This is a genomic window from Streptomyces sp. NPDC107550 (assembly GCF_055639095.1).
In genome coordinates, this window is the sequence record NZ_JBVKBC010000007.1 from 57672 (window position 1) to 115342 (window position 57671).

Sequence of the window (57671 nt, forward strand, 5' to 3'; positions counted from 1 at the left end):
CCGCGACCTCGTCGTCGAGGGGGAGCTGCTCGCCCTCGTCATGGACCTGATCGACGGCCCCGACCTGCACCGCTACCTGCGGGAGAACGGGCCGTTCTCGCCGGTCGCCGCCGCCCTGCTGACCGCGCAGATCGCCGACGCGCTCGCCGCGAGCCACGCCGACGGCGTCGTGCACCGCGACCTGAAACCGGCGAACGTGCTGCTCAAGCAGGACGACCAGGGCATGCACCCGATGCTCACCGACTTCGGCATCGCCCGCCTCGCTGACTCCCCGGGCCTCACCCGTACGCACGAGTTCGTCGGCACGCCCGCGTACGTCGCGCCCGAGTCCGCCGAGGGCCGCCCGCAGACCTCCGCCGTCGACGTCTACGGCGCGGGCATCCTGCTGTACGAGCTGGTCACCGGCCGGCCGCCGTTCTCCGGGGGCAGCGCCCTCGAAGTGCTGCACCAGCATCTGAGCGCCGAGCCGCGCCGCCCCTCCACGGTCCCCGAGCCGCTGTGGACCGTCATCGAGCGCTGCCTGCGCAAGAACCCCGACGAGCGGCCCAGCGCCGAGAACCTCGCGCGCGGCCTGCGGACCGTCGCCGAGGGCGTCGGCGTGCACGCGAGCAGCGCGCAGATCGCCGCAGCCGACGGCGTGGGCGCCCTGCTCATGCCCGACCCCGACCCCGCGCGGGTGCCCGGCGCCGACCAGAGTGTGCTCGGCGCCGCCGACCCGACGCAGGTGCTGCCGAACACGGGCGCCGCCCCCGCCGCGTACGACCCGAACGCGGCGACCAGCGTCATGCGGCAGCAGCCCGGCGACGCGGGCGGACCCGGTGGTCAGGGTGCCGCCGACCCGACGGCCGTGCTGCCGCCGGTGCCGTCGAACCCGCCGGGCGCGGGCCCCGACGACCCGCACCCCTGGCAGAACCAGCTGCGCGCCGCCCGCGACCGCAACGAGCAGACGCAGGTGCAGTACCTCGGCCCCGACGAGGACCCCCTGCGCCGCCGCCCGCAGCGCCAGGTCGCCCGGCCCGAGCAGCGCCCGCAGCAGCCGCCCCGGCCCCAGCAGCAGCCGCAGCAGTACGCGCCGCGCCGCCAGGAGCCGCAGTACGCGCCCCAGCCGCAGCAGTACGCGCCGCCGCAGCCGACGCCCCGGCCCGCGCCGCCCGCCCGGGAACCGCGCGAGCCGCGTGAGCCGCGCCGGCGCGGTGCCAACCCGATGAAGATCCCCGGTCTGGGCTGCCTCAAGGGCTGCCTGTTCATGATCGTGATCCTCTTCGTGGTGAGCTGGCTGGTGTGGGAGTTCACCCCGCTCCAGGACTGGATCGGTACCGGCAAGGGGTACTGGGCGCAGTTGTCGGACTGGTTCACCCAGGCGAAGAACTGGATCGGGGACATCGGCAGCAAGACCGGCAACTAGGGCCTCCGACCGCTACAGAGCGGTCAGGTTGGAGATTTGTCGACATCCGGCGGGTGATTTCCCCCTCTGATGCGTTGGTTGGCGTCCGGGCCGCGTAGCTTGGGCGCCAACACGCGTCTGTAGGAGCAGTCTTGGCACGGAAGATCGGCAGCCGGTACACCGCCCACCAGATCCTGGGCCGCGGCAGTGCGGGCACGGTGTGGCTCGGCGAGGGACCCGACGGACCCGTCGCCATCAAACTGCTGCGCGAGGACCTCGCCTCCGACCAGGAGCTGGTGGGCCGCTTCGTGCAAGAGCGCACCGCCCTGCTCAGCCTCGACCACGCGCGCGTGGTCGGCGTCCACGACCTCGTCGTCGACGGCAACGACCTCGCCCTCGTCATGGACCTCGTCCGCGGCACCGACCTGCGCACCCGCCTGGAGCGCGAGCGCCGCCTCGCCCCGGAGGCCGCCGTCGCCGTCGTCGCGGACGTCGCCGAGGGGCTGGCCGCCGCGCACGCCGCCGGCATCGTGCACCGCGACGTCAAACCCGAGAACATCCTGCTCGACATGCAGGGCCCCCTCGGCCCCGGCGGCTCGCACCCCGCGCTCCTCACCGACTTCGGCGTCGCCAAGCTCATCGACACCCCGCGCAGAACCCGCGCCACGAAGATCATCGGCACGCCCGACTACCTCGCCCCCGAGATCATCGAGGGGCTCCCGCCGCGCGCCGCCGTCGACATCTACGCCCTGGCGACGGTCCTGTACGAGCTGCTCGCCGGGTTCACGCCGTTCGGGGGCGGGCACCCGGGGGCGATCCTGCGGCGGCACGTCACGGAGACGGTGGTGCCGCTGCCCGGCATCCCCGACGAACTCTGGCAGCTCCTCGTCCAGTGCCTCGCCAAAGCGCCGGCGTCGCGGCTGCGGGCCTCCGAGATGGCCGCGCGGCTGCGGGAGATCCTGCCGGGGCTCGCCGGGATGGGGCCGCTGGACGTGGACGAGCCGGACTCCGACGCGGGGGAGGAGGGCGCCGAGCCCGTCGCCGCCGAGCCCGAGGCGCCGGCCGCGCCGCGCCGGGGGGCCGTCTCCCTCGTGCCGGGGGCCGCTTCCGCGGACTCCAACCGTGACACGCATACGTCGATGAGGGTGCCGGCGCCGGACGAGCTGGCCGGTGGGGCGCGGGGGACGGCGCGGGCGCCTCGGGCGGCGGGGGCGCCTCGGCCGGGGTCCGCGCGGAATCGCCATGCGGCTCGGCGTCGGAGGGTTGTCTTCGGGGTGGGCGGGGTTGTGCTGGCCGGCGCCGTAGCCTTCGGCGTCTGGACCGCCACGTCCCACTCCCCGGAGCCGTCGACTCCGTCCACAACAGACTCGGCCCCGTCCACGCCCTGACCCCGGGTAGCGGGTCACCTGCGGCCCGGTGGGTGGCTGCCCGCGCAGTTCCCCGCGCCCCTGGGGAGTTCTCCGGTCAAGGCCCGCTGACCTGAACGTTGCGCAGTTCCCCGCGCCCCTGAGGGAGCGGGGCTTCGCCCCGGCTCCCCAGGGGAGGAGGTGGCGACGGAGTCGCCCCTCCCGCTCCCTCCGGGGGAGGGTGCGACGCAGTCGCCCCTCCAGGGGCGCGGGGAACTGCGCGATCAGCCACGACGAGAGTCGAGGATCTAGACCACGGGCAGGCCCACTCACCTAGGGGCGCGGGGAACTGCGCGAGCAACCACGACGAGAGTCGAGGACGAAGAACCGCGGGCTGGCCCACCCACCCGGCATCGGCCACAGAAGGGCGCTGGGAACCTGGAGTCGGCAAGGCGGCGGTAGCCGTTACGCTGGTGTCGTGGCAGTCGTCGATGTTTCCGAAGAGCTGAAGTCCCTCTCCTCGACCATGGAGTCGATCGAGGCCGTCCTGGACCTCGACAAGCTGAGGGCAGATATCGCCGTGCTCGAGGAGCAGGCGGCCGCGCCGTCCCTGTGGGACGACCCGGAGAAGGCGCAGAAGATCACCAGCAAGCTGAGCCACCTCCAGGCGGAGGTCCGCAAGGCCGAGGCACTGCGGGGCCGCATCGACGACCTCTCCGTCCTCTTCGAGATGGCCGAGGAGGAGGACGACCCGGACACCCGCGCCGAGGCGGAGTCCGAGCTGACGTCCGTCAAGAAGGCGCTGGACGAGATGGAGGTCCGTACCCTCCTGTCCGGCGAGTACGACTCCCGCGAGGCTCTGGTCAACATCCGCGCGGAGGCCGGCGGCGTCGACGCCGCGGACTTCGCCGAGCAGTTGCAGCGCATGTACCTGCGCTGGGCCGAGCGCCATGGCTACAAGACGGAGATCTACGAGACCTCGTACGCGGAAGAGGCCGGCATCAAGTCGACGACCTTCGCCGTGCAGGTGCCGTACGCGTACGGCACGCTCTCCGTGGAGCAGGGCACGCACCGCCTGGTGCGCATCTCGCCGTTCGACAACCAGGGCCGCCGCCAGACGTCCTTCGCGGGCGTCGAGGTGCTGCCGGTCGTCGAGCAGTCCGACCACGTCGACATCGACGAGTCGGAGCTGCGCGTGGACGTGTACCGCTCCTCCGGCCCCGGCGGCCAGGGCGTCAACACGACGGACTCGGCGGTGCGCATCACCCACCTGCCCACCGGCATCGTGGTCTCCTGCCAGAACGAGCGCTCCCAGATCCAGAACCGCGCCACCGCGATGAACGTGCTCCAGGCCAAGCTCCTTGAGCGTCAGCGCCAGGAGGAGCGGGCCAAGATGGACGCCCTCAAGGGCGACGGCGGCAGCTCCTGGGGCAACCAGATGCGTTCCTACGTGCTGCACCCGTACCAGATGGTCAAGGACCTGCGGACGGAGTTCGAGGTCGGCAATCCGCAGGCCGTGCTCGACGGCGAGATCGACGGCTTCCTGGAGGCCGGAATTCGCTGGCGCAAGCAGCAGGAGAAGTAACCGACGCTTTATCGACAAGGCAACTGCCGCCCGAGAGGCGGCAGTTGCCTTTGTCGTTGAAGACTGTTCCATGGGGTTGTACGGGGCGGTGTGCGGGAAGTGTGAAGGCGTTTACGGCTTTTACGTCACAGTCACATGTCCGTAGGCCGGTCAATTCCCCTGATTACCGGCATTGCGTACGCAACGACCTTGACGCTGCTCTGAAGACGGGGAAGGGTTGCGGCGGCATGCGTATCAATGGGACGCGTGTGAACGGGGGTTCGTCGAACATGACCTTTCCTGCCCCTGGTCCGCCGCGGTCCCGCGCGCTGCTCCACTGACGATTGGCTACTGGGGGTAGCAGACAGATGACGAAGAAGACGCGTATCCGTGTGGCGCGGATAGCGGCAGGTGCGGTGATCGCCGCCGGTGCCTCGCTGACCGCCGCGGGTGCCGCCTCGGCCGCCGACGTGAACATCGACCTCCTCGGTATCGGGGCGAACGTCCACGCGGGCAAGGACGGCGTGGACGCGGGCGTGTCCGTCGGAGACGAGGACCCCACTCCTCCGACGCAGGACCCGACGACCGAGCCCGAGCCGACGGACCCGACCACGGACCCGGAGCCGACGGACCCGACGGAGGAGCCCACCGAGCCCACCGAGGAGCCCACCGCGCAGCCCACCTCCCCGGGCAACGGCCACGGCGGTGGCAGCCACGGCGGCGGCAACCACGGGGGCGGCGGCAACCACGGCGGCGGCAACCACCAGGGTGGCGGCAACGGCGGCCACCAGGGCGGCGGCAACGGCAACACCAACCCCGACGGCAACAACAACCCCGTCGAGCAGGGTCAGGGCAAGGACAGCCTGACCGACACCGGCTCCGTGCCGGCCGCCCAGACCGGCACGGGCACCGGCAGCGGCGCCCAGGCGTCCGGCAAGAAGGGCGGTGAGCTGGCCGAGACCGGTGCGTCCGGTACGACCTTCCTGCTCATCGGCGCCGCGACGATGATCGCGGGCGGTGTGGGCTTCCGCCTGCTGCCGCGCCTCGCGGGCAACCGCGGCGCCGCCGCGTGAGCGGACGCTGACCCAGCGCGCACGACAAGGCCCGGAGCCGCTCGGCTCCGGGCCTTGTCGTGTCTCGGGCGTCTCGGGTGCCGCGCCGCTCGGGCGCGGCGGGCCGGCTCGCGCGCCGGGCCCGCGTCAGACCGTCTGGTGCGCCAGCAGGGCCACGGCCGCCACCAGCACCGCCACGAGGGCGACGAGCGCCATCGGCGTCAGCCCGGACAGCGGGCTCTCCTGCTGCATCCGCTCGCGGTTCGCCCGGCACACCGCGCAACGGCCCTCGCTCACCGGCGCCGCGCAGTTCGCGCACACCAACCTGTCGTAGGTCATGTGCTTCTCCTCCTCCCGCGCGACGGATCCGGCCAGCGGACACCCACTGGTTCTCTCCGTACAACGCTCAGGGAAACGCGACCGTTCCCCCTACCACTGTGCCAGCTTCGCGCATTTTCGGCTCGCCCCGCTCCCCGTACCGTCACTGACCAGGCACGGGGCGGACAAAACCGGCGCCCGCCGGGCCCCGCAACGGGACAAAACGCTCAACCGGGATCGGCGCCTGCACGCCGCCTCCCCCTTCGCGTATGGTCACGCACACCGAGGGGGTGCCCCGAAAGGCCCGTACGATGCCCGCTCAGAGCGGCCCGTACGAGCCTTCCGAGGCCATCCCCACTCCCGACGGCCCCCCAGCCACGAGGCGCACCCGTGATCCGATTCGACAACGTCTCCAAGGTCTACCCGAAGCAGACCCGGCCCGCACTCAGGGATGTCTCCCTGGAGGTCGAGCGCGGCGAGTTCGTCTTCCTGGTCGGCTCGTCCGGCTCGGGAAAGTCGACCTTCCTGCGGCTCATCCTGCGCGAGGAGCGCGCGAGCCACGGGCAGGTGCACGTGCTCGGCAAGGACCTCGGCCGCGTCTCCAACTGGAAGGTCCCGCAGATCCGCCGCCAGCTCGGCACGGTCTTCCAGGACTTCCGGCTGCTGCCGAACAAGACGGTCGGCGAGAACGTCGCGTTCGCGCAGGAGGTCATCGGCAAGTCCCGCGGCGAGATCCGCAAGTCGGTGCCGCAGGTGCTCGACCTCGTCGGCCTCGGCGGCAAGGACGACCGGATGCCCGGCGAGCTGTCCGGCGGTGAGCAGCAGCGCGTCGCCATCGCCCGCGCCTTCGTCAACCGCCCCAAGCTCCTCATCGCCGACGAGCCCACCGGCAACCTCGACCCGCAGACCTCGGTCGGCATCATGAAGCTGCTGGACCGCATCAACCGCACCGGCACCACCGTGGTGATGGCCACCCACGACCAGAACATCGTGGACCAGATGCGCAAGCGCGTCATCGAGCTGGAGAAGGGCCGCCTCGTCCGCGACCAGGCGCGCGGCGTCTACGGCTACCAGCACTGAGAAACACCGAGCGAAGTCGAAGGCCGTCAAGGCCGGGAAAGGCCCAGCAGTCGCTATGCGTGCCCAATTCATCCTGTCGGAGATCGGTGTCGGTCTCCGCCGCAATCTCACGATGACCTTCGCCGTCATCATCTCGGTGGCGCTCTCGCTCGCCCTGTTCGGCGGCTCGCTGCTCATGCGCGACCAGGTCAACCAGATGAAGGGCTACTGGTACGACAAGGTCAACGTCTCCATCTTCCTGTGCAACAAGGGCGACGCCGACTCCGACCCGAACTGCGCCAAGGGCCCGGTCACCGCGGAGCAGAAGAAGCAGATCCGCGCCGACCTCGCCAAGATGAGCGTCGTCGAGAAGGTCGCCTACGAGTCCCAGGACCAGGCGTACAAGCACTACAAGGAGCAGTTCGGCGACTCGCCGCTGGCCAGCTCCCTGACGCCGGACCAGTTGCAGGAGTCGTACCGGATCAAGCTGAAGAACCCGGAGAAGTACGACGTCATCGCCACCGCGTTCAACGGGCGGCCCGGCGTGCAGTCCGTGCAGGACCAGAAGGGCGTCCTCGACAACCTCTTCCGGCTGCTCGGCTACCTCAACTACGCGGCCGGCGGTGTGATGGCGGTGATGCTCGTCGTGGCGCTGCTGCTCATCGTCAACACCGTGCGCGTGTCCGCGTTCAGCCGCCGCCGCGAGACCGGCATCATGCGGCTGGTCGGCGCGTCCGGGTTCTACATCCAGGCGCCGTTCATCATGGAGGCGGCGGTCGCCGGGCTCATCGGCGGCGGCATCGCCTGTGTCTTCCTCGCCGCCGGCCAGTACTTCGTCATCGACAACGGCGTGGCCCTGTCCGACAAGCTCCAGCTCATCAACTTCATCGGCTGGGACGCCGTGTTGACGAAGCTGCCGCTGATCCTCGCCGTCAGCGTCCTGATGCCCGCGCTGGCCGCTTTCGTGGCGCTGCGCAAGTACCTGAAGGTGTGACGAGAGTCCCGCGCGACGCGGGGCGCCCCACGGTTCAACGGGCCGTGGGGCGCTTCGCGTTGTCCTAGACTCACCGGCATGTCAGGTCCGGATCCCCTGTTGCGGACGCCCCGGCCCCGCCGTACCGGCCGCGGGGCGGCCCTGACGTTGCTCCTCATGAGCGTGGTCGCCGCCGGTGCCGCGAGCGGTACGTGGCCGCCGGCCGCGTCCGCCGGACACGGCGACGCCTCCGACGCGCGGCTCGCCGCCGCCGACCGGGGCCCGGCCCCCGCGCGCCGCCCCGCCGCCGACCCGAGCGCCGCGGCCGCCGCCGCGATGGCGGACGGCAAGACGCCCGAGGAGGCCACGCAGGCCGCCGAGGAGGCCGTCAGCCGCAGCGGCGACCGCTGGGGCGGCGTCTACTCGCAGGGCGAGTACGAGGAGTTCGAGCAGGCCCTCGACGGCGAATACACCGGCGTCGGCCTGTGGGCGCGGCGCACCGCAGACGGCGCGGTGCAGGTCAGCCGGGTGCGCCGGGGCTCGCCCGCCGGCCGGGCCGGTATCCGCGAGGGCGACGAGATCACCGCCGTCGACGGCCGGCGGGTCGCCGGGCGGCCCGTGACCGAGGTCCTCGCCCTGTTGCGCGGCGAGCACGCGGGCACCCCGGTACGGGTGGGGCTGCGGCGCGGCACGCGCGCGTGGAGCGAGACGCTGCGCCGCGCGAACCTGTCGACGAACTCGGTGGGCGTCACCCGGCTCGCGGACGGCGCCGTGCTCGTCAAGGTCGGCGCGTTCACCAAGGGCGTCGGCGCGCAGGTGCGCGCTGCGGTGCGGTCCGCGCCCGCGCGCGCGGGTGTGGTGCTCGATCTGCGGGGCAACTCCGGCGGCCTGGTCACCGAGGCGGTCACGGCCGCGTCCGCCTTCCTCGACGGCGGGCTCGTCGCCACCTACGACGTACGCGGGGCGCAGCGCGCCCTGCACGCCGCAGGCCGGGGCGACACCTCGCGCCCGCTGGTCGTGCTCGTCGACAGCGGGACGATGAGCGCGGCGGAGCTGGTCACCGGCGCGCTCCAGGACCGGGGCCGCGCGGTCGTCGTCGGCAGCCGCACCTTCGGCAAGGGTTCCGTGCAGATGCCGAGCCGGCTGCCGGACGGGTCGGTCGCCGAGCTGACCGTCGGCCACTACCGCACGCCCTCGGGCCGCGCCGTCGACGGGCGGGGCATCATGCCCGACCTGGAGGCCGACGAGGGCGCCCTGCGGCGGGCGGAGACAGTATTGACTGGCCTCGGGGACCCCTCGTAGTGCGAAAATGGCCAGCACTATGGCCAAGGGAATGTACGTACCGAAGGAGTCCCAGCCCAAGCAGGGCAAGGGGGCGGCGTCCGACAAGAAGGACGGCAAGCGCAAGATCGTCGCGCAGAACAAGAAGGCGCGGCACGACTACCTGATCATGGACACCTACGAGGCCGGCATCGTGCTGACCGGCACCGAGGTCAAGTCGCTGCGCCAGGGCCGCGCGTCCCTGGTGGACGGCTTCGTCCAGATCGACGGCAACGAGGCGTGGCTGCACAACGCGCACATCCCGGAGTACAGCCAGGGCACCTGGACCAACCACTCCGTGCGCCGCAAGCGCAAGCTGCTCCTGCACCGCGAGGAGATCGACAAGCTGGAGTCGAAGTCGCAGGAGACCGGGCACACCATCGTCCCGCTCGCCCTGTACTTCAGGGACGGCCGGGCCAAGGCGGAGATCGCGCTCGCCAAGGGCAAGAAGGAGTACGACAAGCGGCAGACGCTGCGCGAGAAGCAGGACCGGCGCGATTCGGACCGGGCCATCGCCTCGGCCAAGCGGCGCCAGCGCAACCGCGAGCGGATGCGCTGACCCCGCCTCGCGCGCCGCGTTCCGCACCCCGCGGGAATACGCTGGCACGCGCGTGCGTTGGTCACGTACGATGGACACGTCCTCCTGGAGAGGACGCCCTCCGTGAGAGGGACCGGGCCTGTGGTGAGGCCCAGCTTGAAAAATCAACATGGGGATGATCGGTTTCGACAACGGCTGTCGAAGCAGGGGAAGCGTGTCGAGGAAGCGGCAATGATCTCGTTAACCATATGTCGCAACCAATAATCGCCAACACCAAGCGCGATTCCTTCGCCCTCGCTGCCTAAGTAGCGACTTGCGAAGTGTCAGCCCGGGGCTGTTCCCGACCCGGATCCTGGCATCAGCTAGGGAACTAAACCTTGATCCCGGTCACGGGGTGAAGAGGGAAATCAAACAGTGACTGAGCCCGTTCCGGACTTGTCTGGGTGATCCGGAGGGCTGAGAAACTCGTACCAGACTGCACACGGAGAAGCCCTGTTCCTTCACCGTTGGACGCGGGTTCGATTCCCGCCATCTCCACTCATCCCATGTGGGCGAAGGCCCGGCGACCTCACTCGGTCGCCGGGCCTTCGTCATGTCCGGGCGCGCCACGCGGCGGGGCACGCGGTCTTGGCGGGCCGGGCGGGGTTCGGGATGCTGCGGGGTCATGAGGAGATCTGAGGGTGAGACGAAGGGCTCCGGGACCGGGCGGCGCGGACGGCGGTGGTGGGTGCTGCCCGCTGTCGGCGCGGTCGTGGCCGGCTGCCTGACCTGGGGCGCGCCCGCCGGGGCCGACGGCGACCGCGGCGGGCTGAGCGAGGCGATCGACACCGTGCTCGGCGATCCGCGCATGGAGGGCGGCGCGGCGAGCGTCGTCGTCGCGGACGCCGAGAGCGGCGAGACCCTCTACCAGCACGATCCGACCGGGCGGCTGATGCCCGCCTCCAACACCAAGCTCGCCACGTCGGCCGCCGCGATGGCGCTGCTCGGCCCCGGCTACCGCTTCACCACCGACGTCCTCGCGGCCGGCCGGGTGCGCGGCGGGGTCCTCGACGGCGACCTGTATCTGCGCGGCACCGGAGACCCGACGACCCTCGCCGCCGACTACGACCGGCTCGCCGCGCGGGTCGGCGCCGCCGGGGTGAAGCGGGTCTCCGGGCGGCTCGTCGCGGACGACACCCGCTTCGACGACCAGCGCCAGGGCGACACCTGGGGCGCCGACGACGAGTCCTCGTACTACGCGGCGCAGATCTCCGCGCTCAGCGTCGCCCCCGACACCGACTACGACACCGGCACCGTGATCGTCGAGGTGACGCCCGGCGCGCGGGCCGGCGACAGACCCCGCGTGCGGGTGACGCCGGGCACCGACTACGTCCACCTCGACGTGCGGGCCCGCACGGGCGCGGCGGGCGGCGCCGACGACCTCACCGTCGTCCGCGAGCACGGCACGAACACCGTCACCGTCAGCGGCAGCGTCCCCGCCGGCGGCGACCCCGCCAAGGAGTGGGTCACCGTCTGGGAGCCCACCGGGTACGCCGCCGCCGTCTTCCGCGACGCGCTCCGCGCCCACGGCGTCCGGGTCGCCGGACCCACCCGGCTCGGCCGCGCCGCCCCCGAGGGCGCCCGCAGGCTCGCCGCGCACGACTCGATGCCGCTGCGGGACCTGCTCGTACCGTTCATGAAGCTGTCCAACAACATGCACGCCGAGTCGCTCACCAAGGCCATGGGGTACGCGGCCACCGGGCGCCCCGGAAGCTGGGGCGACGGTGTCGCCGCCATCGGCGGCTACCTCAAGCGGGCCGGGGTGGACGCGGACAAGGTGCGGCAGGTCGACGGCTCCGGGCTGAGCCGCAAGGACAACTTCGCCGCCCGCCAGCTCGCCGACCTGCTCCTCGCGGTGCGCCACGCACCCTGGTTCGACGACTGGTACCGGGCGCTGCCCGTGGCCTGCGACCCCGACCGGCTCGTCGGCGGCACCCTGCGCAGCCGAATGTGCGCGACCCCGGCCGCGCTCAACGCCCGTGGCAAGACAGGATCGTTGACCGGGGCGTCCGCGCTCTCGGGGTACGTGAAGGACGCCGACGGACGGCTGCTCGTCTACAGCGTCGTGCAGAACAACTACCTGGTGCCGTCCGTGAAGCCGCTGGAGGACGCCATCGTCGTCACCCTGGCCCGGTACGGCTCGGCGGGCGCGCGGCCGGTCGTCCCGGAGTCCGCCCGCTCCGCGCCGCCCGCCGAACGCGACGGCTCCCTCGAATGCTCCTGGCGCAAGCCCGCCGTCTGCTAGGCGAGTTGGGCGGTACGCGTGCGGGTGCGCGCGTAGCCGTACGCGGACAGCAGCAGCGCGGTCAGGGCCGCCGCGACCGGGACCGCGTACGCCGTGGTGGGGCCCCAGCGCTCCACCACGGCACCGCCCGCCGCCGAGCCGCACGCGATGCCGCCGAGCAGCGCGGTCACCGCCAGCGTCATCCCCTCGTTCAACTGGCCCTCGGGCGTGCGCTCCTGAATGAGCGTCATGCTCGTCACCATGGTCGGCGCGGTCGCCATCCCCGCGATCAGCAGCGCGCCCCCGAGGACGTACAGCGAGCCCGTGAGGGCCGCCGCGAGCAGCGGCAGCGTCATCAGCGCCGCCATCGCCGCCACGCACACCGGGTGGCGCCGCGCGGCCGGTCCCGACGGGCGCAGGGCACCGAAGACCAGGCCCGCCGCGCACGAGCCCGCCGCCTGGAGCGCGAGGATGCCGCCCGACCACGCCTTGTGCCCGAGGCTGTCGGAGAACGCCACGGTGACCACTTCCAGGGAGCCGAAGACCGCGCCCGTGGCGAGGAAGGCCACGAGCAGCGGTGGCATGCCCCGGCGGCGCAGCGGGCTGCGGGTCGCCGCCGTGCGGGGCGCCACCGGCGGCTCGGTCGCGCGCTGCGCGGCGAACAGCAGGACGCCCGTCACCATCAGCGCCGTGCCCACGAGCGCGCCCGCCTCCGGGAACAGCGCGCCGCACAGGAACGCGGCGACGACCGGGCCCAGCATGTAGCACAGCTCGTCCGCCGCCTGCTCGAAGGAGTTCGCGGTGTGCAGCGCCTTCGCGTCGCCGCGCAGCAGATACGCCCACCGCGCCCGTGACATCCCGCCCGTGTTCGGCGTCGCCGCCGTCGGCAGGTACGCGACGAACAGCGCCCAGTCCGGCGCCCCGAGCCGCACGCACACCAGCAGCGCCAGCGCCCCGCCCGCCGCCACCAGCGTCGCCGGGACCGCGACCCGCGCCTGCCCGTGCCGGTCCACGAGGCGGGCGAGCCAGGGTCCGGTCAGCGCGCTCGCCACCAGGCTCGCCGCGGTCACCGCCCCGGCCAGCGCGTACGAGCCGCGGGCGGTGGATATCAGCAGCACGGCGCTGATGCTGAACATGCCTTGCGGGAAGCGGGCGATGAGGTTGCCGAGGGTGAAGGCGCGGGCGCCGGGGATCGTGAACAGCCGGGCGTAGGTCGTCGCGTAAGCCATGCGCCGAGCTTCCTGGCGGCGGGCGTACGGGGTCCAACACCTGATCGGCACCCATTGACGCGTCCGCGTTGTAAATTCGGCGGATGGCCACCGCCCCCGTCGAGCCGCGCCTGCTGCGCGCCTTCCTCGCCGTCGCCGACGAACTCCACTTCACGCGCGCGGCCGCCCGGCTCTACGTCGCCCAGCAGGCGCTCAGCCGCGACATCCGGCGCCTGGAGCGGGAGTTGGGCGTCGTGCTGTTCTCCCGTACCACGCGGCAGGTCGCGCTCACCGCCGACGGCGCCCGGCTGCTGCCGTACGCGCGGCGGGTCGTCGCCGCCCACGACGACCTGCTCGCCGCGTTCGCCCGGCCCGCGCCCGACAGCCGCCCGCTGCTCGTGGACGTCAACAGCCCCGGGCTCGTGCACGAGCGGGTCCTCGCCCGCGCCCGCGAACTGGCCCCCGACACCGAACTCATGGCCCGCTACGAGTCCGGGCTCACGCACGCCGCCGCCGAACTGCTCGCCGGACGCCTCGACGCCTCCTTCGGCCGGTTCGCCGGGCTCGACCCCGCCGTCCGCGCCCGCCTGGAGCAGCAGCCGATGCGGTACGAGCCGATGGCCGTCGTGCTGCCCGAGGACCATCCGCTGGCCGCCCTCGCGGAGGTCCCGCTGCACCGGCTCGCGGGGGAGGAGGTCTACGCGGGCGCCGGCAACCCGCGCACCCCCGAGTGGACCGACCTCGCCCGCCGCCTGTTCGCGGGGCGCGGCATCGAGGTCGCCGCGCCCGCGCCGCTCGCGGTCGGCGAGGAGGAGTTCCGGCGGATCATGGCCAAATATCGCAACCCCGTACTGACGGGTGTCGACTTCCCCGCCATGCCGGGCGCGGTGCTGCGCCCCCTGGTGGACCCCGTACCGCTGTCACCTGTGTCACTGGTTTGGCGAAAGGGGTACAAACACCCCGGGATCACCGCACTCCGGGACGCGGCGCGCGAGCTGGCCGAGGAGAACGGGTGGCTTCGTCCCGCTGTGGGCGGCTGGCTGCCCGACGCCGACGCGCGCGTGATGCGCGGCGGCACCTGAGAGGTGGCACCGGCTGTCACCGGCGTGCGCTACATTCTTCGTCCGGGCGCATGTGATAGGGGGCGCCGCCGGAGTCGGGTGGGGGCCCGATCCGGCCGACAGGGTCCGGCGAATCGCGCGCACCCGGTGATCATTCCTTGGGGGGATGGTGCGTACGGTGAATCACTGGCGAGAAGACGCCCTGCCCGGGCACACCCATGATCCCAACGAGGTGACGGTCCAACTCGACGGGGCCGGCCGCCTGTTGAGCGAGATGCTGGCCGCGGGCGGCCCCCCGGGCACCCCGGGCGCACACGCCGTCAAGGACGACAAGGAAGTCCCCGTCTTCGTCGACGACTCGGGCCGGCGCGGACGCACGTTCCGCCGGATCGGCGTCGCCCTCGGCCTGGCCTGCGCGGTCTACGCCGTCGTCATCGTCTTCACCCTGCTGTCCGGCAGCTCCAGCGCGCCCTGGCTGCCGCTGACCCCGGCGCAGAAGGTCCCCTCCGAGCAGGTCGGCACCCGCCCGCAGCCGTCCGGCTCCGCGAGCCCAGGACCGGCCACCGGATCGCCGGGCGCGAGCACCGGCCCCGCCGCGTCCGCCACCGGCCCCGCCGAGGCCGAGGGCACCGGCGCGCCCGCCGTCGGCACCGGCACCGGCACGGACGCCGACGCGCCCGCGGGCGGCGCCACCGCCCCGGCCGGCCGGCCCGCGGACGGGGGCCGCGCGAGCGTCCCGCCCGCCGAGCCCACCGCCGGCACCGGAGGCGGGCGCACCGCCCCGCCCGCCCGGCCGACCACGGACCCGCCCGTGGTGCCGAGCACCCCGCCCGCCGAGACCGCGGACCCCACGTCCGACCCGGCCGGCGGCCCGCACCACGTCGCCTCCCACCGGCACCCGCCCGGCGCGTCCCCCGAAAGCAGCGTCCTGTAGATGTCCCACCGCCCGCGACACCGGCAGCCTCCCGTCCGCCGACGCCGCATCCCGCTGCGCTACCTCCTGCCGATGCTGCTGCTCGTCGCCATGGCCGCGATGCTCATGCTGCGCGGCTACGTGCACAGCGAGATCATGGCCGACTTCCGCATCCAGCCGGAGGCCGCCACCGACCGCGTCCCCGACAAGATCCTCGAAGGCGGCCCGGTCATCGACACCCGGGGCGGCCAGGAGTCCAGCCGCTCCATCGACGACCACAAGCTCGTCCTCACCTTCGACGACGGCCCCGACCCCGAGTGGACGCCGAAGGTGCTCGACGTGCTGAAGAAGCACGACGCGCACGCCGTCTTCTTCGTCACCGGCACCATGGCCTCCCGCTACCCCGACCTCGTGCACCGCATGGTCGCCGAGGGCCACGAGGTGGGCCTGCACACCTTCAACCACCCCGACCTCTCCTACCAGTCGCACAAGCGCATCGACTGGGAGCTGTCGCAGAACCAGCTCGCGCTCGAAGGCGCCGCCGGGGTGCGCACCTCCCTGTTCCGGCCGCCCTACTCCTCGTTCGCCGACGCCATGGACGACAAGTCGTGGCCGGTCACCAAGTACATCGGCTCGCGCGGCTACATCACCGTCGTCAACAACACCGACAGCGAGGACTGGAAGCGCCCCGGCGTCGACGCGATCATCGCCCGCGCCACCCCGCACGACGGCAAGGGCGCCATCGTCCTCATGCACGACTCCGGCGGCGACCGCTCGCAGACCGTCGCCGCCCTCGACCGCTTCCTGCCCGAACTGCAGAGCCACGGCTACCACTTCCAGAACCTCACCGAGGCCCTCGGCGTCTCCAGCGCCCACACCCCGGTGACCGGCTTCGAACGGTGGAAGAGCAAGGCGTGGATCTACGCGGTCCAGGCGTCCGAGAACGTCACGGGCGTCCTGGTCGTCGGGCTCGCCGTCATCGGCGTCCTCGTCATGGGCCGCTTCGGCCTGATGCTGCTGCTGTCGGCGCTGCACGCGCGCCGGGTGCGCCGCAAGGACTTCCGCTGGGGCCCGCCGGTCACCGAGCCGGTCTCGGTCCTGGTCCCGGCCTACAACGAGGCCAAGTGCATCGAGAACACGGTCCGTTCACTCATGTCGAGCGAACATCCGATCGAGGTCATCGTCATCGACGACGGCTCCACCGACGGCACCGCCCGCATCGTGGAGGATTTGCGCCTGCCCGGCGTCCGCGTCGTACGCCAGCACAACGCGGGCAAGCCCGCCGCCCTCAACCGGGGCCTGGCCAACGCCCGTTACGACCTCGTCGTCATGATGGACGGCGACACCGTCTTCGAGCCGACGACCGTGCACGAGCTGGTCCAGCCGTTCGGCGACCCGCGCGTCGGCGCCGTCGCGGGCAACGCGAAGGTCGGCAACCGCGACTCCCTCATCGGCGCGTGGCAGCACATCGAGTACGTGATGGGCTTCAACCTCGACCGCCGCATGTACGACGTCCTCGGCTGCATGCCGACGATCCCGGGCGCGGTCGGCGCGTTCCGGCGCGGCGCCCTGGAGCGCATCGGCGGCATGAGCGACGACACGCTCGCCGAGGACACCGACGTCACCATGGCCCTGCACCGCGACGGCTGGCGCGTGGTCTACGCGGAGAACGCGCGCGCGTGGACCGAGGCCCCCGAGTCCGTGCAGCAGCTCTGGTCGCAGCGCTACCGCTGGTCGTACGGGACCATGCAGGCCATCTGGAAGCACCGGCGCGCCCTCGTCGAGCGCGGCCCCTCGGGGCGCTTCGGCCGGATCGGGCTCCCGCTGGTGTCCCTGTTCATGGTGCTGGCCCCGCTGCTCGCGCCGCTCATCGACGTCTTCCTGCTCTACGGAGTGGTGTTCGGGCCCACCGAGAAGACGGTGGTCGCCTGGCTCGGCGTGCTCGCGCTCCAGGCGGTCTGCGCCGCGTACGCCTTCCGGCTCGACAAGGAACGCATGACCCACCTCATATCCCTCCCGCTCCAGCAGCTCCTGTACCGGCAGTTGATGTACGTCGTCCTGCTCCAGTCCTGGATCACCGCGCTCACCGGCGGCCGGCTGCGCTGGCAGAAGCTGCGCCGTACCGGCACGGTCGGCTCGGCCCCCGGCATGGTCCGCCGGCCGCAGCGGGAGTCCGTGTACGCCGGTGACGACAGGAGGCCGGTGGCATGACCCACCCCCAGGACCCGAACGCCCCTTACCCCCAGCAGTACCCGCAGTCCCAGCCGTACGCACAGGCCCAGCCGTACCCGCAGGCGCCGCAGTACGCGCAGGTCCCGCCCGCGCCCCACGCGGGCCCGCCCGCGCAGGCGACGGCGCCCCTGCCCCCCGTACCGGCACAGCCCGTACCCGCGCAGCCCGCACCGCCCGTACCGCCCGCTGCCGGGGCCGAGGCGCCCGCCGGGCCGCCCAAGGCGAAGAAGTCCGGGCGGGACCGGTACCTCGACCTGCTGCGCTCGATCGCGCTCGTCCGGGTCGTCGTCTACCACCTCTTCGGCTGGGGCTGGCTCACCGTCCTGTTCCCGTCGATGGGCGTGATGTTCGCGCTCGCCGGATCGCTCATGGCCCGCTCCCTCAGCCGCCCCGCGCTCGGCGTGATCCGGGGCCGTGTGCGCCGGCTGCTGCCGCCGATGTGGGCGTTCGGCGTGGTCGTGCTCTCGCTGCTGTTCCTCGGCGGCTGGAACCCGGGCAAGGACCCCGACAACGGCGGCACCTGGGGCTGGGTCAGCCTGCTCAACTACATCGTGCCCATCGGCGCGCCCAACTTTCCCTGGCAACTCGGGGACAAGGCGGGCCTGTTGGAGGACACCTGGCCCGCCCAGGCCGCAGGACCGCTCTGGTACCTGCGCGCCTACCTGTGGTTCGTGTTCCTGTCCCCGCTGATGCTGTGGGCGTTCCGCAAGGTGCCGTGGGCGACGCTCCTCGCGCCGCTCGCGCTGACCGCCGTCGTCGGTACGGGCCTGATCACCATCCCCGGCGAGACGGGCAACGCGGTCAGCGACTTCGGTGTCTACGGCGGCTGCTGGATCCTCGGCTTCGCCCACCACGACGGCATGCTGAAGAAGATCCCGCGCTATCTCGCGGTGTCCTGCTCGGCGCTCGTGATGGCGTTCGGCCTGTGGTGGGCGTCGGGGCACCTCGGCCCGGACGGCTGGGACCTCAACGACATCCCGCTCGCGCAGGCCACCTGGTCCTTCGGCTTCGTCGTCGTCCTGCTCCTGTACTCGCCCTCCTGGCAGCAGTTGCCGGGCCGGCTCGCCAAGTGGGACAAGCTCGTCACGCTCTCCAACAACCGGGCCGTGACGATCTACCTCTGGCACAACATGCTGATCATGGCGACCGTGCCGATCATCGACCTCGCGTACGACCTGCCGTTCATGGAGGACGCGCGGTGGAGCGGGGCGCTCGACACCACGTACATGATCTGGATGTTCGTGCTCGTGTGGCCGCTGATCGCGCTGACCGTCCTCAGCACCGGCTGGATCGAGGACATCGCCGCGAAGCGCTCCCCGCGCCTGTGGCCGGACGGCTCCCGGCGCGGCGGCGGCGCCCGAAAGAAGGACACGCCCTAGCCTCACGGCCGGCCGGGGGGCTCGGTGAGAGCAACGTTCCCGGCCGGTCACCGCACGCCACAGCGCCGAAATCCGCCGCTCCTACGGTCGGTCCGCAGCATCCGCGAACCGACCAGGAGGCGTGACATGGCAGGTCCGAACAGGCGGCCCCGCGGCCGTGCGTGGATCGAGCGGTGGGACCCCGAGGACGAGGAGTTCTGGGCTCGGACGGGCGCGCGCGTCGCCCGCCGCAACCTCGTCCTCTCCGTCCTGTCCGAGCACATCGGCTTCTCCGTGTGGTCCCTGTGGTCGGTCCTGGTCCTGTTCATGGGGCCCGCGTACGGGATCGATCCGGCGGGCAAGTTCTTCCTCGTCTCGGTGGCGACCCTCGTCGGCGCCTTCGCGCGCGTGCCGTACACGTTCGCCGTGGCGGTCTTCGGCGGCCGTACGTGGACGGTGGTGTCGGCGGCGCTGCTGCTGGTGCCGGCCGTCGCCGCGTTCGCCGTGATGGAACCCGGCACCTCGTACGGCACGTTCCTGCTGTGCGCGGCGCTCACCGGCGTCGGCGGCGGCAACTTCGCGTCCTCCATGACGAACATCAACTCCTTCTTCCCGCTGCGGGAGAAGGGCTGGGCGCTCGGCCTGAACGCGGGCGGCGGCAACATCGGCGTGCCCGTCGTCCAGCTCGCCGCGCTCACCGTCATCGGCGCGGGCGGCGGACCGCGTGTCCTGCTCGGCGTCTACATCCCGCTGATCGTCGCCGCCGCCGTGCTCGCCGCGCTGTTCATGGACAACCTGGGGAGCGTGCGCAACGACAAGGGCGCGGCCAAGGACGCCGTGCGCGACGCCCACACCTGGCTCATGGCGTTCCTGTACGTGGGCACGTTCGGCTCGTTCATCGGCTACTCGTTCGCGTTCGGGCTCGTCCTCCAGACCCAGTTCGGGCGCACCCCGCTCCAGGCCGCCGGGGTCACCTTCGTCGGGCCGCTGCTCGGGTCGCTGGTGCGTCCCGCGGGCGGGCGGCTCGCGGACCGGTTCGGCGGGGCCCGGGTCACGCTCGGCGCGTTCGCGGCGATGGCGGCGGCCACCGCGCTCGTCGCGCTCGCCTCCGTACGCCAGTCCCTCGCCCTCTTCACCGTCGCGTTCGTCGCCCTGTTCGTGCTCAGCGGCCTCGGCAACGGATCCACGTACAAGATGATCCCGGGCATCTTCCACGCCAAGGCGCTCGCCCGGGGGCTCGTGGGGGAGGAGGCGGCGGCGTACGGGCGGCGGCTCTCGGGGGCGTCGATGGGGCTGATCGGCGCGGTCGGGGCGCTGGGCGGGCTCGGCGTCAACCTGGCGTTCCGCGCGTCGTACGCGGGCGGCGGCACCGGTACGGGTGCCTTCCTCGCGTTCCTCGGCTTCTACGCCGTGTGCATGGCTGTCACCTGGGCCGTATACCTTCGTCGTACGTCCCTGCCCGCCCCGCGCGCGGAACGCCGGCTCGACTGGGCCGAGGTGTGAGCGCCGGGCGGCGCGAGGGGGCGTAACACGCGCGCAACCGCGCCGATGCGGGCCGGACACGGCCGGTTGCCAGGCTCGGGCGGGGCGCGGGCGCGCCCTGCGGGGCGCGCGCCGGGACAGGGACGGATGACCGCCGAGCGGGACGAGAGCCGGATGCACGAGGACGAGCAGGACGCGGAGGCGCCTCCGGGCGCGGGCGACGGTACGAGTACCGGTGCCGGTGCCGGTGCCGGTGCCGGTGCCGGTGCGGAGGCGGGGGCCGGGCACGGTCCGCTCGCCGGGTTCACCGTGGGGGTCACCGCCGCCCGGCGGGCCGACGAACTCGGGGCGCTGCTCACCCGGCGCGGAGCGAGCGTGCTGTACGCGCCCGCGCTGCGGATCGTGCCGCTCGCCGACGACGGGGAACTCCTCGCGGCGACACAGGAGTTGCTGAAGCACGCGCCGGACGTGGTCGTCGCCACCACCGCCATCGGGTTCCGGGGCTGGGTCGAGGCGGCGGACGGCTGGGGCCTCGGTGAGCGCCTGCTCGCGGTGTTGCGGGACGTCGAACTCCTCGCGCGCGGGCCCAAGGTGAAGGGCGCGGTGCGGGCCGCCGGGCTGACCGAACGCTGGTCGCCTGCGTCCGAGTCGCTGGCCGAGGTGCTGGACCGGCTGCTCGCCGAGGGCGTCGAAGGGCGTCGGATCGCGGTGCAGTTGCACGGGGAGCCGCTGCCCGGGTTCGTGGAGGCGCTGCGGGAGGCCGGGGCGGAGGTCGTGGGCGTGCCCGTGTACCGGTGGCTGCCGCCGGAGGACATCGGGCCCGTCGACCGGCTCCTCGACGCGGTTCTCGCGCGGGGGGTGGACGCGGTGACGTTCACTTCGGCGCCGGCCGTCGCGGCGCTGCTGGCGCGGGCCGAGGAGCGCGGGGTGCTGCCCGGCTTCCTCGACGCCCTGCGCGGGGACGTCCTGGCCGCCTGCGTGGGGCCGGTGACGGCGGTGCCGCTTCAGGCGCGGGGGGTGGAGAGTGTGCAGCCGCAGCGGTTCCGGCTGGGGCCGCTGGTGCAGGTGCTCTGTGCGGAACTGCCTGGGCGGGCGCGGGTGTTGCCGGTTGCCGGGCACCGGGTGGAGATCCGGGGGCAGGGGGTCGTCGTCGGGACGGAGTTGCGGCCGGTGCCGCCTGCGGGGATGGCGTTGATGCGGGCGCTTGTGCGGAGGCCCGGGTGGGTGGTGTCGCGGGGCGAGCTGCTCCGGGTGCTGCCGGGGGCGGGGCGGGATGAGCATGCGGTGGAGACGGGGGTTGCGCGATTGCGGGCGGCGCTCGGGGTTCCGTCCCTCATCCAGACGGTCGTCAAACGGGGATATCGCCTCGCGCTCGATACGGTGCCGGGGGACAAGTATGGGGGGCCGGCCCTGGACTGACGCGGAATGCAGCGCGGGCGGGGTTTATGGTCACCGTTCTGCGCAGTTCCCCGCGAGGCCGCTGTCCAGCGGGGCCGGGGTTCACGGTCACCGTTCTGCGCAGTTCCCCGCGCCCCTGGGGAGTTCTCCAGGCGGAGGCTGCTTGAAGCTGAGGTTGCGCAGTTCCCCGCGCCCCTGAGGGAGCGGGGCTTCGCCCCAGCTCCCCAGGGGAGGAGGTGGCGACGCAGTCGCCCCTCCAGGGGCGCGGGGAACTGCGCGCTCAGCCACGACGAATGTCGAGGAGACCCACCGGCAGGACCACCCACTCACCCAGGGGCGCGGGGAACTGCGCGCTCAGCCACGACGAGAGTCGAGGAGACCCACCGGCAGGACCACCCACTCACCCCAGGGGCGCGGGGAACTGCGCGAGCGGCCACGACGAGAGTCGAGGGGTTCCACCGGCAGGACCACCCACTCACCCCAGGGGCGCGGGGAACTGCGCGCTCAGCCACGACGAGAGTCGAGGAGGCCCACCGGCCGGAGCCAGTCACCTGCCCAGGAACGCGGGGAACTGCGCTCGGGGTTGACGTGCCGACGTCCAGAAAGTCACCCGCGCCGGGAGGCAAGCGCCCCGCACAGGCACGTCAGTGCCACCCCGCACAGGACCGCGTCCAACCCCCCCCGTACCGTACGGACATGGAGATCGCCCCCGGCATCACGCTGCGCCTCGCCACCCCGGAGAACGCCCCCGCCCTCGCCGCCGCCCAGCTCCGCAACCGCGCGCACCTGCGCCCCACCGAACCCCACCGCGAGCCGGAGTACTACACCGCCGAGGGCCAGCGCGCCCGCCTCGCCGAGCCGAACAGCGTGACCTGGCTGTTGTTCGCGGGCGAGCGGGTCGCGGGGCACCTCAAGCTCACCGGCATCGTGCGCGGCCCGCTGTGCAGCGGCAACCTCGGCTACTGGGTGGACGCCGACCACCGGGGCCGCGGCCTGATCCCGGCCGCCGTCGAGGAAGTCGTACGGCACTGCCGTGACGTGCTCGGCCTGCACCGGGTGGAGGCCGGCACGCTCCTCGACAACATCGCCTCGCAGCGCGTGCTCGCCAAGTGCGGTTTCACCGAGTACGGACGCGCGCCCCGCTTCCTGTACATCGACGGCGCCTGGCGCGACCACGTGCTGTTCCAGCGGATCCTGCACGACGATCCGCCCGCCCACGTTCCCAACTGAGGCCGCGCCGGGCACTGTAGAGGGCATGGCAGCGACACCCATACGCTCCCGCCCCTCGCCCCCCGCACCCGCCGCCCCCGCGTACGCGCTGCGGTTCGACGCGGGCCGCCTCTGCCTGGACCTCGTGGCGACCGCGCACCCCGCCGAACGCCTGACGACGCCCGACCGGCTGCGCGCCTGGCTGGCCGGTGCCGGGCTCGTCCCCGAGCACGCAGGGCCGCCCGCCTGCGGCGCCGCCTGGCTCGCCGCGTTCCGCGAACTGCGTGACAGCATCGCCCAGTTGGTCCGCGCCGAACTCGCGGAGCGGACCGCGCCCCGCGCCCTGGAACGGATCAACGCGGCGGCCCGCGCCGCACCGCCCGTGCCCTGCGCGGTCCGCGCCGCCGACGGCGCCCTCGTCCGCGCGCTCCAGCACGAACCGGGCTGCCCCGCGCTGCTCGCCGCCGTCGCCCGGGACGCCGTCGACCTGCTCACCGACCCGGCCGCCCGGGGCCGGCTGCGCCAGTGCGAGGGCGACTCCTGCCCCCTGATCTATCTCGACACCTCGCGCGGCAGGCGCCGCCGCTGGTGCTCCAGTGAGGTCTGCGGCAACCGCGAACGCGTCGCCCGCCACCGGCGCAGGGCCGCCGCGCGATTCTCCAACTCCGGTTGAACACCCTCGCGTTCACACCCGTACCACTGTCTGGAGCCCGGTGCGGTCCGGTGCGGGACGACGCGCCGAACCGGGGACAGCGGAGGTGGAGTTGCGCAAGGATGCCGCCGTGGCCGATGAACGCCCTCCCCGGGCCCGACATCGCGCACCCCGGCCGCCCGGGCCGGACGAGGAGCTGATGCGCGCGCTCTACGCCGAGCACGCCCGGCCGCTGCTCGCCTACGTGCTCCGGCTGGTCGCGGGCGACCGGCAGCGCGCCGAGGACGTCGTGCAGGAGACGCTCATCCGGGCCTGGAAGAACGCCGGCCGTCTCGACCGGGCGGCCGGTTCGGTACGCCCCTGGCTGGTGACGGTCGCCCGGCGCATCGTCATCGACGCGCACCGCAGCCGGCAGGCCCGGCCGCAGGAGGTCGACCCGTCGCCGCTGGAGGTCATCCCCGCGGAGGACGAGATAGACAAGGCGCTGTGGCTGATGACGCTCTCCGACGCCCTGGAGGACCTGACCCCGGCCCACCGGGAAGTCCTCGTGGAGACGTACTTCAAAGGGCGTACCGTCAACGAGGCGGCCGAGACGCTCGGCATCCCCAGCGGCACCGTGCGCTCCCGCGTCTTCTACGCGCTGCGCTCGATGAAGCTGGCGCTGGAGGAGCGGGGGGTGACGGCATGACAGGCGCGTACGGGCACGAGCCGCCGTGGCCCGGCGAGGACCCGCACCTCGCGGTCGGCGCCTACGCGCTCGGTGTCCTCGATGCCGCCGACGCCGACGCCTTCGAGATCCACCTCGCCGGATGCCCGCGCTGCCAGGCGGAGCTGGACGAACTCGGCGGCACCGAACCGCTGCTCGCCGCGCTCGCCGGAGTGCCCGGGCAGCAGCGGCCCGGGCCCCTCGTCGGCGCCTCCCTCGCCGCGCGTCCCGACCCGGAGCTGTCCCGGGCGCTCACCGCGCGCGTCGCCCGCGAGCGCGCCCGCAGGCGGTGGCTCGGCATCGGGCTCGCGGCCGCCGCCGCGGCCCTCGTCGTCGGCGGCCCGCTGACCGTCCTCGCCCTCACCTCCGACAGCGGCGGGAGCGGGCACAGCGCGGTCGCGGACCCGCACCCGACGAGCCCCGCCGAGGACGCCTTCCTGCACCACGTGACGGAGAAGATCACCGCCACCGACCCGCGCACCGGCGTCAGCGCCACCATCGGCCTGGAGAAGAAGCCGTGGGGCACGCACGCCGTCCTCCGGCTCAAGAACGTCAAGGGCCCGCTGACCTGCTCCCTCGTCGCCGTCGGCAAGGACGGCGAACGCCAGACCGTCACCACGTGGGCCGTCCCGGCGTGGGGGTACGGCATCGCCGGCAGCGCCCACGAGAGCGCCAGATACCCGCTGTACGTGCACGGCGGCGCCGCCTTCGCCCGCGACCGGATCGACCACTTCGAGGTGGAGACACTCGACGGGAGGCGGCTGGTCGAGGTGAACGCGTAGCGGCGCGCCGCGCGCGTAGCCTCCGGGGTCCCCTTTCGCGTACCTTTGACGGCTGCCCAGCACGTCAGAAGGGGGCCCGGTGGCCGCTCAGGCTCAGCACACTCCCGCGGTGAACACGGACACGTCCGCAGGCACGCCCGGCGGCACGTCCGTCGCCGCGCCGGCGGACACGGACTCCGTGCGCGACCGCGAGATCGGCGTCGAGCAGGAACACCTCGACGCCGTCTACCGGCGTCTGGAGGAGAAGATCCACGAGGCGGAGTTCCTCATGGACGACGCCGCCAAGCGCGGGCAGGTCGGCACGCCCGGCGCCCTCGCCGAGCGGGACGCCCAGGTGTTCCGCGCGGGCATCCACCTCAACCGGCTCAACAACGAGTTCGAGGACTTCCTCTTCGGCCGCATCGACCTGCTGGCCGGCAAGGACGGCAAGAAGGGCCCGGACGGCGCGTACACCGCCGTCGAGCCCGCCGAGGGCGCCGTCCGCGACGACGGCACCCGGCGGACCGCCGACATCGCCGAGACCCTGCACATCGGCCGCATCGGGGTCCTCGACGCGGACTACTCGCCGCTCGTCATCGACTGGCGGGCCCCGGCGGCGGCGCCGTTCTACCGCTCCACGCCCGTCGACCCGGGCCGCGTCGTGCGCCGCCGCGTCATCCGCTCCAAGGGCCGCAAGGTGCTCGGCGTCGAGGACGACCTCATGCGCCCCGAGCTGACCGCGTACCTGGACGGCCGTGAGCTGCCCGCCGTCGGCGACGGCGCGCTGATGGCGGCGCTCGGGCAGGCCCGCAGCCATTCCATGCGGGACATCGTCGCCTCCATCCAGGCCGAGCAGGACCAGGTCATCCGCGCGCCCGCCGCGTCGGTGACGTACGTGGAGGGCGGGCCCGGCACCGGCAAGACGGCCGTGGCGCTGCACCGGGCCGCGTACCTGCTCTACCAGGACCGGCGCCGGTACGCGGGCGGCATCCTCATCGTGTCGCCGACCCCGCTGCTCGTCGCGTACACCGAGGGCGTGCTGCCCTCGCTCGGCGAGGAGGGGCAGGTGGCGATCCGCGCCGTCGGCTCCCTCGTGGACGGCGCCGAGGCCACCGTCTACGACTCCCCGGCCGTGGCCCGCGTCAAGGGCTCCTCGCGCATGTTGAAGGTGCTGCGCAAGGCGGCCAGGGGCGCCCTGGAGACGCTGGGCGGGGAGCTGCCCGCCGACCCCGACGACGCGGAGGAGGCGGAGGAGAGCGGCCAGTTGGCGTTCGGGGACGCCGAGCCGGCCGCCGGGGCCCGTACGGTGGTGCCGGAGCGGCTGCGGGTCGTCGCGTTCGGGCGGCGCCTGGAGCTGGACGCCGGCCGTCTGAACCGCATCCGGCAGGCGGCGCTCGGCGGCACCGCCCCCGTCAACCATCTGCGCCCGCGCGCCCGCCGGCTGCTGCTCGACGCGCTGTGGGAGCAGTCCGGCGCGGCCGGCCGGCACACCGACCCGGAGCTGGCCGCCGAGCTGCGCTCCTCCTTTGACGAGGACATCACCTCCGAGGACGCGTTCACGCGCTTCCTCGACGCGTGGTGGCCCGAGCTGACGCCCCGCGCGGTGCTCGGCGCGATGGCCGACGAGAAGCGGCTCGGCCGCTGGGCGCGGCGGGTGCTGAACCCGGGCGAGGTCCGCAAGGTCGCCCGCTCCCTCAAGCGGGACGCCCTGTCGGTGCACGACGTCGCCCTGCTCGACGAGCTGCACGCGATCCTCGGCGCCCCGGCCCGCCCCCGCAAGAAGCGCGCGTACGACCCGCTCGACCAGCTCACCGGTCTGGAGGAGCTGATGCCCGTACGCGAGGAGACGCAGCGCGAGCGGGCCGAGCGGCTCGCGCAGGAACGCACCGAGTACGCGCACGTCATCGTGGACGAGGCGCAGGACCTGACGCCGATGCAGTGGCGGATGGTCGGCCGGCGCGGGCGGCACGCGACATGGACGGTCGTCGGGGACCCGGCGCAGTCCTCGTGGTCGGACCCGGACGAGGCGGGCGCCGCCCGTGACGAGGCGCTGGGCAGCCGCCCGCGCCGCCGCTTCACCCTGACCGTCAACTACCGCAACCCCTCCGAGATCGCGGACCTGGCCGCGAAGGTCCTCGCGCTCGCCATGCCGGGCGCGCAGGCGCCGTCGGCGGTCCGCTCCACGGGCGTCGAGCCCCGGTTCACGGTCGCGCGCGGCCGCCTCGGGGACGCCGTACGGGAGGAGGCCGCGCGCCTGCTGGAGCGGGTGGACGGCACGGTCGGCGTGGTCGTGGCGATGAACCGGCGGGCGGAGGCGGCGCGCTGGCTGTCCGGGCTCGGCGAGCGGGTCGTCGCGCTCGGCTCCCTTGAGGCCAAGGGCCTGGAGTACGACGCCACGGTGGTCGTCTCGCCCGCGGAGATCGCCGACGAGTCACCGGCGGGCCTGCGGGTGCTGTACGTGGCGCTGACCCGGGCCACGCAGCAGCTCACGGTCGTCTCGGGCGAGCGCGACGAGCCGGACGCGGAGGGCGTGCCCGACCTGCTGCGGGACTGAGGTCCGGCCCGGCGGGTGCGGCGTCCGGGGGCGGGTTCGTACGTCGCCGGGGACGCGCTCTTGCCTCAAGGGCCGCCGGTGTTACCGTTGATGACGGCACCGGCTCGATCCAAGCCCCCGGGCCCAACCTTCGTCCCTCAGAGGGACCACTTGCCGCGAGGCGAGCATGGCGGGCCGGTGTCATGAACGTGAGAGAGGCCCACGTCACCCTGTGACGTGGGCCTCTTGCCGTTCCTCCGCTTCTTCCCGGCCGCCCCTTCCCGCCGGGGCTGACTTCTCGTATGGTGGAAGTCAGTTTCCGAAATGGAGATGAACGTAAGTTTCACAATCCGATGCGGCTACCACGTACTCACCGGTAGGTGCGACCATCGGACGGCAACAGCTACACGGTGAAAGCAGAGGAAGTCGGCCATGGCAACGGCGCCCAGCGTCTCCTACTCGATGACGGTCCGGCTGGAGGTGCCCGCGAGCGGAACCGCCGTCTCGCAGCTCACCACCGCCGTGGAGTCCTCCGGAGGCTCGGTGACCGGCCTCGACGTCACCGCTTCCGGCCACGAGAAGCTCCGGATCGACGTCACCATCGCGGCCTCGTCGACCTCCCACGCGGACGAGATCGTCGAGCAGCTCCGCGGCATCGAGGGCGTCACCCTCGGCAAGGTCTCCGACCGTACGTTCCTGATGCACCTCGGCGGCAAGATCGAGATGGCGTCGAAGCACCCCATCCGCAACCGTGACGACCTCTCCATGGTCTACACGCCCGGCGTGGCCCGCGTCTGCATGGCCATCGCGGAGAACCCCGAGGACGCCCGCCGTCTGACCATCAAGCGCAACTCCGTTGCGGTTGTGACGGACGGCTCCGCGGTCCTCGGCCTCGGCAACATCGGCCCGAAGGCCGCCCTGCCGGTCATGGAGGGCAAGGCCGCCCTCTTCAAGCGCTTCGCCGGCATCGACGCCTGGCCGATCTGCCTGGACACCCAGGACACCGACGCCATCGTCGAGATCGTCAAGGCCATCGCCCCCGGCTTCGCGGGCATCAACCTGGAGGACATCTCCGCGCCCCGCTGCTTCGAGATCGAGGCCCGGCTGCGCGAGGCCCTCGACATCCCGGTCTTCCACGACGACCAGCACGGCACCGCCATCGTCGTGCTCGCCGCCCTGACCAACGCGCTGCGCGTCACCACCAAGGCCATCGGCGACATCCGCGTCGTCATGTCCGGCGCTGGCGCGGCCGGTACCGCGATCCTCAAGCTGCTGCTCGCCGCCGGTGTGAAGAACGCGGTGGTGGCCGACATCCACGGCGTCGTCCACGCCGACCGCGACGACCTCAAGGACGCCGACAGCGACTCGCCGCTGCGCTGGATCGCCGACAACACCAACCCCGAGGGCCTGACCGGCACGCTCAAGGAGGCCGTGGTCGGCGCCGACGTCTTCATCGGCGTCTCCGCCCCCAACGTGCTCGGCGGCGAGGACGTCGCGGCCATGGCCGAGGGCGCCATCGTGTTCGCGCTTGCGAACCCCGACCCGGAGGTCGACCCGGCCGTCGCCCGGCAGACCGCCGCCGTCGTCGCCACCGGCCGCTCCGACTTCCCGAACCAGATCAACAACGTGCTGGTCTTCCCGGGCGTCTTCCGCGGCCTGCTCGACGCGCAGTCCCGTACCGTCAACACGGAGATGATGCTGGCCGCCGCCAAGGCGCTGGCCGACGTCGTCAGCGAGGACGAGCTGAACCCGAACTACATCATCCCCAGCGTCTTCAACGACAAGGTGGCCGGTGCCGTCGCCGGTGCCGTGCGCGACGCCGCGAAGGCCGCCGGGGCGGCTGTGACGGGCACCACGACCGCCTGAGGCCCGGCGCGTCGCGGAACGCGGGGCCCCCGGGCGCCCTCTAGGGTGGCCGGGAAGCAGGCCCCCGACCCGTCTCGCGCCGGTGTGGTGGCGCTGTCCGTGTGACCCCCACGGGTGCCGGATTGGCTTTACCGCCGCTGGTGGGGGCAGGATGCTCCTCCGAGGACCACGTCCAGGGGGCGCCCCCACGGGCGCGAGGGTCTGGACGAAGGACCCGGGTCCTGGGCCTGACCCAGACCCTGGCAGCATCGGCTTCGCTGTTGCCCAACATGCGGCTCCGCCGCGTGGCACGCCTCAACGGCAAGAAGAACACGGGAGTACAAACATGAACCGCAGTGAGCTGGTGGCCGCGCTGGCCGACCGTGCCGAGGTGACCCGCAAGGACGCCGACGCCGTGCTGGCCGCGTTCGCCGAGACCGTCGGCGAGATCGTTGCCAAGGGCGACGAGAAGGTCACCATCCCCGGCTTCCTGACCTTCGAGCGCACGCACCGTGCCGCTCGTACCGCTCGTAACCCGCAGACCGGTGAGCCGATCAACATCCCGGCCGGTTACAGCGTGAAGGTTTCGGCGGGCTCCAAGCTCAAGGAAGCCGCCAAGGGCAAGTAACCCGCCCCAAGGCGCACAGAGGGCGGTTGTCCGGGATTTCCCCCCGGGCAACCGCCCTCTCCGCGTTCTTGGTGGGGGCGGGTTCCCCAAACACGGAGGGAAGCTCCCCGCGCCCCGGGGTAGTCGGTCGTCTGCGGCTGGGCGGGGCTTCTCGCGCAGTTCCCCGCGCCCCTGGAAGCGGGGCTTCGCCCCTGCTTCCCCCGATGGAGGTGGCGACGCAGTCGCCCCTCCAGGGGCGCGGGGAACTGCGCGATCAGCCACGACGAAAGTCGAGGATCTCCACGGCCGGAGCCACCCACTTACCTAGGGGCGCGGGGAACTGCGCGATCAGCCACGACGAAAGTTGAGGATCTCCACGGGTTGAGCCACCCCGCCTAGGGAACAAACCGCCGCCCGCCGGTCAGGTCAGGGTGACGTTCGTCAGGGTCTGCGTGAATGTGGTGCGGGGGGATGGGGGGATCCCCGGTACGGAAGGTACCGCGAGGACCCTGCAACCCGCCCCGACAGCCGCAGCGACCCCCGTCGGAGTGTCCTCCACCGCAAGACAGACCTCCGCCCCGACCCCGAGCGCCCGGGCGGCGGCCAGATACGGCTCAGGGTGCGGCTTGCCGCGCTCCGTGTCGCCGTTGGTCACCAGCACCGAGAACCGGTCCGCCCCGAGCGCGGAGACGACAAGCTCGGCCACATGCCGCTCGGAAGCGGTCACAAGGGCCACAGGAACCCCCAGCTCCCGCGCCCGGTCCAGAAGGGCCACCGCCCCCGGTTGCACCCGCACACCCGCCGCCACAGCCGCGCTGAACTCCCGGTCGAGCCAGGCGACGCACTCCTCGTACGGCATCGGCGTACGGCCCTCGTCGACGAGCCTGCGGGCCGCGTCCGCGAGGGTGAGCCCGGCGTAGGAGTCCGGCACGGGGCCGCCCGTCAGCCGCGCGACCACGCCGAGCCAGGACCGCTCCGTGTCGACGAGGGTGCCGTCCATGTCGGTGAGCAGGGCGGCGGGGCGGGGGAGCCGGATCATGGGAACTCGCAGGGCGTCAGAGGTGCGGACACGACGAAGGGGCCGCACCGGCGTGCGTGCCGGTCGGCCCCTTCAACGTAATGGCCCCGCGAGGGGGAGAACAGACGGTTACCCGAGCGCCTTGCCGGGAAGCTCGACCTTCGCCCCGAGTTCGACGAGCTTCTCCATGAAGTTCTCGTAACCGCGGTTGATCAGGTCGATGCCGTGCACCCGCGAGGTGCCCTGCGCCGCGAGCGCCGCGATCAGATACGAGAAGCCGCCGCGCAGGTCGGGGATGACCAGGTCGGCGCCCTCCAGCTTGGTGGGGCCGGAGACGACCGCGGAGTGCAGGAAGTTGCGCTGGCCGAAGCGGCAGTCGGAGCCGCCGAGGCACTCGCGGTAGAGCTGGATGTGCGCGCCCATCTGGTTGAGCGCGGAGGTGAAGCCGAGGCGCGACTCGTACACCGTCTCGTGGACGATGGACAGGCCGGTGGCCTGGGTGAGCGCGACGACGAGCGGCTGCTGCCAGTCGGTCTGGAAGCCGGGGTGGACGTCGGTCTCCAGCGCGATCGACTTGAGCTGCCCGCCCGGGTGCCAGAAGCGGATGCCCTCGTCGTCGATCTCGAAGGCGCCGCCGACCTTCCGGTACGTGTTGAGGAAGGTCATCATCGAGCGCTGCTGCGCGCCGCGCACGTAGATGTCGCCCTCGGTGGCGAGCGCGGCCGACGCCCAGGACGCGGCTTCGAGGCGGTCGGACAGCGCGCGGTGGGTGTAGCCGCCGAGCTTGTCGACACCGGTGACACGGATGGTGCGGTCGGTGTCCATGGCGATGATCGCGCCCATTTTCTGCAGGACGCAGATCAGGTCCTCGATCTCGGGCTCGACCGCCGCGTTGGACAGCTCGGTGACGCCCTCGGCGAGGACGGCGGTGAGCAGCACCTGCTCGGTGGCGCCGACGGAGGGGTAGGGCAGCCGGATCTTCGTGCCGCGTAGCCGCTGCGGGGCCTCCAGGTACTGGCCGTCCGCCCGCTTCTCGATGGTCGCGCCGAACTGGCGCAGCACCTCGAAGTGGAAGTCGATGGGCCGGCCGCCGATGTCGCAGCCGCCGAGGCCCGGGATGAACGCGTGGCCGAGCCGGTGCAGCAGCGGGCCGCACAGCAGGATCGGGATGCGCGAGGAACCGGCGTGCGCGTCGATGTCCGCGACGTTGGCCGACTCCACGTGCGAGGGGTCCATCACCAGCTCGCCCGGCTCCTCGCCGGGGCGGACCGTCACACCGTGCAGCTGGAGCAGTCCGCGTACGACCCGGACGTCACGGATGTCGGGGACGTTGCGCAGCCGGCTCGGCGCGCTGCCGAGGAGCGCGGCGACCATGGCCTTCGGCACGAGGTTCTTCGCGCCTCGGACACGGATCTCGCCCTCCAGCGGGGTTCCGCCGTGGACAAGCAGTACGTCGTCAATGCCGGTGACGGTCATGAATCTCGCGTTCCGAAGTGGACGGGCAGGGGGACAAGGGACAAGCGTAAGGGCCGCCCGGCCCTGTTCGTTAAGTCTCGGAGCGCACGGAACCGTCATGAGTTCGCTACAACACGAACCGTGGCGAAACGGGCGCGTGGGGTGACGGGGCGCGCGCTCGGGGCGCGTTCCGCTTCCATGCGCCCTGAGCTGCGTGCACGCGGCTCGCGCGGTGGGCTCCCCGTGCGGGCGCCGGATGCGGGATCATGTCTGGCATGACGGAGGTGTCCTCGCTCACAGGGCGACTGCTCGTGGCCACACCCGCCCTCGCGGACCCGAATTTCGACCGCGCGGTGGTGCTGCTCCTCGACCACGACGAGGAGGGCTCGCTCGGCGTCGTCCTCAACCGGCCCACGCCCGTGGACGTCGGCGACATCCTGGAGGGCTGGGGCGAGCTGGCCGGCGAGCCCGGCGTCGTCTTCCAGGGCGGGCCCGTCTCCCTGGACTCGGCGCTCGGCGTCGCCGTCATCCCCGGCGAGGCGCAGGACCGGGCGCCGCTCGGCTGGCGCCGGGTGCACGGCGCGATCGGCCTCGTCGACCTGGACGCGCCGCCGCAGCTGCTCGCGGCGGCGCTCGGCTCGCTGCGGATCTTCGCCGGGTACGCGGGCTGGGGCCCGGGCCAGTTGGAGAGCGAACTGGCGGAGGGCGCCTGGTACGTCGTCGAGTCGGAGCCCGGCGACGTCTCCGCGACGCGGCCCGAGGGGCTGTGGCGTGCGGTGCTGCGGCGCCAGCGCGGCGAGCTCGCGATGATCGCCACCTACCCGGACGACCCTTCCCTCAACTGACCGCGCGCCCGCGCCGAGGGGCGATCCGGTGCGGGCCGGTGCGAGATCCCGGCGACTCTTCGTCCCGCGCGCGGGCTTCAGTACCCTTGGCCCTTATGAGCACTCTTGAGCCCGAGCGCGGGACAGGTACGGGGACCCTCGTAGAGCCGACGCCGCAGACGTCGCACGGCGACGGCGACCACGAGCGCTTCGCCCACTATGTCCAGAAGGACAAGATCATGGCGAGCGCGCTCGACGGCACGCCTGTCGTCGCGCTGTGCGGCAAGGTGTGGGTGCCCGGACGCGACCCGAAGAAGTATCCGGTGTGCCCCATGTGCAAGGAGATCTACGAGTCGATGAACTCCGGCGGCGACGACAAGGGCAAGGACGGCGGCGGCAAGAAGTAGCCGCGCCCTTCCCCCTCTCCGCCTCCGCTTTCTCTCGCAGGGCCCTCGGTGCGCCATCGTGCGCGCCGGGGGCCCTCGTGCGTTCCCGTACGTCTTGCGCGGGCCTATTGCGCTCGGTGGTCCAGTCCTTCTAGCCTCCCTCGTGTTGTGCACAGCGAAACTGCCATTGCGTATGTTGCAACGACACTTCGGAAGGCGTACCCGATGAAGCTCCGTGCACGAACCGCCGTCCCCTTCCTGGCACTTGCCCTCACCGCCGCCGCCTGCGCCCCCGCCACCTCCGGCGGCTCCGGGCCCCGCGCCGACGACAAGAACGGCACGCTGCGCGTCTGGCTGTTCCAGGAAGTCGCCAACAAGCCCAAGCAGAAGGTCGTCGACGCCGCCGTCGCCCGCTTCGAGAAGGCGCACGAGGGCGCCCGCGTCAAGGTCGAGTACATCCCCGTCGAGACCCGCGCCGAACGCGTCAAGGCCGCCTTCAACGACCCGGCGAGCGCCCCCGACGTCATCGAGTACGGCAACACCGACACCGCCGGATACGTCCACGACGGCGGACTCGCCGACGTCAGCGCCGCGTTCCGCTCGTGGGACGAGGCCGCCGACACCGACCCCACCGCCAAGGAGTCCGTCACGGTCGGCACAAAGGTCTACGGCGCCCCCTACTTCGTCGGCGTCCGCGCCCTCTACTACCGCACCGACGTCTTCGCCGACCTCGGCCTGAAGGTGCCGAAGACACAGGCCCAGCTCGCCGCCACCGCACGAACCGTCCACAAGAAGCGCCCCGGCCTGTACGGGATCGCCGTCGGCGGCGCCTATACGTACGGCGCGCTGCCCTTCGTGTGGGCGGCCGGCGGTGAACTCGCCGCGAAGAAGGGCGACTCCTACACCTCCGCCCTCGACAGCCCCGCCGCGAAGAGGGGCATCAAGGCGTACACCGACCTGTTCGGCGACGACAACTGCCCCGCCGCCAAGTGCGCCGCGATGGGCGGCAACGACACCGTCACCGCGTTCGCCGCGGGCAAGGCCGCCATGGCCATCGGCGGCGACTTCAGCCACCAGGCCGTCGAGGCGGGCAAGGTCAAGGGCAAGTACGCGGTCGTCCCGCTGCCCGGCACCCGGCCCGGCGAGATCGCGCCCGCGTTCGCCGGGGGCAACAACATCGGCGTCCTCAAGAGCACCTCCCACCGCACGCTCGCCGTCGCGCTGATGAAGGAACTCGCCGGGAAGACGTCCCAGCGCGCCCTGTTCGACGCGATGGGCTTCCTGCCGACGTACAAGGACGTGCGCGCCGAGGCCGCGAAGAAGGAACCGTTCGTCGCGCCCTTCGTCGACACCCTCGCCGCCGGCACCAGGTTCGTGCCCGCGTCGCCGGGCTGGGCGCAGATCGACGCCTCGCTCGTCCTGCCGACCATGTTCCAGCAGATCGTCAGCGGCCGTAAGGACGTCGGCGCCGCCGCCGGGGACGCGGCCCGCAAGATGGACGAGGCGTTCGGGGCCGCCGGGTGAGGGGGACCGTGCGGGCGAGCGGGGATCGCCGGGCGGCCGTGGACCGCCGGGCGGCCGTGGACCGCCGAGGGGCCATGGATCGCCGAGGGGCCATGGATCGCCGGGGGAGCGGGAGCGCTCGGGCGGGCGGGGGTGTGGGCGGGGCGCGCCGGACCCCCTGGCTGTATCTCGCCCCCGCGCTCGCCGTGCTCGGCGCGCTCCTCGTCTACCCCGTCTACCAGCTCGGCCTGATCTCCGTCCTGCACTACACGCAGGGCCAGGTCAGCGGCGGCGAACCCACCACCTTCCGGGGCCTTGGCAACTACCGCGAGCTGTTTGCCGACAGCCAGTTCTGGCAGGTGCTCAGCTCGACCGTGCTGTTCGCCGCCGCCTGCGTCCTCGGCACCCTCCTGGTCGGCTGCGCGCTCGCCGTGCTCCTGACCCGCGTACGGGCGCTGCCGCGGCTCGCGCTGATGCTGGCCGCGCTCGGCGCGTGGGCGACGCCCGCCGTCACCGGCTCGACCGTGTGGATGTTCCTCTTCGACGCGGACTTCGGCCCGGTCAACAAGGTCCTCGGGCTCGGCGACTTCTCCTGGACGTACGGCCGCTACAGCGCGTTCGCCCTCGTCCTGCTCGAAGTGGTGTGGTGCTCCTTCCCCTTCGTCATGGTGACCGTCTACGCGGGGCTGCGCGCCATCCCGGGCGAGGTCCTGGAGGCCGCCGCCCTCGACGGCGCCTCGCAGTGGCGGACCTGGCGCTCCGTCATGGCCCCGATGCTCCGGCCCGTCCTCGTCGTCGTCACCATCCAGTCGATCATCTGGGACTTCAAGGTCTTCACCCAGATCTACGTCATGACGGGCGGCGGCGGCATCGCGGGCCAGAACCTCGTGCTCAACGTGTACGCCTACCAGAAGGCGTTCGCCGCGAGCCAGTACAGCCTCGGCTCCGCCATCGGCGTCGTCATGCTGGTCATCCTGCTCGCCGTCACGCTCGTCTATCTGCGGCTGATGCGCAGGGAAGGGCGGGAACTGTGAACGTCCGCAGCACCCCGCGCGCGTGGCGCCCGCGCCGCCCCGGCCGGCTCGCCGCCGAGGGCGTCGCGCTGCTCACCGCGCTCGTCGTCGCCTTCCCCCTGTACTGGATGGTGCTCGGCGCCTTCCGCCCGGCCGGCGAGATCGAGTCCAGCACGCCGCGCCCGTGGACGCTCAGCCCGACGCTCGACTCCTTCCGCCGCGTCTTCCAGCAGCAGGACTTCGGCCGGTACTTCGCCAACAGCCTGCTCGTCGCCGGGACCGTCGTCGTCGCCTCCGCGCTCATCGCGTTCCTCGCGGCGACCGCCGTCACCCGGTTCCGCTTCCGGTTCCGTACGACACTTCTCGTCATGTTCCTCGTCGCGCAGATGGTGCCCGTGGAAGCGCTCACCATCCCGCTGTTCTTCCTCATGCGCGACGCGGGGCAGCTCAACTCGCTGGGCGCGCTGATCCTGCCGCACCTCGCCTTCTCCCTGCCGTTCGCCATCTGGATGCTGCGCGGGTTCGTCAAGGCGGTGCCGGAGGCGCTGGAGGAGGCCGCGTACATCGACGGGGCGAGCCGGGCCCGGTTCCTGTGGCAGATCCTCTTCCCGCTCGTCCTGCCGGGACTCGTCGCCACCAGCGTCTTCTCCTTCATCTCCACCTGGAACGACTTCCTGTTCGCCAAGTCCTTCATCATCAGCGACACCTCACACTCGACGCTGCCCATGGCCCTGCTCGTCTTCTTCAAACCGGAGGAGAACGACTGGGGCGGCATCATGGCGGCGTCCACCGTGATGACCGTCCCCGTACTCGTCTTCTTCACGCTCGTCCAGCGGCGCCTGGTGTCCGGTCTCGGCGGCGCGGTCAAGGACTGACGCGGTCGCTCACGGACTGAGCGGTCAAGGACCGGCTCAGGCGGTCAAGGACTGAGCGGTCACGGCTGAAAGGGTCTTACGCACATGGCACTCACCGATCTCGTCCCCGCCCCCCGGCGCATCGCCGCGGGCGAGGGCACGTACACCCTCGGCGACCACACCGGCATCGCCGCCGACCCCGGCACCGAGGACACCGCCCGCTGGCTGCGCGCCACCCTCGGCGCCGCCACCGGCCTCGCCCTGCCGCCCGCCGCCCCGCCCGGCGCCGGAGCACCCGCAGCCCCCGACACCCTGCGCCTGCGCCTCGATCCCGCGCTGGCCCCCGAGGCGTACCGCCTGACCGTCACCTCCGACGGCGCCGACCTCGCGGGCGGCGACGCGGCCGGCGTCTTCTGGGCCGCCCAGACGCTGCGTCAACTCCTCGGCCCCGACGCCTGCCGGCGCGCCCCGCTGCCCGGCCGCACCTGGGAGCTGCCCGCCGCCCGCATCGAGGACGCGCCGCGCTTCGGCTGGCGCGGCGCCATGCTCGACGTCGCCCGGCACTTCATGCCGAAGGACGGCGTGCTGCGCTTCCTCGACCTGATGGCCGCGCACAAGCTGAACGTCTTCCACTTCCACCTGACCGACGACCAGGGCTGGCGCGTGGAGATCAAGCGCCACCCCCGCCTCACCGAGCACGGCTCATGGCGGACGCGGACGAAATCCGGCCACCGGGCGTCCCCCCTCTGGGACGACCGGCCGCACGGCGGCTACTACACGCAGGACGACATCCGCGAGATCGTCGCCTACGCGCGGGCCCGGCATATCGCGGTCGTGCCCGAGATCGACGTACCCGGCCACTCGCAGGCCGCCATCCACGCGTATCCGGAACTCGGCAACACCGACGTCATCGACACGTCATCCCTCCCCGTCTGGGACACCTGGGGTGTCAATCCGAACGTACTCGCCCCCACTGACAACGTGCTCCGGTTCTACGAGGGCGTCTTCGAGGAACTCCTCGGCCTGTTCCCCGCCGAGACCTCGCCGTTCGTCCACATCGGCGGCGACGAGTGCCCCAAGGACCAGTGGAAGGCGTCCCCGGCCGCCCAGGCCCGCATAGCCGAACTCGGCCTGAAGGACGAGGACGAGCTGCAGTCCTGGTTCATCCGGCACTTCGACACCTGGCTCGCCGCGCGCGGCCGCCGGCTCATCGGCTGGGACGAGATCCTCCAGGGCGGCCTCGCGCCCGGCGCCGCCGTCTCCTCCTGGCGCGGCTACGCGGGCGGCATCACCGCCGCCCGTGCGGGACACGACGTCGTCATGTGCCCCGAGCAGCAGGTCTACCTCGACCACCGGCAGGCACCCGGCGACGACGAGCCCGTCCCCATCGGCTACGTCCGCACCCTGGAGGACGTCTACCGGTTCGAGCCCGTACCGCCCGAGTTGACGCCCGATGAGGCCCGGCACGTCCTCGGCACCCAGGCCAACCTGTGGACCGAGGTCATGGAGGACGCCCGGCGCGTCGACTACCAGGCGTTCCCGCGCCTCGCCGCGTTCAGCGAGGTCGCCTGGAGCGAACTGCCCCGGCCCGCCGCCCGCGACTACGCCGACTTCACGCGCCGCATGGAGGGCCACTACCGGCGGCTCGACGCGCTCGGCGTCGACTACCGCCCGCCCACAGGCCCGTTGCCCTGGCAGCGGCGCCCCGGGCTGCTCGGACGCCCGATCGAAGGGGCACCCCCGAACGTGTGAGTCCGGCGGGCGCGCGGCGTGTCCCCCGGGAGCGGGAAGCCCGGCGTGCCTCCCCGCGCGCGTAAGCCGCCCGCCCCGCGCCCGCGACCGGCACTTATTTCCCGCGTACGTCACCGCATACATCGCCGAAGAGTGCCAATTCGCCCTCAATGCAGATGTGCCGCCCATGAGGTCATCTCCCAGGTGGAAGGGGCGAATGCCTCCTACCGGACCCCCTCTCCGGGCACCTGGGAGAATGTGCCAGAGTTGCCACGTCCGGCCTGTCAGCACGTACCGTACGGCGGAACAGGCGTAACGGCGGTAACGGCGGTCACGCGACAGGACGGCAGGCCACACACGGCCGCGCCGACTAGGGGTGATCACCGGGTCCACCGGGCGCGCGGCCGGGCATCGGGAAGGGGCAGCCGGTTTGACCACGCACGCACCGCAGGCGACACAGGCCGCGGTACTTCCGGGTTCGCTGGACGAGGCGGTCGCGGCGCTCGCCGCCCTGCCCGCAGCCGTGCCCGTGGCCGGCGGCACCGACCTCATGGCCCAGGTCAACGCGGGTCAACTCCGCCCCGCCGCCCTCGTCGGCCTCGGCCGGATCAGCGAGATCCGCGGCTGGCAGTACCAGGACGGCCACGCGCTGCTCGGCGCCGGACTCACCCACGCCCGCATGGGCCGCCCCGACTTCGCCGCCCTCATGCCCGCGCTCGCCGCCTCCGCGCGCGCGGCGGGCCCGCCCCAGATCCGCAACGCGGGCACCCTCGGCGGCAACATCGCCTCCGCCGCCCCCACCAACGACTCGCTGCCCGTCCTCGCCGCCCTCGACGCCACCCTGATCATCGCCGGGCCCGGCGGCGCCCGCCGCGAGGTCCCCGTCTCGCACCTGCTCGCCGGCATGGAGATGCTGCGCCCCGGCGAGCTGATCGGCTTCGTCCGCGTGCCGCTGCTGCACGCCCCGCAGGTCTTCCTCAAGGCGACCGGACGCACCGGCCCCGGCCGCGCGATGGCGTCCGTCGCTCTCGTCCTCGACCCGGCCAGGCGCGGGGTGCGCTGCGCGGTCGGCGCCATCGCGCCGATGCCGCTGCGGCCCCTGGAGGCCGAGAGCTGGGTCGCCTCGCTCATCGACTGGGACGGCGAGCGCGGCGCGCTCGTACCGGAGGCGGTGCGGGCGTTCGGCGAGTACGTCGCCGCCGCCTGCATCCCCGACCCCGCCCCGGCCCCGGACGGCACCCAGGAGACGCTGCCGCCCGCCGTACTGCATCTGCGGCGCACCGTCGCCGTGCTGGCCCGACGTGCACTTGGGAGGGCGCTGTCGTGACGAACGAGTACCACGGTTCGGGCGGAGAGACCGGTCCCGGTCCTGGCCCCGGTCCCGGCCCTGACGGCTGGCAGCCGGTGCCGCGCGGCGAATACGACTCCGATGCCACCGCCTTCGTCCAGTTGCCGCCCGAGGGCTTCCCCGACGAGGCGCCCCTCGCCGCGCCCGGCCACGGCTATGTGCCGCCGCAGATAACGGTGAGCCCGGCCACCGGTGCCGCCGCCACCGATCCGGCGGCCACCGGGGTCTGGATGCTCCCGCCGGAACTGACCGGCGCGGGCGGGCACTCCCATGCGGAGCACTCGCCGTTCGAGCACCCGCAGGGCCAGCACCCTCAGGGCCAGCACCCGCCGGTCGAGCAGGCGCAGGGCCAGCATCCTCAGGGTGAGCACTCGCCGTTCGAGCACCCGCAGGCCCAGCACCCGCAGGGCGAGCAGGCGGCGCATGTGGCGCACCCGCAGGCCGGGCACCCGCCGGTGGAGCCGCAGCAGGCGGCGCCCTGGTCGATCCCGCTGGCCGAGAGCGAACTGCCCGACGAGTCGGGGGAGTTCACCACGTCGGCGCTGGCCGCGCACTGGGGCGACCGGACGCCGCCCGCCACGCTGCCCGGGGGCGCTCCGGCGCCCTGGGCCTCGGAGGCGTGGGCGCGGGACGCGGCGGAACCGGCGGCGGAGCCCGTCGCGGAGCCGGTCGTGGAGCCGGCGCCCGAGCCGGTGGCGGAATCCGTCCCGGGGGCCGAAGCCGCGGCGCTGCCGGATGCCTCCGCGGCGCCCGAAGCCGTCAGCGAGGCCGCTCCGGAACCGGCGCAGGAGGCTGAGGCACCGGCGCCGGAAGCCGCCCCGGACGCCCCTGCGGAAGCCGAGGCAGCCCCGGCGGACGCCGAAACGACCGAGGAAACCCCCGCCGACGAGCCCGACCAGCCCGAGGCGACGGAAGCGCCCGAGGCGACGGACGTGCCCGAGCCCGCCGAAGCCCCCGCCGACGCGACGGAAGCCAAGGACGCCCCCGCCACCCCCGAGGCACCCGAAACAAGCGAAACCACCGCCACCGGCGAAACCACCGCCACCCCCGAAACCACCGCCACCGGCGAAACCGCTGAGCCCGCCCCCACGTTCCTCCACGACGACCAGCCGCTCATGAGCTACGTCCTGCGGGTCAACGGCTCGGACCGCCCCGTCACGGACGCCTGGATCGGCGAGTCGCTGCTGTACGTACTGCGTGAGCGCCTCGGCCTCGCCGGTGCCAAGGACGGCTGCTCGCAGGGCGAGTGCGGCGCGTGCAACGTGCAGGTGGACGGCCGTCTCGTAGCCTCCTGCCTGGTTCCGGCGGCGACCACCGCCGGCAGCGAGGTCCGTACGGTCGAGGGTCTGGCCGAGGACGGCCGGCCCTCCGACGTGCAGCGCGCGCTGGCCGAGTGCGGCGCGGTGCAGTGCGGTTTCTGCGTGCCCGGCATGGCGATGACCGTGCACGACCTCCTCGAAGGCAACCCGGACCCGACCGACCTGGAGACCCGCCAGGCCCTGTGCGGCAACCTCTGCCGCTGCTCCGGCTACCGGGGCGTGCTCGACGCCGTACGGCAGGTCGCGGGGGAGCGGCGCGCGTCGGCGCAGTCGGCGTCCGAGGAGACCACGGAGACCTCCGCGCGGCCCGGCGAGGGCACGGAAAGCTCCGGCGCCGAGGGCCGCATCCCGCATCAGGCGGGCCCGGCGCTCGGCGAGGCGTTCCGCTCGCCCCGCACGCGTGGCACGCAGGGCGCCGCCCAGGAGGGCCAGACCGCGGACCAGCCGCCGTCGTACGAGCAGCCGCGGCAGCAGTCGCAGCCGTACGAGGAGTCCCAGCCCTACGAGCAGCCGCAGCCGCAGCCGCAGCCGTACGAGGAGTCCCCGGCGTACGAGCCCCACGCGGAGGCCCAGCCGTACCAGGAGACCCCTGCGTACCAGGAGCCCCACGCGTACGGGGAGCAGCAGCCGTACCCCGGGCAGGGCGCGTTCCCGGGCCCGCACGACTTCCCGACCCCGCACGACTTCCAGCTCCCGCCGGACGCTCACACGCCCCACGACCCTCAGGTGCCCCACGCCCCCCAGGCGCCCCACGAGCCGCAGATGCCCCACGAGCCGCATGACCCGGACCCCCAGGGCTTCGAGAAGACGCGGGAGTTCCCGAGGATCACGCCGGGGCAGGCACCCCCGTACGACCCGGCACAGGACCCGGCAAGGGACCCGGCACGGCCGCAGGACCACCCGGGCCCGCACACCTTCCCGAACGGAGGCGAGGACGCGTGAGCAACGAGACGACCGAGGCCCCCGCGGCCCCCGCCGTCGCCGAACCTGAGCCGCTGCCGCACGGCCTCGGCACGACCCTGCCGTCGACGCACGCGCGCGCGAAGGCGGAGGGCACCTTCCCGTACGCCTCCGACCTGTGGGCCGAGGGCCTGCTGTGGGCGGCGATTTTGCGTTCCCCGCACGCCCACGCGCGCGTGGTCTCCATCGACACCACCCACGCGCGTGAGATGCCCGGCGTGCGCGCGGTCGTCACGCACGAGGACGTGCCCGGCGGGCCGCTGCCCGGCCACCGCACGGCGGACCGCCCGGTGTTCGCCTCCGACGTCGTACGCCACCACGGCGAGGCCCTCGCCGCCGTGGCCGCCGACCACCCGGACACCGCGCGGATGGCGGCGGCGGCGATCGTCGTCGAGTACGAGGTCCTGGAGCCGGTCACCGACCCCGAGCAGTCGTTCGGCGCGGAGCCGCTGCACCCGGACGGCAACCTGATCCGGCACATCCCGCTGCGCCACGGCGACACCGCGGCGACCGGCGAGGTGATCGTCGAGGGCCTGTACCGCATCGGCCGCCAGGACCCCGCGCCCATCGGCGCCGAGGCCGGTCTCGCCGTGCCCCGGCCCGACGGCGGCGTCGAGCTGTACATCGCGTCCACCGACCCGCACGGCGACCGCGATCTCGCCGCCGCGCGCTACGGGTTGGAGCCCGAGCGCGTCAAGGTCGTCGTCACCGGCGTGCCCGGCGCGACGGCCGACCGCGAGGACCCGAGCTTCCATCTGCCGCTCGGTCTGCTCGCGCTGCGCACCGGCTGCCCGGTCAAGCTCACCGCCACCCGCGAGGAGTCCTTCCTCGGCCACCCGCACCGCCACCCGACTCTGCTGCGCTACCGCCATCACGCGGACGCGGAAGGGAAGTTGGTGAAGGTGGAGGCGCAGATCCTGCTCGACGGCGGCGCGTACGCGGACACGTCCTCGGACGCCCTCGCGGCGGCCGTCGCCTTCGCCTGCGGCCCGTACGTCGTGCCGCACGCGTCCATCGAGGGCTGGGCCGTGCGCACCAACAACCCGCCGTCCGGGCACGTACGGGGTGAGGGCGCGCTCCAGGTGTGCGCCGCGCACGAGGCGCAGATGGACAAGCTGGCGAAGAAACTCGGCCTGGATCCCGCCGAGTTGCGCATGCGTAACGTGCTGGCGACCGGCGACGTCCTGCCCACGGGCCAGACCGTCACCTGCCCGGCGCCCGTCGCCGAACTCCTTGACGCCGTACGGGAGTTCCCGCTGCCCGCGCTGCCCAAGGACACCCCCGCCGATCAGTGGCTGCTGCCGGGCGGGCCCGAGGGCGCGGGCGAGCCGGGCGCGGTGCGCCGGGGCGTCGGCTACGGCATCGGCATGGTGCACATGCTGGGCGCCGAGGGCGCCGACGAGGTCTCCACGGCCACCGTCAAGGTCCACGACGGCGTCGCCACCGTCATCTGCGCGGCCGTCGAGACCGGCCAGGGCTTCAGCACGCTCGCCCGCCAGATCGTGCAGGACACCCTGGGCGTCGACGAGGTCCACGTGGCCCCGGTCGACACCGACCAGCCGCCCGCGGGGCCCGGCTGCCGGGGGCGCCACACCTGGGTGTCGGGCGGCGCGGTGGAACGGGCCGCGAAGATGGTCCGTACGCAGCTTCTCCAGCCGCTGGCCCACAAGTTCGGCATGTCCACCGAGCTGCTCCAGATCGCCGACGGCAAGATCACCTCGTACGACGGTGTGCTCTCCACCACGGTCCAAGAGGCCATGGAGGGCAAGGAGTTGTGGGCGACGGCGCAGTGCCGGCCGCACCCCACCGAGCCGTTGGACGCGGACGGGCAGGGCGACGCGTTCGTGGGCCTCGCGTTCTGCGCGATCCGCGCGGTCGTGGACGTCGACATCGAGATCGGCTCCGTACGCGTCGTCGAACTCGCCGTCGCCCAGGACGTCGGCCGCGTCCTCAACCCGGGCCGGCTCGCCGCGCGCATCGAGGCGGGCGTCACGCAGGGCGTGGGAGCGGCGCTCACCGAGAACCTGCGCACCCCCAAGGGCATCGTCCGCCGCCCCGACCTCACCGGTTACGCGCTGCCGACCTCGCTGGACGCCCCCGACATCCGCATCGTCAAGCTGGTCGAGGAGCGGGACGTCGTGGCCCCGTTCGGCGCGAAGGCCGTGAGCGCGGCGCCCGTCGTCGCGGCCCCGGCGGCGGTCGCCTCCGCGGTGCGCGCCGCGACCGGCCGCCCCGTCAACCGCCTCCCGATCCGCCCCCAGGCCGCCACGGTCACCGACGCCTCCGACCAGCCGGCGTGACACCGGGAACTGTTACACCCGGTGGCGTTCTGTGACCTGATGTGAGTTGTCTCCGCCCTGGGGCGACTGTGAACTGTCAGTGTCCGTCGCTAAAGTTGGGACGACTTCGGCTGCGACGGGGGCAGTACGGGGGCATACGGGGGCACGGGGAGGACGAACACGATGGCGGAAGAAAAGACCGACGGCTCGACCGGCCTCGGAGGCTGGGTCGGAGCGGTCATCGGCGTGGCGCAGGGCGCGGTCGGTGACCTGGTCACGGAACTCGAGTCGTTCACGAAGTTCCAGCAGCGGGTGGAACAACTGATCAAGGACCTGAAAGCGTCTCCGGCCGGCCCGGAAAAGGTCAGCGAGGGTGTCCTGGTGCGCGCCAAGTTCGGTGGCGGCCACAAGGGGTGGCACGAGGCGGACGGCCTCTACACCCAGTACGACACCGTCATCACGGACTTGGAGAACCTCTCGAAGGTCCTCTCCGACTCCATCGAGGCCATGGGCATCGCGGTCATGGCCTCTCACAAGGGCTACGAGAACGTCGACCTGGACGTGCGCCGCCGCATGGCGGCCATCAGCGCGGAGACGACACGGCATTACGGCGGGGAGTACGTCCCCGAGGCGGACACGCAGGACACGGGCGGGCAGCCGAAGAACGCCGAAGGCCCGGCCGATGCGCAGAGGAAGAGCGCCGGCGGGGGTTACACGGGCGGGAGTGCGTGATGGCTGGACAGAAGAAGACGTCTTTCGACGGCATGACTCATGAGCAGATGCTGGCCTGGCTCGACGAGGCGGATGCCGAGACCGTGCAGGGGGCGGCGGACAGGCTGGCCGCGGCGGCCAAGGAGATCCACAGCATCGCCGACGAACTCAAAGTGCGCCCTCAGTGGGTCACTTGGAAGGGCGAGGGGGCCGACTCGTTCCGTCAGTGGGCGGGCAAGCTGGCTACGACCACCGTGGCGCTGGGCGATTACAGTCAGGACTCCTCGACCTGGCTCGGCCATGCCGCTCAGGCCATCAGCAAGGCCAAGACCTCGGTGCCGCGCGACAAGAACGTGGACGCCAACATCGACGCGGCCCGGTCGGCGCACAACGACCCGGACGCTCAGACGATCCTCTCGAAGAACATGGCGGTCCGTCAGCAGACCGCCGACGAGCTGGACAAGCTCGGCCAGGCGTACTCGCTGTCCACCTCCCAGATGGCGGCGGCCCGCAAGCCGGACCTCTTGAAGTTCCCGCCGCCGCCCACGGCCATTCAGGACCCCGACCGGGCGAAGATCGACAGCGGTGGCGATGTCCAGCGTCCCGGTACAGGGACCGTGGCGCACGGGCCGGCCACCGGCCGTACCCCGTCCGTCACGGGCGGGCCCGGCGGCGGGGAGAGCAGTGCCCATGCCGCACCGGCGGGAAGCGAGGGGCGGGCCGTGGCCGGCCCGCCTCCCCAGGTGGGCCCTGTTCCGTCACACGGAGACCTCACGCCTCCGTCCGTGGGTTCCGCCCCGCCGGACGCGCCCACTGCCACGGAGATCGACTCCGTGACGGCTCCGCCGGAGACCGCCAGGCCTTCGGGCCCGGCCACAGGCGGCCCGGCTCCCTCGGTTCCCTCGCCCGGGCAGGCGGTCACTCCGGCGCCGGGCATGATCCCTCCGGTCGCTTACGGCACCGGAGGCGGCCGGAGCACGAGCCCCATCGCGGGCACCGCGCGTGGCACCGCTCCCGTGGCGGGTGGGGGTGGCGGCCAAGCGCGCGCGGGGGCGTCCGCCGCCGGGACCAACGGTCGGCCGAGCACCTCAGGTCCGCGCGGCACGGTGATGCCCGGCCAAAGCGGCTCGGCCACGGGGAGGGCCGGGGGCCCGGGCGCGGTCGGACGCGGTCCTGCGGCCGGCGGGGTGACGGGTGGCCGCCCACAGCCCGTCACCGGGAAGCAGACCGGCATTCCGCGTGGCACCGTCATGGGCGGTGAAGGCGCCGCTGCTGGTCGCGGCGGGGCCACGGGTGCGGCTCGCGGCGCGGGCGGTAGCGCCGGCCGAGCGGGGACCGCCGCACAAGGAATGACGGGTGGAAGGCCCGGCCGGTCCGCTACGGGGCGTTCTGGCGCCGGGGCCCAGGCCGGCCGAGCCGAGGGCGGAATCGTCGGGGGCCGTGCACAGCGGCAGAACCGGGCGAACCAGCGCTCGTTCAGCCCGGGCGGGACCGGACTCGTACGCGGTCAGCAGGGCGGTGCCGTCGATGAGGCAGAGGAGACGCGGCGCAGCGGACGGCAGCAGCCAGGCGGCGCCGCGCCGCGCGGCGCCCGTCCCGGCTCCCCGCGAGACGAGGAGCGCAGTGAGCGGCCCGACTACGTGACCGAGGACGAGCAGACCTGGCGACCGGACGACCGGCGCAACGTCCCCAAGGTCGTCGAAGACGCAGAGAACAACAGCGAGAGGTAGCGCATGCCCCCCATCAGCACCCGTCCAAGGCGCCGCGGCGCGGCCGCTGCGGCGTTCCTCGGCCTGCTGCTGGTGGGCACGGCCGCATCACCGGCCTACGCAGAGACCACCCGATCCCAGCAGTGGTTCCTCGATGTCATGCGAGCCGACAGCATGTGGAAGTCGAGTACGGGTGAGGGGGTGACGGTCGCCGTCATCGACACCGGCGTGGACCCGGACAACCCTGACCTCAAGGGCCGTGTCCTTCCCGGCAAGGACCTGGCCACAGGACTGACGGGTGACGCGCACACCGATTACGACGGCCACGGCACGGGCATGGCGGGACTGATCGCCGGCACGGGCGCCTATGGCGGGGGACAGGGGGCGTTCGGGCTCGCGCCGGGCGCGAAGATCCTGCCGATCCGTCTGCCGGACGGCGAGAAAGCGAACAACGGTGCCGCCGCCGACGCTGAGTTTCTGAAGGCCGCTGCCACCGGGGTCCGGTACGCCGCGGACCAGGGCGCCAAGGTCATCAACATCTCTCAGGGCGTCCAGACCACCTCCGCGCAACTGACCGCGGCGGTCGACTACGCCCTGCGCAAGGGCTCCCTGATCTTCGCCGGAGTCGGCAACAGCGGTAACGGCAGCAACTTGGTGCAGTATCCGTCCGGCACCCCGGGGGTCGTCGGCGTAGGAGCTGTCGGCAAGGACCTCAGCAAGACGCCCGAGTCTCAGCACGGCCCCCAGGTGGACATCGCGGCCCCCGGCGACGAGATGGTGCACGCCTGCGGCGGCAAGACCGGGCTCTGCAAGACGCACGGCACGAGTGACGCGACGGCGTTGGCCTCGGCGAGTGCGGCTTTGATCTGGTCGAAGCATCCTGACTGGACGAACAATCAGGTGCTGCGGGTCATGCTGAACACGATCGGCGGGCCGGAGGATGGCGCGAAGCGGAACGACGGGATCGGGTACGGGATTGTGCGTCCGCGTATTGCGTTGAAGTCGCCGGGGGATCCGGGCCCGGCGGGTAAGTTCCCGATGGCGGATTATCCGGTGGCGGCGGCTGGGAAGTCGCCGTCGGGTGAGCCGTCGAGGGCGACGGGTGCCATGCCGGCGGATTCCTCCGCCTCTTCGGATGCCGGTAACTCCTGGGTGTGGAAGGGAGTTGGCGCGGGTGTAGTGGTGGTGTTGATCGGTGCGTTCGGTGTGCTGGTGATGCGTAAGCGCCGTCAGAACGACCGTGAGGCCGCAGCGGCATCCCCGTACGCACCCCAACAGGGCTACCCCCAGCCCCCGTACGGCGCTCAGCAGCCCTACGGCAACCAGCCCCCGTATCCGCCGCAGCAGCCGTACGGACCGCCGCCCCCGGGCCAGCAGCCCGACCATGATCGGCGCTGAGGGCCGCGTGCCGTCCCGTACCCGAGACCACATGCCGACCCGCGTCGCCGTCATCGCTCTGTTCGCCGCGCTCGTGGCGGCGACGGCAACGCCGACGGCGGAAGCCGCTTCGACCCGTTCCCGGCAGTGGTTCCTCGATGCCATGCAGGCCGAGAACATGTGGACGACGAGCAAGGGCGAGGGCATCACCGTGGGGCTGGTCGACACGGGTGTCGACGCTTCCAACCCCGATCTCCGGGGGCGCGTCCTGCCGGGGAAGGACCTGGCTACGGACGAGCCCGGCGACGCCCATACCGATCTGGACGGTCACGGCACGGGGATGGCCGGTCTGATCGCGGGGACGGGCGCGTACGGTGGCGGTCAGGGCGCCTACGGCCTCGCTCCCGGCGCCAGGATCCTCCCGATCCGACTCCCCGACACGACGAAGGCGGCGAACGTCTGGGAGGCGAACGCCAAGTTCGACACGGCGGCCGCCCAGGCCATCCGGTACGCGGCGGACCAGGGAACAAAGATCATCAACGTCTCCCAGGGCGCCACCGGCAAAGCCACGGAGTTCAAGAAGCTCGCGGCCGCGGTGGCCTATGCCCTCAAGAAGGGCTCCCTGGTCTTCGCGGCCGTGGGCAACAACGGCGACAAGGGCGACAAGCTCGGCTTCCCGGCTGCTACGCCCGGTGTCGTCGGCGTGGGAGCCATTGGCAAGGACCTGCATGCCGCGCCGTGGTCCACTCACGGCAAGCAGGTCGACGTGGCTGCCCCCGGCGACGAGATGGTGCACGCCTGCGGCGGAAAGACCGGTCTGTGCAAGACGCGAGGCACGAGTGACGCGACGGCGCTGGCCTCGGCGAGCGCGGCGCTGATCTGGTCCAAGCACCCTGACTGGACGAACAATCAGGTACTTCGGGTCATGCTGAACACGATCGGTGGTCCGACGGACGGTGCGAAGCGCAACGACTCCATCGGGTACGGGATCGTGCGTCCGCGCATCGCCCTGACGAACCCTGGTGACCCGGGCCCGGCGGGCAAGTTCCCCATGGCGGATCACCGCGCTCCTCGCGCCGGTTCCTCCTCCGCCGACGCGGCGAAGCCGCCGCTTGGCCGCGATGTGCAGTCGTCGGGCTTGAAGGAGCCGACGCAGATCGGCGGCCCAGGGCTGTGGGCCGGCCTCGGAGCGGGCCTCGCTGCGCTGTTCGGCGTGGGCTGCTTCGTCGCTCGCAGGCGCCGAGCCAGCAGGCAGCCCCCGGTCCGATCCTCATTCGATGCGCAACCGCCTGGTCCGGGCGCCCCCTACCCGGCGCCGCCGCGCCCCGAGCAAGGCCCGTACTCGTCACACAGAACTTGAGGTAGGCATGCGGATCCGCAGTCTCCGTCACAAGCACGGCGGCGGCGCCTACGCGGGGGCGCTCGCGCTGGTACTGGCGGGGGTGGCGGCAGCGGCACCCGCGTACGCCGACTCGTTCCGCGCTCAGCAGTGGCATCTGGACGCCATGAAGGCTGACCAGATGTGGCGGACGAGCACGGGCAAGGGCGTCACCGTCGCGGTGATCGACACCGGCGTGAACGCAGACCACCCGGATCTGCGCGGTCAGGTCCTCCCCGGCGAGGACCTCGCCCCCGGGCAGCAGGGTGACGAACGGACGGACTACGACGGTCACGGCACCGGCATCGCGGGCATGATCGCGGGCATCGGCCACGGCAACGGCGGCCAGGGCGCGTTCGGGCTCGCCCCGGGGGCCAAGGTGCTTCCGGTGCGGCTGCCCAACGCGGAGAAGGCCAACAACCAGGCATCGGCGGACGCCCTGCTGTTCAAAGCGATGGCCACGGGGATCAGGTTCGCCGCCGACCATGGGGCGAAGGTCATCAACATCTCCCAGGCCGCGCCGAGGGGTACACAGGATCTGGCGGACTCCGTGAAGTACGCGCTCCAGAAGGGCGCGCTCGTCTTCGCCGGTGTCGGGAACGACGGGGCGACGACGAACCGAGTGCTCTACCCGGCGGCGACACCGGGCGTCGTAGGGGTTGCCGCGATCGACAAGAACGGCCGCCGCACCAGCGAGTCCGAACACGGGCCACAGGTCGACATGGCCGCCCCGGGCAAGGACATCGTCCACGCCTGTGGAGGGAAGACGGGGTACTGCAAGAGCCACGGCACCAGCGATGCCACCGCCCTGGCCTCGGCGAGCGCGGCGCTGATCTGGTCGCAGCACCCGCAGTGGACGAACAACCAAGTGCTGCGGGTCATGCTGAACACGATCGGCGGCGTCACGGACCAGGCCGCCAAACGCAGCGATTACGTCGGCTTCGGCGCGGTCCGGCCGCGTATCGCGTTGAAGACGCCGGGTGATCCGGGCCCGGCCGGTAAGTTCCCGATGGCGGATTATCCGGTGGCTGCGTCGGCCGGGAGCGTGGGCGGGGAGCGGGGCGGGGCCGCTGGTGCGGGGGCGTCTTCCGGTGAGGGGGATTCCGTGCTCTGGCAGGCCGTTGGAGGGGGCGTCATCGTGCTGGCCTTGGCTGGGCTCGCGGTCGTGGGGGTCCGCAGGCGCCGCCGGAGCGGGCAGGCCCCGCAGCCTCCGGCCCCGTACACCGCGCCGCAGAGCTATGCGCAGCCGAACCCGTACCACGCCGCGCCGCCGCAGCAGCCGTACGGCGGTCCGCCCCCTCCGGAAGGCCGGCCAGGGCAGGGGCAGCGCTGACCCCTGGCGGGGATGTGTCGATGGGGCGCCAGGGGCAGGGGGCGGCGCCTTGTCTCTCGGCGGTGAGGCGTGCCGCCTGAGAGGTGCGCAAGTCCAGGCGCCCGGGCTCACGCCTTGTTCGGGGTGCTGCGGGGCAGGGGTTGCCCTTGCGGGAGCTTCTCCGGGAGGGATGCTTCCGCCGCGCAGCCGAGTTGTTTCGCCATGGCGCGGGACATGTCGTTGAGGATGGTCATGGCGTCGCGTTCGGTGCCCTTGGGGGAGAGCTGATTCACCAAGGAGAAAAGTTCGGCGTTGACATAGGGCGTGTCTTTCAGGGAGGGACAGGAGAAGGTCAGGGTGGCGCTTCGGCTTTCGCGGGACGCCGCGTAGAGGCCGATCGGATAGATCGTGCGGTCCTGCCGAGAGGCCGTCCCCTTGCCCGAGCGACCGGTCTTCGCAGCGGAGAAATCCACGGTGATGACCGGATAGCCTCTGGTGTCCTTCTGTTCATAGACCCAGCAGTCGTTGCGCTTGGTCGGCGGTTCCTGAAGGGTCGCCGCAGCGGTCTTGAGTCGGAAGGTGTACGGAACCCCCGTGTCCTTCTTCCCTTGGCTTTCCCGGAACTTCTTCACTCCCGAAAGCCGTTCCAGTGCCACCGCCCCGGCCGGGCCGAGCGTGCCGTCGCAGACCTGTGCCGCCGTGCGACCCTCTTCCTCGCTCGCGCCCGACTTCTTTTCTGCGTCGCACGCCGTCATCCCTAGGGTGAGGAGCGAAATGCCGAGCAGCACCCAGGGGGAGCGAAGGAATCTCCGAGATGTCCAGTTCTGATGCACGTCTCAGTCCTTGTACGGTGCGCGCCCGCGGTAATTGTTCTCCTGCGAGCCGATACCGAGATAAGAGGTCTTGATGTCCTGTGACCAGTTGTTCTTGTCGAAATAATTGGCCGACGATTTGTTATGGTCGACGTAATCGCTGTACACCGACCCGAGCTGATCGGTGCCTTTACGATAGAAGTCGCTGCTCGTCATCTGCGCCTGCTTCGTCGGGTCCTGTTCCCGCGCGTCCACGCCCTTGTCGACCTCTTGGCCGATGAACGTGTTCACCGCCTCGCCGACCGTGTCCGCCGCGAGCGGGGCGATCACGACGGCCGCCGCTGTGGAGCCGGGGAGCGGGACGGCGGCGATGCCGCCGCCGACGACCGCTCCGGCGCCCAGCTTGATCCAGTCCGCGGAGCGGCCCAGGGACTTGTTGGCCTCTTCGGCGTCCGCCTTGTACGTGGTCTCGGCCTGTTCGACACGCGAGTTGTCGAGGATGCCCCGGGCCTGGGCGCCGGTGGTGAGGGCGTCGTGCGCCCGCTCCAGGTTCGCGTCGCTGGTCGCCGGATAGTGGTCGAGGGCACTCAGCGTGTACAGGTGCTGTGCCGCGGTGACCGCGCGGTGGGAGTTCTCGTCCTGGCCGAGGACGCTGAGGAAGTTGATCGCGCCCTGGTTGGTGAACTCGGCGCGGCCCGCGTACTTGGGCGGGAACGTGTCCGCGTCCAGTTGGTGGTCCCCGACGCCCGAGAGCGCGTAATCGATGTCGTCGATGTAGGCACCCGCGGCCTTGCCCAGGCTGTCGGCCAGTTCAGGCTGCTTGTGCAGCATCTCCGGGCCGTCCTCGCTCCCGTACAGGTACGCGACCTGCTCCATCACCCCGGCGGTGGCCGCTGTGCGCCGGTCGCCGCCCTGAACGGCCTTCGCGTCGGCGTCGTACGCCTGACCGGTCGTCGCCGCCTCGATGGCGTGGCCGAGCGCGTCGTGGCCGGCCACGAACTTGCGGTCGCCGTCAAGGGTGGCGTCCGCGGCCCAGATGCGGTCCTGCGTCAGGTACTTGAGATGTCCGTTGACCTCGGAGTCCTTGTTGACGCTTGCGCCCGCGCCGTCCGGCTGCTGGAAGAACTGGGTGGCGGCGTCCGGGTTGTGGCCCAGAGCCTGGAGGAACCCGGTGACAGGGTCACGCCCGCGGTCGTTCTTGTCCCAGTAGTCCAGATCGCCCTGATTCCAGTTGTTGATCCAGGGGTTGAGGTCCTTGACGTTGCGTTCCTTGTCGTACGCGAGCAGCTTGTCGCCGTAGTCGTTCAGGAACTGGTCGTCGTAGTCGCCGAAGCGCATGAGGTTGCTCATGACGGCGAAGCCGCGCGGATTGTTCGCGTCGTCGGTGTCGAGTTCCTGGCCGCCCAGGGAGATCACCTGCTTCTCCCACCCGCGCATGCCGGCGCTGTCGGAGAGAGTGGCCGTGCCCAGGGTGATGCCCAGATTCTTCTGGAGCTGCTTGGCCTCCTCGCCGCGACGGGGGTCGTACGTGACGCCGTACGGGTCCGCGATCCCGGCGTAGAAGGACAGCACCTTCTTGGGTCCGGCGTCGATCGCGAACTGCTCGGCGAACAGAGGGTCGTTCTTGTACTTCGCCAAGTCGGCGTTGAGCGACGCGAGTTCCGTGTTGGAGACGTCGTGCGGGTTCTTGCGTACCGTCTTGGCCGCCTCTTCCGCCGCCTTGATCGCGTCCGCCGCTTCGTCGCGGTCCTTGTAACTGGCGTCGGAGAAGCCGTACTCGGCGTGATCCACGACCATGCGCAGGGCCTTGGAGGCGGTGGTGTCGCTCTCGGTGGCCTTCTTCAGGACGGCCTCGATGTCGTCCCGCAGGCCGGTGGCGCCCTTCGCCGCCCCGTCCGGGTCGGTCGTCGGGTTCGGGATCACCGTGAAGGAGCCGCCGCCCTTGTCCACGACCGTGTAGTTCGTGGCGTTCTGGATGAGGGCGTTCACCTGATGCTTGTACGTGGCGAGTTCGCCGCGCGTGTCCTTGATGATGTTGGTGACGGTCCGGGCCTGGGTGTGCGCGTCGTCGAACTCGCCCGCGGTCTTGTCCACGAACTCACGGGTGACGGTGGCGTTGATCCCGGCCCAGTTCGCGGCGTCGGCCTTCTTCTTCAGGTTCGTCCGGGCGTCCTTGGCGAGGGCTTCGAGGTCCTTGGTGAGCTGCTCCCAGCGGTCGATGGCGTCATCGAGCTTGGAGAAGTCGAGATGGCGCAGCGCGTCGAGGTCCATTACTTGCCCGTGGTCCTCTCGTCGAAGCCCTTGTCGAGCGTCGCGATGCCGCTGATCACGCCCTCGATGTACACCTCGTCCTTGGCGTGGGTGCTCTGGGTGACGTGCAGGTGGTTCGCGATGTGGGCGGTGGCGTCGAGCAGGGACTGCACTTGGTCGACCCAGTGGACGGCGACGTGATCGATGGCTTCGCCCAGCTCGAACCCGTCGGACTTCTTCATGCTGTCCACGACCCGCATGGAGGACAGCCGCGCCTTGTCGCCGGCGTCTGCGAAGTCCTTGTGGAGCGCGCGGGCCGCGTTTCCGACGGAGATCAGGTCCTTGTTGTCGACTTTGAGGTCACCGTAGGAGCTGGGGCCGGACCCGCCGGGGTCCGCCGGGATGCCGTTCAGGCGCATATGTGTGGATTGCCGCTCCGCCGCCGCGGACTTGAGCTGCTCCCATTCGTCCCATGCCATGCGCGAGTGCCTTCCCCCTGCTGGTCCTGTGCGCCTCAACGTAGCGTTTCCGTCCGCGAGATCACAGGTGTACCCATGCGAAGGCGGGCGCCGCGCGGGACTCTGGATCATGAAGAAGCGGGCGCATCCCCAGACGTGAAAAGGCGCCCCCGGTGTTGCGGGGGCGCCTCTTGCGTGGAGGCCGTGACCGGAATTGAACCGGTGTGCTTCGCTTTGCAGGCGAATCCCTAAGCCACTCGGGCACACGGCCAAGGTGTGGTGCGGGGTGTGGTGCGGTGGTGACTGATGACGACCGTACGGGGGTGTGTGCGGCGGCTCAAGGGATGCGGGCGGGGTGCAATGTGACTGCCATACGGCGTTCACGCGGAGCGCCAGGGCGTACGACCAAGGGCCGAGGGCGGGCCCCGTCTTTTGACAGGCGTCAGACCGGGGGACGCCCCTTACTCTGGTCCCCATGACCGACCCCGCAGCCCCCGCCCCGGACCACGCCCTGGACCCCGTCCCCGCAGACGGCGTGCTCGGGCGGACGTATCGGGCGCTGAGCGTCGGGATCGTCACCGTCGTCCTGCTCATCGCCTTCGAGGCCACCGCCGTCGGCACGGCCATGCCCGTCGCCGCGCGCGAGCTGAACGGCGTGTCGCTGTACGCCTTCGCCTTCTCCAGTTACTTCACCACCAGCCTCTTCGGCATGGTCCTCGCCGGTCAGTGGGGCGACCGGCGAGGACCGCTGGGGCCGCTCGGGGCGGGCATCGGGGCGTTCGCGGCGGGGCTCGTGCTGGCCGGGACCGCGGGCAGCATGTGGCTGTTCGTCGCCGGGCGGGCCGTGCAGGGGCTCGGCGGGGGACTGGTCATCGTCGCGCTGTACGTCGTCGTCTCCCGCGCCTACCCGTCGCGGCTGCGGCCCGCCATCATGGCCGCGTTCGCCGCGAGCTGGGTCGTGCCCTCGATCGTCGGGCCGCTGGCGTCCGGCGCGGTCACCGAGCACCTCGGCTGGCGCTGGGTCTTCCTCGGCATCCCCGTCCTCGTCGTGCTGCCGCTCGCCCTCGCGCTCCCGCAGATCCGGCGCCGCGCCGCCGGCCCCGCCGAGGGTGCCCGCTCCGGGGCCGTCGACCGCCGCCGCCTGCGCCTCGCCTTCGGCATCTCCATCGGCGCCGGGCTGCTCCAGTACGCGGCCCAGGACCTGCGCCCGCTCGCCCTGCTGCCCGGGGTCGCCGGTGCCGCGCTCCTCGTACCGTCCGTGCTCGGGCTGCTGCCGCGCGGTACGTACCGGGCGGTGCGGGGGCTGCCGTCCGTCGTGCTGCTGCGGGGGATCGCGGCGGGGGCGTTCATCGCGGCGGAGTCGTTCGTGCCGCTGATGCTCGTCACCCAGCGGGGGCTGTCGCCGACGCTCGCCGGGTTCTCGCTGGCCGCGGGCGGCGGCACGTGGGCGCTCGGCTCCTGGGTGCAGTCCCGGCCGCGCCTGGAACCGCACCGCGAGCGGATGGTCGCCGGGGGCATGGTCCTGGTCACCGCCGCCATCGCCGCCGCGCCCGCCGTGCTCGTCGAGGCGGTGCCGGTGTGGACGCTGGCGGTCGTGTGGGCGTTCGGCTGCCTCGGCATGGGTCTGGTGATCTCCAGCACCAGCGTGCTGCTGCTTCAGCTCTCCGCGCCCGAGGAGGCCGGGGCGAACTCCGCCGCGCTCCAGATCTCCGACGGCCTGTCCAACGTCGTGCTGCTCGCCGCGGGCGGCGCCGCGTTCGCCGCGCTGGGCGGGGGAGCGGTCGGTCACGGCGCCGTGCCGGGCGGGTCGGGGGGCGCGCACCCGGGGGCGTTCGTCGCGGTGTTCCTGCCGATGGCGGCGGTCGCGCTGGTCGGGGTGTGGGTCGGTACGAGGTTGCGGGGCGCGGGTCCGGTCGGCTCCGCCGGGGGCGAGGGCGTTGTCGTACGGGACATCCCTACGGAGTCCGACGCGCCGGTGCCGGGGCCCGGGGCGGGGCCTGAGCCGAAGTCGGGGCCGGTGCATGACACGGACGTGCCCGGGGCCCAAGTACCGGCGCCCGTCGTGCCCGAGGGCGCCGCGCTCCTCGACGCCGCCGGACAGCCCGGAATAGCGAGCACCCTCGACATCGCAGGCACCCTGGACATCCCGACCCAGACCGGAATCCCGCCCCAGGCCACCACCCCCGCACCCGCCGCCCCGGCCCACACCCCCGCCCAGCCCCCCGGCGCCCCGGCCCCCACGCCCGGCACTCCGCCCCAGGCCACCACCCCAACCCCCGGCGCTCCGGCCCACACCCCCGCCCAGACCCCCGGCGCCCCGGCCCCCACACCCCGCGCCGGAACCCCCGCCGCGCCTCGCCCGGAGGGCCGCCCGGCGAACTGACCCGCGCCCATGTGAGCCGTGTCCCACCCGCCCCCCGCCCGGCGTCGTCCACCCGATCCGGCGACTCGGTCACCGGTAGGGTGGCCCGGTTGTCATACCCGCCGCCGCCCCAACACCCGGAGCCGCACCCGCCCCAACACCCGCCCCCCGCCCCAACCCCCGGAGCCGCACCCGCACCACCCGCACCCACCTCACCCGTCGCCGCCGATCCCAGTGCCCCGTGACCGTGACCGTGACCCGTAACCGGAGACCGTGACTACCGCCCGACCGTCATCCGCCACCGCCCCCAACGGAGGGCCCGCCAGGCCCATGACGCCCGTGACGCCTATGACTGCCACCAGCTCCGCCTCGCATCACCTGTCCCCCGCCTTCCCCGGCCGCGCCCCCTGGGGCACCGCCAACAAGCTGCGCGCCTGGCAGCAGGGCGCGATGGAGAAGTACCTCCAGGAGCAGCCGCGCGACTTCCTCGCCGTCGCCACCCCCGGCGCCGGCAAGACGACCTTCGCGCTCACCCTGGCGTCCTGGCTGCTGCACCACCACGTCGTGCAGCAGGTGACCGTCGTCGCGCCGACCGAGCATCTGAAGAAGCAGTGGGCGGAGGCCGCGGCCCGGATAGGGATCAAGCTGGACCCGGAGTACAGCGCGGGCCCGCTCAGCAAGGAGTACGACGGCGTCGCCGTCACGTACGCCGGTGTCGGTGTGCGCCCGATGCTGCACCGCAACCGCAGCGAGCAGCGCAAGACCCTCGTGATCCTCGACGAGATCCACCACGCCGGTGACTCCAAGTCGTGGGGCGAGGCGTGCCTGGA

44 protein-coding genes, 1 tRNA gene, 1 other RNA gene and 1 pseudogene (2 of these 47 cut by a window edge) are annotated in these 57671 nt (G+C 72.4%); 39 read left to right on the forward strand and 8 right to left on the reverse strand.

The features are described 5' to 3' along the window. From ACZ7LY_RS12375 to ACZ7LY_RS12390, 4 genes are all read left to right on the forward strand, one after another. Positions 1–1405, forward strand: the 3' portion of a protein-coding gene (locus ACZ7LY_RS12375) for a serine/threonine-protein kinase (protein WP_471624707.1). The gene continues 245 nt to the left of window position 1, outside the view; 1405 of the gene's 1650 nt are visible here — the last part of the coding sequence; its start codon lies off the left edge, out of view; its stop codon occupies positions 1403–1405. A 131-nt stretch (positions 1406–1536) separates the two neighbouring features. Next, on the forward strand, positions 1537–2772 hold the full coding sequence (locus tag ACZ7LY_RS12380) for a serine/threonine-protein kinase (protein WP_471624498.1): 1236 nt from the start codon (positions 1537–1539) through the stop codon (positions 2770–2772). A gap of 436 nt (positions 2773–3208) precedes the next feature. Beyond that, positions 3209–4315, forward strand: a complete 1107-nt coding sequence (prfB, locus tag ACZ7LY_RS12385) for a peptide chain release factor 2 (RefSeq protein WP_471624499.1) — start codon at positions 3209–3211, stop codon at positions 4313–4315. Between the two features lie 347 nt (positions 4316–4662). Then, complete coding sequence (locus ACZ7LY_RS12390) at positions 4663–5367, forward strand: hypothetical protein (protein ID WP_471624500.1); 705 nt, start codon at positions 4663–4665, stop codon at positions 5365–5367. Positions 5368–5493: 126 nt separating this feature from the next. On the opposite strand, the gene ACZ7LY_RS12395 is transcribed toward ACZ7LY_RS12390, so the two are convergent. Beyond that, entirely contained in the window at positions 5494–5685 is a 192-nt protein-coding gene (locus ACZ7LY_RS12395) for a hypothetical protein (protein WP_471624501.1), read from the reverse strand. Between the two features lie 369 nt (positions 5686–6054). On the opposite strand from ACZ7LY_RS12395, the gene ftsE reads away from it, so the two are divergent. The 6 genes from ftsE (at position 6055) to dacB (ending at position 11838) form a co-directional block, all read left to right on the forward strand. Then, positions 6055–6744 (forward strand): cell division ATP-binding protein FtsE, encoded by a 690-nt coding sequence (ftsE, locus tag ACZ7LY_RS12400; RefSeq protein ID WP_471624502.1) that lies wholly within the window; start codon positions 6055–6057, stop codon positions 6742–6744. Between the two features lie 55 nt (positions 6745–6799). Continuing rightward, complete coding sequence (gene ftsX / locus ACZ7LY_RS12405; RefSeq protein ID WP_471624503.1) at positions 6800–7717, forward strand: permease-like cell division protein FtsX; 918 nt, start codon at positions 6800–6802, stop codon at positions 7715–7717. Between the two features lie 78 nt (positions 7718–7795). Continuing rightward, the gene (locus ACZ7LY_RS12410; RefSeq protein WP_471624504.1) at positions 7796–8998 is read left to right on the forward strand and encodes a S41 family peptidase; all 1203 of its coding nucleotides are present in this window, start codon (positions 7796–7798) and stop codon (positions 8996–8998) included. Between the two features lie 31 nt (positions 8999–9029). Continuing rightward, positions 9030–9575, forward strand: coding sequence for an SsrA-binding protein SmpB (gene smpB, locus ACZ7LY_RS12415; RefSeq protein ID WP_471624708.1), 546 nt, complete (start codon positions 9030–9032; stop codon positions 9573–9575). Positions 9576–9725: 150 nt separating this feature from the next. Beyond that, positions 9726–10094: a transfer-messenger RNA gene (gene ssrA, locus ACZ7LY_RS12420) on the forward strand. A gap of 124 nt (positions 10095–10218) precedes the next feature. Then, a complete protein-coding gene (gene dacB / locus ACZ7LY_RS12425) occupies positions 10219–11838 on the forward strand; it encodes a D-alanyl-D-alanine carboxypeptidase/D-alanyl-D-alanine endopeptidase (protein WP_471624505.1) in 1620 nt (539 codons plus the stop codon). Here the strand turns inward: dacB and ACZ7LY_RS12430 are convergent. Beyond that, entirely contained in the window at positions 11835–13046 is a 1212-nt protein-coding gene (locus ACZ7LY_RS12430; protein ID WP_471624506.1) for an MFS transporter, read from the reverse strand. The genes dacB and ACZ7LY_RS12430 overlap by 4 nt on opposite strands. An 83-nt stretch (positions 13047–13129) precedes the next feature. On the opposite strand from ACZ7LY_RS12430, the gene ACZ7LY_RS12435 reads away from it, so the two are divergent. From ACZ7LY_RS12435 to ACZ7LY_RS12495, 13 genes are all read left to right on the forward strand, one after another. Next, positions 13130–14107: a LysR family transcriptional regulator gene (locus tag ACZ7LY_RS12435; RefSeq protein ID WP_471624507.1), complete on the forward strand. Its 978-nt coding sequence runs from the start codon at positions 13130–13132 to the stop codon at positions 14105–14107. A gap of 157 nt (positions 14108–14264) precedes the next feature. Then, the gene (locus tag ACZ7LY_RS12440) at positions 14265–15020 is read left to right on the forward strand and encodes a hypothetical protein (protein WP_471624508.1); all 756 of its coding nucleotides are present in this window, start codon (positions 14265–14267) and stop codon (positions 15018–15020) included. After that, entirely contained in the window at positions 15021–17210 is a 2190-nt protein-coding gene (locus ACZ7LY_RS12445; RefSeq protein ID WP_471624509.1) for a polysaccharide deacetylase family protein, read from the forward strand. Beyond that, the gene (locus ACZ7LY_RS12450) at positions 17207–18610 is read left to right on the forward strand and encodes an acyltransferase family protein (protein WP_471624510.1); all 1404 of its coding nucleotides are present in this window, start codon (positions 17207–17209) and stop codon (positions 18608–18610) included. The genes ACZ7LY_RS12445 and ACZ7LY_RS12450 overlap by 4 nt, the downstream gene beginning before the upstream one ends. 126 nt (positions 18611–18736) lie before the next feature. Beyond that, positions 18737–20092 carry a nitrate/nitrite transporter gene (locus ACZ7LY_RS12455; protein ID WP_471624511.1) on the forward strand — a complete coding sequence of 452 codons (1356 nt, stop codon included), beginning with the start codon at positions 18737–18739 and terminating at the stop codon, positions 20090–20092. A gap of 126 nt (positions 20093–20218) precedes the next feature. Continuing rightward, the gene (locus ACZ7LY_RS12460) at positions 20219–21490 is read left to right on the forward strand and encodes a uroporphyrinogen-III synthase (RefSeq protein ID WP_471624512.1); all 1272 of its coding nucleotides are present in this window, start codon (positions 20219–20221) and stop codon (positions 21488–21490) included. A 675-nt stretch (positions 21491–22165) separates the two neighbouring features. Then, positions 22166–22699 carry a GNAT family N-acetyltransferase gene (locus tag ACZ7LY_RS12465; RefSeq protein ID WP_471624513.1) on the forward strand — a complete coding sequence of 178 codons (534 nt, stop codon included), beginning with the start codon at positions 22166–22168 and terminating at the stop codon, positions 22697–22699. 25 nt (positions 22700–22724) lie between these two features. Further along, positions 22725–23351 (forward strand): CGNR zinc finger domain-containing protein, encoded by a 627-nt coding sequence (locus ACZ7LY_RS12470; RefSeq protein ID WP_471624514.1) that lies wholly within the window; start codon positions 22725–22727, stop codon positions 23349–23351. 85 nt (positions 23352–23436) lie between these two features. Beyond that, complete coding sequence (locus ACZ7LY_RS12475; protein ID WP_471624515.1) at positions 23437–24018, forward strand: sigma-70 family RNA polymerase sigma factor; 582 nt, start codon at positions 23437–23439, stop codon at positions 24016–24018. Beyond that, complete coding sequence (locus ACZ7LY_RS12480; protein ID WP_471624516.1) at positions 24015–24818, forward strand: zf-HC2 domain-containing protein; 804 nt, start codon at positions 24015–24017, stop codon at positions 24816–24818. The genes ACZ7LY_RS12475 and ACZ7LY_RS12480 overlap by 4 nt, the downstream gene beginning before the upstream one ends. A gap of 178 nt (positions 24819–24996) precedes the next feature. Beyond that, positions 24997–27351: a HelD family protein gene (locus ACZ7LY_RS12485; protein WP_471624709.1), complete on the forward strand. Its 2355-nt coding sequence runs from the start codon at positions 24997–24999 to the stop codon at positions 27349–27351. Between the two features lie 411 nt (positions 27352–27762). Continuing rightward, entirely contained in the window at positions 27763–29196 is a 1434-nt protein-coding gene (locus ACZ7LY_RS12490) for an NAD-dependent malic enzyme (protein ID WP_471624517.1), read from the forward strand. Positions 29197–29521: 325 nt separating this feature from the next. Beyond that, the gene (locus ACZ7LY_RS12495) at positions 29522–29803 is read left to right on the forward strand and encodes an HU family DNA-binding protein (RefSeq protein ID WP_016645140.1); all 282 of its coding nucleotides are present in this window, start codon (positions 29522–29524) and stop codon (positions 29801–29803) included. Between the two features lie 400 nt (positions 29804–30203). Here the strand turns inward: ACZ7LY_RS12495 and ACZ7LY_RS12500 are convergent, their stop codons facing one another. Both ACZ7LY_RS12500 and murA read right to left on the reverse strand, forming a co-directional pair. Continuing rightward, complete coding sequence (locus tag ACZ7LY_RS12500) at positions 30204–30821, reverse strand: HAD family hydrolase (RefSeq protein WP_471624518.1); 618 nt, start codon at positions 30819–30821, stop codon at positions 30204–30206. 108 nt (positions 30822–30929) lie between these two features. Further along, positions 30930–32276: a UDP-N-acetylglucosamine 1-carboxyvinyltransferase gene (gene murA / locus ACZ7LY_RS12505; protein ID WP_471624519.1), complete on the reverse strand. Its 1347-nt coding sequence runs from the start codon at positions 32274–32276 to the stop codon at positions 30930–30932. A gap of 254 nt (positions 32277–32530) precedes the next feature. On the opposite strand from murA, the gene ACZ7LY_RS12510 reads away from it, so the two are divergent. The 14 genes from ACZ7LY_RS12510 (at position 32531) to mycP (ACZ7LY_RS12575) (ending at position 50980) form a co-directional block, all read left to right on the forward strand. After that, positions 32531–33100 (forward strand): YqgE/AlgH family protein, encoded by a 570-nt coding sequence (locus ACZ7LY_RS12510; RefSeq protein ID WP_471624520.1) that lies wholly within the window; start codon positions 32531–32533, stop codon positions 33098–33100. A 95-nt stretch (positions 33101–33195) separates the two neighbouring features. Beyond that, entirely contained in the window at positions 33196–33486 is a 291-nt protein-coding gene (locus ACZ7LY_RS12515; protein ID WP_471624521.1) for a DUF3039 domain-containing protein, read from the forward strand. Between the two features lie 204 nt (positions 33487–33690). Further along, the gene (locus tag ACZ7LY_RS12520; protein WP_471624522.1) at positions 33691–34989 is read left to right on the forward strand and encodes an extracellular solute-binding protein; all 1299 of its coding nucleotides are present in this window, start codon (positions 33691–33693) and stop codon (positions 34987–34989) included. 92 nt (positions 34990–35081) lie between these two features. After that, positions 35082–36002, forward strand: coding sequence for a carbohydrate ABC transporter permease (locus ACZ7LY_RS12525; RefSeq protein WP_471624523.1), 921 nt, complete (start codon positions 35082–35084; stop codon positions 36000–36002). Further along, positions 35999–36856, forward strand: coding sequence for a carbohydrate ABC transporter permease (locus tag ACZ7LY_RS12530; protein WP_471624524.1), 858 nt, complete (start codon positions 35999–36001; stop codon positions 36854–36856). The genes ACZ7LY_RS12525 and ACZ7LY_RS12530 overlap by 4 nt, the downstream gene beginning before the upstream one ends. Positions 36857–36940: 84 nt before the next feature. Beyond that, a complete protein-coding gene (locus tag ACZ7LY_RS12535) occupies positions 36941–38587 on the forward strand; it encodes a beta-N-acetylhexosaminidase (RefSeq protein WP_471624525.1) in 1647 nt (548 codons plus the stop codon). Between the two features lie 409 nt (positions 38588–38996). Further along, complete coding sequence (locus tag ACZ7LY_RS12540) at positions 38997–39893, forward strand: FAD binding domain-containing protein (protein ID WP_471624526.1); 897 nt, start codon at positions 38997–38999, stop codon at positions 39891–39893. Then, entirely contained in the window at positions 39890–42175 is a 2286-nt protein-coding gene (locus ACZ7LY_RS12545) for a (2Fe-2S)-binding protein (RefSeq protein ID WP_471624527.1), read from the forward strand. The genes ACZ7LY_RS12540 and ACZ7LY_RS12545 overlap by 4 nt, the downstream gene beginning before the upstream one ends. Next, positions 42172–44493, forward strand: a complete 2322-nt coding sequence (locus tag ACZ7LY_RS12550) for a xanthine dehydrogenase family protein molybdopterin-binding subunit (RefSeq protein WP_471624528.1) — start codon at positions 42172–42174, stop codon at positions 44491–44493. Before ACZ7LY_RS12545 ends, ACZ7LY_RS12550 begins: the two co-directional genes overlap by 4 nt. A 162-nt stretch (positions 44494–44655) precedes the next feature. Continuing rightward, the gene (locus ACZ7LY_RS12555) at positions 44656–45204 is read left to right on the forward strand and encodes a hypothetical protein (protein WP_471624529.1); all 549 of its coding nucleotides are present in this window, start codon (positions 44656–44658) and stop codon (positions 45202–45204) included. After that, positions 45204–46913 (forward strand): hypothetical protein, encoded by a 1710-nt coding sequence (locus ACZ7LY_RS12560; protein WP_471624530.1) that lies wholly within the window; start codon positions 45204–45206, stop codon positions 46911–46913. The genes ACZ7LY_RS12555 and ACZ7LY_RS12560 overlap by 1 nt, the downstream gene beginning before the upstream one ends. Before the next feature lie 3 nt (positions 46914–46916). Continuing rightward, on the forward strand, positions 46917–48290 hold the full coding sequence (gene mycP / locus ACZ7LY_RS12565; RefSeq protein WP_471624531.1) for a type VII secretion-associated serine protease mycosin: 1374 nt from the start codon (positions 46917–46919) through the stop codon (positions 48288–48290). Positions 48291–48321: 31 nt separating this feature from the next. Continuing rightward, positions 48322–49629: a type VII secretion-associated serine protease mycosin gene (gene mycP / locus ACZ7LY_RS12570; RefSeq protein WP_471624532.1), complete on the forward strand. Its 1308-nt coding sequence runs from the start codon at positions 48322–48324 to the stop codon at positions 49627–49629. A gap of 7 nt (positions 49630–49636) precedes the next feature. Further along, positions 49637–50980, forward strand: a complete 1344-nt coding sequence (gene mycP, locus ACZ7LY_RS12575) for a type VII secretion-associated serine protease mycosin (protein ID WP_471624533.1) — start codon at positions 49637–49639, stop codon at positions 50978–50980. A gap of 107 nt (positions 50981–51087) precedes the next feature. Here the strand turns inward: mycP (ACZ7LY_RS12575) and ACZ7LY_RS12580 are convergent, their stop codons facing one another. From ACZ7LY_RS12580 to ACZ7LY_RS12595, 4 genes are all read right to left on the reverse strand, one after another. After that, on the reverse strand, positions 51088–51747 hold the full coding sequence (locus ACZ7LY_RS12580) for a hypothetical protein (protein WP_471624534.1): 660 nt from the start codon (positions 51745–51747) through the stop codon (positions 51088–51090). 48 nt (positions 51748–51795) lie between these two features. Beyond that, positions 51796–54042: a hypothetical protein gene (locus ACZ7LY_RS12585; protein ID WP_471624535.1), complete on the reverse strand. Its 2247-nt coding sequence runs from the start codon at positions 54040–54042 to the stop codon at positions 51796–51798. Then, positions 54042–54500 (reverse strand): hypothetical protein, encoded by a 459-nt coding sequence (locus tag ACZ7LY_RS12590; protein WP_471624536.1) that lies wholly within the window; start codon positions 54498–54500, stop codon positions 54042–54044. Before ACZ7LY_RS12590 ends, ACZ7LY_RS12585 begins: the two co-directional genes overlap by 1 nt. 175 nt (positions 54501–54675) lie before the next feature. Further along, a tRNA-Cys gene (locus tag ACZ7LY_RS12595) sits at positions 54676–54750 on the reverse strand. Positions 54751–54954: 204 nt separating this feature from the next. Between ACZ7LY_RS12595 and ACZ7LY_RS12600 the strand changes: the two are divergent. Beyond that, positions 54955–56379: pseudogene (locus ACZ7LY_RS12600) on the forward strand (MFS transporter); the annotation flags it as partial. A gap of 810 nt (positions 56380–57189) precedes the next feature. Then, positions 57190–57671 carry the 5' end (the start) of a DEAD/DEAH box helicase gene (locus ACZ7LY_RS12605; RefSeq protein ID WP_471624537.1) on the forward strand. It continues 1309 nt past the right edge of the window, so 482 of the gene's 1791 nt are visible here — the first part of the coding sequence; the start codon lies at positions 57190–57192; its stop codon lies off the right edge, out of view.

Coding starts and splice junctions, on each gene's coding strand:
- ACZ7LY_RS12510 (WP_471624520.1), top strand. CDS start 32,531: ATGACGGAGGTGTCCTCGCTCACAGGGCGACTGCTCGTGGCCACACCC.
- ACZ7LY_RS12455 (WP_471624511.1), top strand. CDS start 18,737: ATGGCAGGTCCGAACAGGCGGCCCCGCGGCCGTGCGTGGATCGAGCGG.
- ACZ7LY_RS12535 (WP_471624525.1), top strand. CDS start 36,941: ATGGCACTCACCGATCTCGTCCCCGCCCCCCGGCGCATCGCCGCGGGC.
- ACZ7LY_RS12590 (WP_471624536.1), bottom strand. CDS start 54,500: ATGGCATGGGACGAATGGGAGCAGCTCAAGTCCGCGGCGGCGGAGCGG.
- ACZ7LY_RS12520 (WP_471624522.1), top strand. CDS start 33,691: ATGAAGCTCCGTGCACGAACCGCCGTCCCCTTCCTGGCACTTGCCCTC.
- ACZ7LY_RS12395 (WP_471624501.1), bottom strand. CDS start 5,685: ATGACCTACGACAGGTTGGTGTGCGCGAACTGCGCGGCGCCGGTGAGC.
- ftsX (WP_471624503.1), top strand. CDS start 6,800: ATGCGTGCCCAATTCATCCTGTCGGAGATCGGTGTCGGTCTCCGCCGC.
- mycP (WP_471624531.1), top strand. CDS start 46,917: ATGCCCCCCATCAGCACCCGTCCAAGGCGCCGCGGCGCGGCCGCTGCG.
- ACZ7LY_RS12560 (WP_471624530.1), top strand. CDS start 45,204: ATGGCTGGACAGAAGAAGACGTCTTTCGACGGCATGACTCATGAGCAG.
- ACZ7LY_RS12490 (WP_471624517.1), top strand. CDS start 27,763: ATGGCAACGGCGCCCAGCGTCTCCTACTCGATGACGGTCCGGCTGGAG.
- ACZ7LY_RS12430 (WP_471624506.1), bottom strand. CDS start 13,046: ATGGCTTACGCGACGACCTACGCCCGGCTGTTCACGATCCCCGGCGCC.
- ACZ7LY_RS12495 (WP_016645140.1), top strand. CDS start 29,522: ATGAACCGCAGTGAGCTGGTGGCCGCGCTGGCCGACCGTGCCGAGGTG.
- ACZ7LY_RS12500 (WP_471624518.1), bottom strand. CDS start 30,821: ATGATCCGGCTCCCCCGCCCCGCCGCCCTGCTCACCGACATGGACGGC.
- ACZ7LY_RS12480 (WP_471624516.1), top strand. CDS start 24,015: ATGACAGGCGCGTACGGGCACGAGCCGCCGTGGCCCGGCGAGGACCCG.
- murA (WP_471624519.1), bottom strand. CDS start 32,276: ATGACCGTCACCGGCATTGACGACGTACTGCTTGTCCACGGCGGAACC.
- ACZ7LY_RS12465 (WP_471624513.1), top strand. CDS start 22,166: ATGGAGATCGCCCCCGGCATCACGCTGCGCCTCGCCACCCCGGAGAAC.
- ACZ7LY_RS12555 (WP_471624529.1), top strand. CDS start 44,656: ATGGCGGAAGAAAAGACCGACGGCTCGACCGGCCTCGGAGGCTGGGTC.
- ACZ7LY_RS12515 (WP_471624521.1), top strand. CDS start 33,196: ATGAGCACTCTTGAGCCCGAGCGCGGGACAGGTACGGGGACCCTCGTA.
- ACZ7LY_RS12435 (WP_471624507.1), top strand. CDS start 13,130: ATGGCCACCGCCCCCGTCGAGCCGCGCCTGCTGCGCGCCTTCCTCGCC.
- ACZ7LY_RS12390 (WP_471624500.1), top strand. CDS start 4,663: ATGACGAAGAAGACGCGTATCCGTGTGGCGCGGATAGCGGCAGGTGCG.
- ACZ7LY_RS12525 (WP_471624523.1), top strand. CDS start 35,082: ATGGATCGCCGGGGGAGCGGGAGCGCTCGGGCGGGCGGGGGTGTGGGC.
- ACZ7LY_RS12445 (WP_471624509.1), top strand. CDS start 15,021: ATGTCCCACCGCCCGCGACACCGGCAGCCTCCCGTCCGCCGACGCCGC.
- mycP (WP_471624532.1), top strand. CDS start 48,322: ATGCCGACCCGCGTCGCCGTCATCGCTCTGTTCGCCGCGCTCGTGGCG.
- ACZ7LY_RS12470 (WP_471624514.1), top strand. CDS start 22,725: ATGGCAGCGACACCCATACGCTCCCGCCCCTCGCCCCCCGCACCCGCC.
- mycP (WP_471624533.1), top strand. CDS start 49,637: ATGCGGATCCGCAGTCTCCGTCACAAGCACGGCGGCGGCGCCTACGCG.
- dacB (WP_471624505.1), top strand. CDS start 10,219: ATGAGGAGATCTGAGGGTGAGACGAAGGGCTCCGGGACCGGGCGGCGC.
- ACZ7LY_RS12450 (WP_471624510.1), top strand. CDS start 17,207: ATGACCCACCCCCAGGACCCGAACGCCCCTTACCCCCAGCAGTACCCG.
- ACZ7LY_RS12410 (WP_471624504.1), top strand. CDS start 7,796: ATGTCAGGTCCGGATCCCCTGTTGCGGACGCCCCGGCCCCGCCGTACC.
- smpB (WP_471624708.1), top strand. CDS start 9,030: ATGTACGTACCGAAGGAGTCCCAGCCCAAGCAGGGCAAGGGGGCGGCG.
- ACZ7LY_RS12585 (WP_471624535.1), bottom strand. CDS start 54,042: ATGGACCTCGACGCGCTGCGCCATCTCGACTTCTCCAAGCTCGATGAC.
- ACZ7LY_RS12460 (WP_471624512.1), top strand. CDS start 20,219: ATGACCGCCGAGCGGGACGAGAGCCGGATGCACGAGGACGAGCAGGAC.